Source organism: Aquimonas voraii, from assembly GCF_900101825.1.
In the GTDB taxonomy this organism is placed as follows: Bacteria; Pseudomonadota; Gammaproteobacteria; order Xanthomonadales; family Xanthomonadaceae; genus Aquimonas; species Aquimonas voraii.
This window is the reverse complement of sequence record NZ_FNAG01000004.1, coordinates 1-57671: the sequence shown is the minus strand read 5'-3', so window position 1 is coordinate 57671 and position 57671 is coordinate 1. Positions and strand designations below refer to the sequence as shown.

The window sequence follows — 57671 nt, the reverse complement described above, 5'->3', positions numbered from 1 at the left end:
CACCCCAATGACCTCCAGGGGTGCCTCGTCGATGACATCAAGACGCTGCCCCAGAGCCTCGGTCGAGCCGCCAAACCGGCGCTGCCATTCGGCGTAGGACAGCAGCGCGACCGGCCGATCCTGCCGGATGTCCTCGTCGCTGGGCAGACGACCGAGCACCGGTTCGACGCCCAGCGCATCGAAGTAGCCCGGGCCCACCATGTGCGTGGTGAGATCTCGCGCGGCCTCGCCGTCGAACACGCCGACGCTGTACCACCAGTAGTAGGCAATTCGCTCGAAGCCCGGCACGCCCGCCGAGAGCGCCTCGGCCTCCTCGGCGGTGAACGGCGCCGAATCGATCCCTTGAGCCCGGTTGTGGGCCTGCAGCACGACCACGGAGGCGCCCTCGCGCAGCGGCAGGCTGCTCAGCAGCATGCCCTGCAGGGCACTGAACATGGCAACGCTCAGCCCGATCCCGGTGCCCAGCATCCACACGGCGACCAGACTGAAACCGGGCGCACGCACGAGACCGCGCAGGACTCCCGCAAGTTCGTACCCCATCTTGGCAAGGCGGCTCATGACTATTCGTACCTCAGCGCCACCATCGGATCGGTCCGCGCGGCGCGGCGCGCGGGCAGGTAGCAGGCGGCCAGCGCCACCGCGGCGAGGAAGCCGCAGACCCCGACGTAGGTCAGCGGGTCGCCGGCACTGACGCCGAACAGCTGGCTGCGCGCGGCGTAGCCGAACAGGCCGGCACCGAGCAGGCCGAGACCGAGACCGACCGCCACCAGCCGCGCGCCCTGCCCCATCACCATGCGCAGCAGCTCCTGCGCGCTGGCGCCGATCGCCATGCGCACGCCGAGCTCACCAGTGCGCTGGCTGACCGCGTAGGCCAGCACGCCGTAGATGCCGAGCGCGGCCAAGAGCATCGACACCGCGGCGAAGGCGCCGAGCAGCAGCATGGGCGCGCGCTGCTGGTCCAGCGAGATCGCGATGCGCTCATCCAGGCTGCGGATGTCATAGACCGGCTGCTCGGGATCGACCGCGCGCAGGGCCTCGCGCACCTGCGGGACCAGCTGCTCGGCCGGCAGCGCCGAGCGCAGCACGAAGCTGCCGAACGGCGGCGTGGCCTGGCGGGTCGGCCAGTACAGGGTTTCCTTGCTGCCGGTCGTGGCCAGCTGCTGATGCGTGACGCTACCGACCACGCCGACGATGGTCGCGGGGGGCACCTCGCTGCCGCCGCGCCGCAGCTGCTGGCCGATCGCGTCGCGGCCGTCGAAGTACTTGTTGGCGAGGATCTCGTCGATCACCACCACCCGCTCGGACTCCGCGCTGTCGGCCTCGCTCAGATAGCGACCGGCCAGCAGCGGAATCCGCAGCGCCTCGAAGTAGTCGCCGGCCACCTGTCGCTGCAGGCCATGCGGGTTGGGCTCGCCCTCGGCGGTGTCGCGCCCGACGATGCTGTACGAGCCCGAGGAGTTGCTGTTGCTGAAGGGCAGGTTCGAGGTGAACGCTGCCTGCTCCACGCCGGGCAATGCGCGCAGCCTGGCCAGCGCCTCGTCGATGAAGCGGGCGCGCACGTCGGCCTCGGCATGGCGTGGCGCATCCAGGTCGACGCGCGCGGTCAGCAGCCCACTCGACTCGAAGCCCGGGCTCTGCTCGGACAGCGCCTGGAAGCTGCGCAGCAGCAGGCCCGCACCGATCAGCAGGGTGGTCGCCAGCGCCATCTGCACGACCACCAGCCCCTGCCGCGACAGCGCCGCACGGCGTCCGCCCGCGCCCGAGCGGCCGCCTTCCTTCAGGGTTTCGCCGATGTCCATGCGCAGCAGGCTGAACAACGGCAGCGCGCTTGCCAGGAGCGCGGCCAGCAGGCTGATACCGATGCCGAACAGCACCACCTCGGTATCGAGCCGGATGTCGTAATCGGCAGAGTTGGGCTGGATGCCGAGCGCCGGCATCAGTTCGACCGCAGCGGTGGCGACCGCCAGACCGGCCAGCCCGCCGAACAGGGCCAGCAGCAGGGCCTCGCCCAGCACCTGCAGGGCCAGACGCCCGCGGCCCGCGCCGAGCGCACTGCGCAGGGTCAGCTCCTTGCGGCGTCCGTGCAGCCGGATGAGCATCAGGTTGGCCAGATTGGCGCAGGCGATCAGCAGCACCATGGCAACCGCCGCCTGCAGGATGGCGAGCACCTCACGCGCCTCGCCCACCTGCTGGTCGCGCAGGCTGCGCGCGCCGCCCTTGAAGTTGCCGGCGCGCAGGAACGCGGCGAAGTCGGCGCCCTGCTGGCCTGCCGAGGCCAGACGATCGGCGTTGCGGGCGATGATGGTGTCGATCTCGGCGGCAAGCCCCTCGACGCTGGCGCCGGGCTTCAGGCGCGCGATGCTCGCCGAGTACTCGGTGCCGCGCTCGAGGTCGCTGCGCTGCTGCTCGCTGAAGGCAAAGGGCACCCACAGCTGCACGTTGCGGTTGGGGAAGCCGAAGCCCTGCGGCATCACCCCGAGCACGCGGAAATTTTCGCCGTTCAGACGGATCTCGCGGCCGATCAGCTCAGGGTCGGCGTTGAAGCGGTTGCGCCAGAGGTTCCAGGACAGCACCGCCACCCTGTCGCTGCCCGGTTCGGCATGCGCCTCAGTGAACACCTGCCCCACCGCCGCCTGCGTGCCCAGCGTGCTGAACAGGCTGGGCGTGGCCTTCAGCGCGCTGAGGCGCTCGGGCGTGCCGGCGCTGCTGCTGAGCCCGAAGCTGACGTTGGTGTAGAGCGCCATGTCCTCGATCGAGGGCGCCTGCTCGCGCCGATCCAGATAGTCGGGGATCGAGGTGCCGGCGTAGTCGAGGTTCATGTTCGGGTAGCGGTTGAACACCTCGACCAGACGCTCGCCGTCGGCGTAGGGCAGGGGCCGCAGCAGCAGACCGTGCATCACCGAGAAGATCGCGGTGTTGGCGCCGATCCCCAGGCCGAGCGTGAGCACCGCGATGCCCAGGAACAGCGGTCGCGCCAGCAGGCCGCGAAGGCTGTAGCGCAGGTCCTGCAGCAGGGATCCGATCATGTCGCTCTCCTTTTCATGGGTGCCCTCAGGCGCCGCGCAGGCTTTGCACGGGGTCCGCGCGCACCGCACGCAGGCTGGGAATGAGACAGGCCGCGACACCGGTCGCGCCGAGAACGCAGGCGACCACCAGCAGCACCACCGGCTCGAAGGCGTCGACGCCGAACAGCTGGGCGCTCAAGCTGCGCCCCAGCAGCAGCGCACCGACCACGCCCAAGGCCAGCCCGATCAGCAGCAAGCCCAGGCCCTGGCGCAGCAGCAGGCCGAGCAGGCGCCGCGCATCCGCGCCCAGCGACATGCGGATGCCGAGCTCCTGGCGTCGCTGCTGCACGCCGTAGCTGATCACCCCGTAGAGGCCGATCGCCGCGAGGCTGAGGGCGACGGCGCTGAAGATCGTCATCAGGCGCAGCCGGAAGACGCGCAGCTGGTTCAGATCCTCGGCCAGCGCCGCGAAGGGGCGAATCGCCGACACCGGCATGGCCGGGTCGAGCGTCTGCAGGGCGCGACGCAGCGGCTCGGCCAGAGCCATGGGTTCACCGCGCACGCGGAGCGCCAGGAAGAACTGCTCCTGCACCGCCTGGTGGTGGTGCATGTAGACCTCGGGCGGCGGCTCGCGATCGGCGCCGAAGTGGCGGGTATCGGCGACCACGCCAACGACGGTCTTGGGCCCGCCGAGGAACTCGATCTGGCGGCCGACCGGATTGCCCTCGCCCATGAAGCGCCGGGCGAAGCTGCGGTTGACCAGCACATTGCCCGGCATCTCGCCGGCACGCGCGTCGCTGTCCTGCAGGCCGCGCCCCTGCTCGATCATGAGGCCGACCGCGGCGAAGAAGTCCGGGTTGACGAAGCGCCAGTTGGCGCCGGGCTCCTGACCCTCGACCGGCGCGCTGCCGATCACCCGCACGCTGGAACTGAAGTTGTCGAGCGCCGACAGCGGCAGCGAATCACTGAGGCCGACCGCCTCCACGCCCGGCAGCCCCTTGACCGCAGCCAGCACGGCGTCGAGCTTGGGTGCGATGAACTGGGTGTGGCGACGGTAGGTGTCCTCCCAGCCCTCGCCGTCGGGGCCGGGCGGCACGCTCAGCACCAGACTGGCGGTGAGCACGCCCTCGGCCTGCACGCCGGTATCGACATCGCCCAGACGACGCAGGCTTTCGATCATCAGGCCGGCGCCGGCGAGCAAGGTGAGCGCCAGCGCCACTTCCGCAACCACCAGAAGACGCCGCGCGCGGCCGCCGTGGCGCGCGGCCGCGGGTCCGCGCCCGGCCTCGCCCAGGCTGCCCGCAGGCGCGACGCTGGCGGCGCGGCGCGCCGGCAGCAGGGCGAACAGCAGCAGCGTGCCGAGGCTCAGCGCAAGGCTCGCAGACAGCACGCGCAGATCCACGCTGACCTCGACCTGGGCCGGCAGCAGGTCCGGCGCGCCGGCCAGCAGCAGAGGCACACCCGCAGCGGCGATCAGCGCGCCGCCGAGCGCACCGAGCACACCGATCAGCAGCGCTTCGACCAGCGCGGCACGCAGCAGGCGGCCGCGCGCCGCGCCCAGCGCCGCGCGCACCGCGTACTCGGCACTGCGCTGCGTGGCGCGCGCCAGCAGCAGGTTGGCGAGATTGGCGCAGGCGATCAGCAGCACCAGCAGCGAGGCCACGAACAGGCTCCAGAGCGGGTCCTGCAGGTGTGCGCCAAGGCCGTCGCGCAGCGGCTGCAGTCGCGTGTCGAGTTTGGCGTGCTCACTCGGATACGCCTCGGCCAGACGCGCGTTGACCGCATCGAGCGCGGCCTGAGCCTGCACGGGCGTGACGCCTTCGGCGTAGCGCCCCAGCAGGCGCAGGTAGCTGGTGCCACGCTCGGCCCCGCTCAGCGGCAGATGCGTGGGCAGGTAGAGCTCGGCGCCCTCGGGCAGGCGCAAAGCCTCAGGCGCCACGCCGATCACGGTCCAGGCCTCGCCGTTCAACTCGACGCGCTCACCGATCACATCGCTGCGCCCCGCGAAGCGCTGCTGCCACAGGGCATGCGAGAGCACGACGACCTTTTCGCCGCTGTCTTCCTCGGCCTGACCGAACCAGCGGCCGAGCAGCGGCGACAGGCCCAGCACCGTCCAGAACTCGGGGCTGACCCGATAGCTGGTGCGACGCTCGGCGGCATCGCCGACGCGCAGGGTGCTGATGCCTCCGCTGGTCGCCGCCAGCGCCTCGAACTGCCCGCGCGTGGCCTCGCGCCAGTCGAAATACAGCGGCCGCGAGACCGGGCCGCCATAGTTTTCCTGCACGCGCAGTACCTCGACGATGCGTTCGGCTTGCGGATACGGCAGGGGCTTCAGCAGCACGCCGTAGACCACGCTGGAGACCGCAGTGACCGCACCCACGCCGAGCGCCAGGGTGAGTACGGCGGTGAACAGAAAGCCGGGCTGGCGCAGCAGGCTGCGCAAGCTCTGGCGGATCTCGCTCAGCAGGGTCATGGCTGGGCCTCCCGGCGGGTTGAATAAGTGCGTCCTTGCATGTCGCCTCCTTGAACTCTTCTTGCTGCGCTCGCCGATCAGTCGCTGCGCAGCGCATTCGCTGGCGCGAGCCGGAGCGTTGCGCGCAGGGGGATCAGCGCCGCCATCAGCGACAGCAACAACACCGCCAGCAAGGCGCCGCCGATGCTCTGCGCCACCACCCCATCACCGCCGTAGAGCAGGTGCGCGATGCCGCGCGCCAGCGCCCAGGCGCCGAGCGCGCCCGCCGCAAGCCCCAGCGCCGTGAGTTTCAGGTTGCCGCCGAGCAGCAGCTGAGCGTTCTGGCCGGCGCGCGCGCCCAGCGCCAGTCGAACCGCCAGCTCGCGCTCGCGCTGCTGGCGCAGGTGTTCGAGCAGGGCGTACAGGCCGAGCGCGGCGAGGCTCAGCGCCAGCCCGGCGAAGCCGCCCAGCAGGGCCGAAACCAGGCGCTCGTTCGCCAGCGCCGCGGCCTGCAGGTCGGACAGCGGACGCAGGCGCTGCAGCACCGCATCGCCGGGCACCTGCCTCAGGGCCGCGCGCAGGGCGGGCTCAAGGGCAGCGGCCTCCGCGCCCTTGACCAGCAGACGCGCGCCGAACCAGCGGTTCACCGCTGCCTGCAGGCCTGGATCCATCTGTGCCTGCGCCAGCAGCACGGTCGGCAGCGCGGCCTCGCGCAGGCTCTGCTCGCGCAGGTCGGCGCTGATCCCGACCACTTCGTACTCGACGCCGCCCATGTCGAGCCGCGCACCGATCTCGCCGCCGCGTGGCAGGAAGGCCTCGGCATAGCTGCGGTTGACGATCGCCACCTTGGGGGTGTCGGCGGCATCGCCGCGGCTGAAATCGCGCCCGGCCATCAGCTGCGCGCCCAGCGCATCCAGATACCCCGGGGAGACGATACGCAGCTCCACGCTGGCGCCGGCCTCGCCGGCCGGCGTGCCGCGGGCGATGACGAAATTGTTCAGACCCCGACTCAAGGGCGGACTGCTGGTGCTGGCAACCGCCTGCACGCCCGGCACGCTGGACAGGGCCTCGGCCAGCCCGTCGAGATAGCGCGCAGTGCGCTCGGCTGCGGTCGAGGGGTTTCCGAACTCGGCCTCGGGCAGCACCAGCTCCACCACGTGCACGCCGTCGACGCTGAAGCCGGCATCTTCGCCCAGCAGCCGATCCAGGCTGCCGATCGCCATCAGGCAGCCGGCCAGCAGCACGGCCGACAGCGCCACCTGCGCGCTGACCAGCAGCGGCTGCAGGCCCAGACGCCGACTGCCGCGGCCCTGCCCGCGCAGGGCCTGCGCGCTGATGCGCTCCCCCAACATCGCGATCAGCAGGCTCAGGCCGAGCATCAGCAGGGCGCTGAGACCCATCCAGACAAAGCTGGCGAAGTCGAGCCCAAGGCCAGCCACGCGGGGCAGGTCCACCGGCAGCCAGGCCAACAGCTGCGGCAACAGCCAGTACGCCCCCGCGACGCCAAACGCGAAGCCCAGAGCGAGCTGCAGCGCGGATTCGGCGACGGGCGGCAACCACAGCATCCAGCGCTGCGCACCGAGTGCGCCGCGAACCGCCGACTCGGCACGACGCGCCAGCAGGCCGGCGATCTGCAGATTGGCCAGATTGAAGGCGGCCATCAGCGCCAGCAGCGCCACCGCCGCGGCCAGCGGCAGCAGCAGGTCGCCGGCTTCACCCACCACCGCGGCCTTGAGATCGGTCAGCCGCATGCGCGGCGCGACGCCTGGGCTGGAGGCCCCGCCAAAGCCGGCGATCGCGTCGGCCGCGCGGGCGTCGAGCAGGGCCTGGGTCGAATCGAGATCGGCGCCGGCCTTGAGTCGCGCAATCACGCTGACGTTGTGGCCCTGCGCGCCGGCGCCACCCGCCTGCCAGGGCAGGACCAGATCCACCGGCGGGTCGAAACTGAAGCTCGCCGGCAGCACGCCCAGGACCTCATGCGGCACGCCTTCGATATCGATGCGGCTCGGCGCGAAGGCATCGACCGCACCGAAGTGCCGCTGCCAGAGCGCCTGCGACACCAGCGCCTGCGGTAGGCCCGCCGCGTTCTCCTGCGCGCTGGGCGCGCGACCGCGCTGCGGCGCCACGCCGAGCGTTGCCAGAAAGCCCGCATCGGCACGCACCGCCGGCGCTGTGTGCGCCGCTTCGCCGCGGCCGATGGCCACCTGCATGCCGGCCTCGCTGTACAGGCTCTGGGCCGCGAACAGGACGTCCTGTCCGCGCAGGAACAGGGCCGCGGCTTCGTTGAGGTTCATCGGGTTGCGCTGATCGGGGTGGCTCTGCCACCCGACCTGGACCAGCTGCTCGGGCTGCGCGTAGGGCAAGGGACGCAGCAGCACGCCCTGGACGAGGCTCAGCACCAGGCCCAGGCCCAGCGTCGTCAAGGCGATCACGGCCACCGAGGGCAGCGCCGCCAGCGGACGCCGCAGCATGCGCCGCGCGGCCAGCCCGAAGGCGCCGGGCAGCTGTCGCAGCATCTCCGCCAGCACCGATGCCATGGCCTCAGGCCCTCGCAGTGCGCGAGCGCTGGATCTGCGCATCGAGGCGGTCCTCTTCTTCGCGACGCAGGCGATGCAGGGTGTCCTCGTCGACGATGCGGCCGTCGAACATGCAGATCTTGCGCTGGGCAAAGTCGGCATAGCGGGCGTCGTGGGTGACCATGCAGATGGTCGAGCCCGACTGGTGCAGCTCGTCCAGCAGGGCCATCACCGCCTCGCCGTTCTTGCTGTCGAGGTTGCCGGTGGGCTCGTCGGCGAGCAGCAGCGAGGGCTGGCCGACCAGCGCACGCGCGACCGCCACGCGCTGCTGCTGACCCCCCGACAGCTGGGCCGGATAGTGCTTCAGGCGATGCGCCATGCCGACGCGTTCGAGCGCATGTTGCACGCGGTCGCGGCGCTCGGCCTTGGACACGCCGTCGCGGTAGGTCAGCGGCAGCTCGACGTTCTCGAACACCGACAGGTCACCGATCAGGTTGAAGGCCTGGAAGATGAAGCCGATTTCCTTGTTGCGGATGCGCGCGCGCTCGGATGCGCTGATGTCCTGCACCGGCACACCGTTCAGGTCGTACACCCCCGAGGTCGGCGTATCCAGCAGGCCCAGAATCGACAGCAGGGTCGACTTGCCGCAGCCCGAAGGCCCGGAAATCGAGACGTATTCGCCGCGCTGGATGTTGAAGTGCACGCCCGACAGCGCGTGGGTCTCGACTTCGTCCGTGTAGAAGACCTTGGCGATGTCTTCGAGCTTGAGCAGGGCCGTTTGGGTGGTCATTGCTGGGCTTCCGTATTTGGTGTGTCGATGTGTGGTGGTGGTCGCTTGGCCTGCTGGCCCTGCTCAAGCCGGGATTAGGGATTGGGGATTCGGGATTCGTTGAAGAGCCCGGACCGCCATGCGCTTCTTGAACCCCAACTCTGCAGCCCTCGCTCCTCGCCTCAGTCTCAACGCTGCGCGCTCTTGCGAATCCCAAATCCCGAATCCCGGCTCCCAGCGATCAATCGATCCGCAAACGCTCATACCCATCCCACTGCGAGGTGTCCGACAGGATGATGCGGTCGCCGGGGTTCAGGCCCTGGGCGATTTCGATCTGGTTGACCGAGGCGCGCCCCAGGCGCACCGGGATGCGGTGGGCCTGGTCGTCCTCGTCGATGCGGAACAGACGCACTTCGCTCTCGGGCTGGCCGTAGGCGGGGCGACCCACGTGCAGCACGTTGGTGAGGCGCTCGATTTCGATGGTGCCGTCGACGCTCAGGTCCGGACGCGCGCTGTCGGGCAGGGCCTCGGTGAAGTCGACTTCGACCAGCACGGTGCCGTTCTGCACGGCCGGGTCGATACGCACCACGGTGCCTGCGACCACGCCGTTGCGCGTGTCCACGCGAACGCTCTGGCCGTGCACGATGTCCTTGACCTGGGTTTCGCTGATTCGCAGCTCGGCCATCAATGCGCCGGGCTTGGCGACGCGGGCCAGATTGGTACCGGCGACCACCTGCTGGCCCTCCTGCACCGGCACCTGCTGCAGCACGCCGGCGATACCGGCGCGCACCTGCAGGCCCTCGGCCTGGCGGCGACGAAGATCAGCGACGTTCTTCAGCTGGTTGATGCGCGCGCGCTCGGCGGCGAGCTGGGCGCGGATGGTCTGCTCGAACTTGGCGATGCGCTCGACTTCGATCTCGGTGCGCAGCTTGAGCTGCTCGGCCGCGAGCTCGCTGCGCCGGGCCTGGATGCGCGAGATGATGCCGCGGCCAGCCAGCTCGGTTTCCGCTTCGGCGGTGAGTCGCGCGCCCTCGTAGTCGGCGCGGATGCCGGCCAGCGCGGCGCGCTGATCGAGCAGCTGGCTTTCCAGCCCGACCTGGCGCGCGGTGAAATCGGCCTCGGCGGCCGTCAGGGCTGACTCGGCGGCCAGCTGCTGATCGATCACTTCGGGGTTGGACAGTTCAAGGATGACCGTATCGGCCTCGACCTGTGCGCCCGGCCGCACCACGATGCGCTCGACCCGCGCATTGCTTTCAGCCGCGATCCAGCGGATCTCGCGCGGCACCAGCACGCCGGGGCCGCGCACTTCGCGCAACATGTCGCCCTGCTTCACCGTGTCGATCCACAGGCTGGCCTCGGCCACGCTGGGCGCTGCGGGGTCAAGTCGGCTGACAAATCCGACCAGGGCGACAAGGGCGATGATTCCACCGGCCACATAGGCGATGCGGCGACGGCGGGCCTTCTGCTTGAGATCGATGCGCTGGATGTCCATGCCCAGGACCTAGCACGCCGTATGCCAAGTCGATTTGCATCGCCAAATCAATCAGATGCGCCGCATAGAAGGGCGCTGTGTCCGTTTTCGAACAGCCTCCCCAAGAATGACCTGCCCGCTTCTGGACGCTCGGACGAATCCCATCACCCGCCAGACGTGCACGTCCAACAGGGGACAGCCGCGGAGGGCTGCCCCCTGGGCCCTGGCCAGGACTCCGGAACAGGCCAGGCGGTCGGCACGAGCACAGGAACACACCTCCCCAGCCCCGGGAAGAGGCCGCCGCGGCGCGATAGACCAAACCCCTGGGCTGCGGCGACGCCTCGTGGCAGCCGCCGCCTACTCGCGCTGGAAGCGCCAGTTCACCGTCAGCCGTGCCGGCTGCCCGCTGATCTGGTCGACGATCTCGTAGCTGCGGCTGCCGCGCGCGCTGCGGCAGCCGTCGCCGCAGGCGTGGGTGATGTCGAGATCGAGCCGCTGGTCGGTCAGGAATCGATGCGCCTCGCGTTCGCCGCTGAAACTGCCGGGCTTGTCGGACGTGACCGACTCCTGCACGGCCACGGGATAGGGCAGAGGCAGGGCGAAGCGCAGCGAACCCCCTTCGAGGTCGACCTCCACGACCGAGCCGCCCGGCGGGTTGGCCTTGCCCTCAAGGGTGATCTCTCCGGACTGACGCAGCGTGACCTGGCGGTGACAGCTTGCCGCCGGACGACCCGCGCAGATCGGATCGCGGTCGGCTTCCTTCAGGAATTCATCGATCTCGAAACGGCCACTCACCGTGAGCGGCTCGAACACCTGGTAGCGGTCTGCGGGCGCTCGACTGGCGACGGCGACATCGGCGCGGGCACCGCGCACCGCCGCGGAGTTCATGTCGATCCCTTCGGCCATCTTCATGGTCTCGCGCATCAGGCAGGCCTCGTCCTCGCCGCAGCGCTCCGCGATCTTCATCGCATCGTCCATCATCGGCGCCATGTTCTGTGCCGCCCGCATCGCGGCGGCATTGCGCTGGCCCTCGGCCGCCTGCTGCCCTGCGGCCATGCCATGCAGGGCGGCAAAGCCCGACGCCGCGCGCGCCTGCATGCGTACGGTCAGCGCATAGCGGTCGGCGACCCGCCATTCCCGCGCGAGCACGCCATCGCGACTGTTCCAGGTTCCGGCACCGTTGATTTCATACTCGGCGGTAAGGCTGGCAGCGGACCCGGGCACGGATGGCCCCGCGGTGCAGGCCAGCGGCGTGATGCACAGGGCCAGCGCACGCCGGAAGAATGAACGCTTGCAGTTCATCGAAGGCTTCCTCATTGGAGAGCGGGCGAAGAAGTTCTCCACAGGCGCCTGCCCTTTCCCGCGCGCCGGTGGCGGCGCGACCCTTCGATTCGCAGGCCGCGTCATCCAGCTCGACGAGAAACCGTGCAGAGATGAGTCACGTGCTCTCGCGATGTCTACTCGCGAGATTCGTTCGCCTGTCTTGAGAAAGACAGTGGGTCAGTCGCGGTCATAGAAAAACCAGGCGCAGCGCATTCACCCGCGCGCTTGGAAGACGTCTAACGCCGAACGCAGCCTGTGCGCCTGGAGGCTTGCTCTGCGGATCACTCCGCCTGCAGCCTCCGATACAGCGCCGCACCGCGCTGCTGCAGGCCCAGGACCAGGGCGCAGATCAGAACGCCGAGCAGCAGCAATGCCAGCACGGGCAGGCCGATGTCGAGGGCGCTGCCGGTGCCGATCGCGGCCAGCGCGGGGATGCTGCGCGTCGCTGCCAGCGCCACCAGGCCACCCAGCACCGCGCCGAACCCCAGCGCCAGCAGCAGGCCGCGGAAGGCATGTATCGCCAGGTTCAGTGGGCGCGCTCCGAGACAGGCGCGCACCGCCAGGGCATGGCTGCGGGCGCGGGCTTCCACCACCACCATCGACACCAGAGCCAATAGCGCGATCAGCAGGGTGACACCCGCTGTTGTTGTGGCGAACAGCAGACGTGCGCGGTAGCGCGCCTGCGCGCGCTCGGCCAGCGCCGGCAGATGCTGCGGCTCTTCCAGCTTGAAGCGCAGCGCGGAGACAGTGAAAGGTTCGGAGAATGCGCGTTCGACATCGGCAGTCCCAACCCCGCCGCGCATCAGCACATGGAAGCTCGGCACCATCGAGCCCATGCGCTGGTAGACCGTGCCCAGCGGGCTGGCCAGCTCCATGTTGTAGGGCATGGCCTCGACGATGCCGACGATCTCGTAATCCATCGAGGAGGCATCGCGCAGCAGTTCACCCAGCACGCTGGGCTTGCCGAGACGTCGCGCCAGATCGGCCGCAGCTCGCTGGTCCAGCAGCACCTCCAGCGCATAGCCGGAGTCCGGCAGCATTCGCCCGGCCACCAATTTCAGGCCCATCGCCTCCAGCGCATCGCCCTCAATCTGGTTCAGCCGCAGACGCAAGGTAGTGTCGGGCGAGTTGGGCAGGGTGTAGCTGTTCAGCGGCCCCTCGCCCTCTGCGAACGGCCGCAGGGTGCCGAAGCCCACGCGCTCGATTTGCGGCATACGCTCGCGCAGCTGTTCGGCCAGCAGCGCGCGCTCGGCGCTGTCGGCAAAGCCGAAGTCACCCTTGGAATCGGTGGCCTTGGCCTGCGCTGTCCAGGTGCTGTCGCTGTCCATGCCCGCCAGCTCGCCTTGGCGCGCCATCGAGGTCGACAGCGCCCAGTAGCCGAGCAGCAGGGCCGCGCAACTGGCCACGGCCATCGCCACGGTCAGGCCGCGGAACACGCCGCGCAGCACGGGGCTGGTTTCGCGCAGGGCCGGCGCGCCGAAGCGCAGGCCCGCGGCGCGCTCCACCAGATTCGCCACCGCCAGAACAACCAGAAGGGCGAGGCCGCCGCTCAGTAACCATGCCCGCCAAGCAAAGCCGGCGTCGGACTTGGCGGCGTCCTTCAGCAGCAGATGCACGGCCGAGTCCGAAGCCAGCAGGCTGACGAACAGCGGCTCGAAGGCCGCCGCCAGCACCAAGGCTGGAATCAGTCCCACCAGCACATAGCCCAGTCGCAGCATCAAATGCTTGTGCCGCGGCAGACCCAGGCTGAGCAGGGTCCACTCCTCGCGCGCCCGCGACACCCGCATCAGCGCCGCCCACACCGCCAGATTCAGCACCGCCGCGCAAAGCGCAACGAGCGCGATCGCCTGATAGGCATCAAGGCTGGCATCGGCAAGGTTGCGCCATTGGGTCTGGTTGGTGATACCGGGGATGATGCGCAGGCTGTCGAAGGGCGGGTCGATCGACAGCCCCTCGGGCTCGCTGATCGCGGTCTGCAGGCGGGTGCGGAACTCGGCCTCACGGCCTGCCGTGGGCAGGGCGACGGACCAGAAGAAGGGCGTGTAGTCCAGATGTCGACGCGCGTCTTCGTCGTAGAGGATGCCGGGCGCGTGCCACCAGTCGATCCAGACGTCGGTGTAGTGATCGAACAGGCCTGTAAAGCGTTGCGCCACGCCTACCACGCGCAGGCGACGACCCTTGATCTCGATGTAGTCCGGGGTCTGCTGCAGTCGACGCTCGGCGAGGAAGCGCTGCGACACCACCGCAGTGCTGTGGTCCAAAACGCGCTGGTCTGCAGGCCAACCATGGACCTCGACACCCAGAGATTCGAAGAAGCGCGGGGACACCAGATCCACGTGCAGGGTCTCGACCTCGCCACCGACTCGGCCATGAACTGCGCGAGTACCGGATGCGCCGATCAGTGTTCCGCTGCCCTGCAGCCGTTCCTCAAGCGTTCGGATCGTCAACTGCGAGAGGAACATCTCGAAGTCAAGTGCTGCGGAGTAAGTGAAGACGCTGACCGGTTGGCCGTACAAGCGGGTACCACTCAATTCCCCGCTGCCGACGACGACAGACATACGTTGCACCGAGAGGACGGCGGCTAAAGCGAGGGCGAGACCCAACACGGACAGCGCGAAGCTCGTTGCGCGACTGCGAACTGACCTGATCAAGTACAACAGCGGGCTCCTTGAGACGATAGCGATGTCACATCAGTGCATCACGCCACACACGCACAAGGTTGCTGCTGATCCGAGCGCAAAGCTCACTCTTCGCCCTCAGCCGCAGGCTTTGGCATACGGAACCGCTCCGTGTCTCGGAACAGCACCGGCGTTGGGGGCACTCCCTCAACAGGCCGATATCTCCAGAACATAGCCATTGCCATAAACGGGCGCGGATCGACGTCGGGTGGCTCGATCGAGAGAAGCTTGTAGCCGCTAGGCGTCCCTTCCCCGTCAATGACGAACTCGTGCTCGATCACGATTTCCCCGTGCTTGCGAATCAGCTGCGCTGTCTCGATCGCAAGAGGCGGAGCGGTAGGCGCCATTCGCTCGGTTGCTACCCGCCACAGTCGATCAAACTCGGTTCGGTCCACGGTCGGAAGTTCCGCCGCGCTCAAGGGAGGCGCAACGAGCAACGCGAGAATAAGCGTGAGTGACAGGCGCACGGGATCTCCGCAAGGGGAAAGAGGTCATTGAGAAGCGCTCCCCGGCGCGCCTACATGGCGACGGGGAGCGCCCCTTGGTGCTTACGGAATCTGGCAGCGGATGCTGTTGTGATAGATGATGTAGGAGCCGTTGGGACCAAACACAATTCGGTCGCGACCAAAGCAGCCGCCCTCCGTCCAACCAGCAGGAAGCGCGCTTGCCTGAGTTGTGGCGACGAGGGACGCCACGCCGACCACGAGAGCCACGACAAGGCTCGCAATATTAGCTTTCATATTGTCAATCTTCTGAACGTCGCCAATCGCGACGACTGCGAACACTACTGGCCACCCCCCCCTGCCCGTCAAGCAGTTGACGCAAGGGTCTGTCAACTTTCTGCCGGGCAAGCCGATTGGTGAAGTTGTCAACCTGTCAGATCTGACAGGCTCACCAATAACCCGCCCTACCCCTTCCGCATAAACACCGCAAACTCCAGCGTCGCAATCGCGCCCTGCCGATCCGTGCGCGGCGCCAGGCTGACCTTCCACTCGTAGAGCTCGCAGAGGCGCCGCACGATGGCGAGGCCAATACCGCCGCCCTTGCTGCCTTCCGAACTGCTGCCGCGATAACCGCGTTCGAACAGCCGGGCGGCTTCTTCCTCGGGTATGCCGGGGCCGGTGTCGCGCACTTCCACGCGATCACCCAGCACGCTGATGCGGATCTCGCCTTCGCGGGTGTACTTGAAGGCGTTGACGATGAGGTTGCCCAAGGCCACCGCGAGGATCGCCTCGGGCGCGTCGACCAGCACGCCCTGCTGGCCTTCGACGATGACCTCGATGGGTTTCGAGCCGATGTTGACGCGGTTGGCTTCGGCCAGCTGTTCGGCCAAGCGGCGCAGGTCCGTGGCGCCGCTGCCGCGCTCGCCGCGCGAGAGCATCAAGAGCGCGGTGATGAGGTCGGTGCACTGCTGCACCGCGCGCTCGATGCGCTGCAGGCGCTGGCGGGTCTTGTCGTTCAGGTCGGGCTGAGACTGGATCAGCTCGACCGCGCCGCGGATGACCGCCAGCGGCGTGCGCAGCTCGTGGCTGACGTCGGCGTTGAACTCGCGGTCGCGGGTCACCCGCTCGGTCAGCTGATCGGCGTAGTCATCGAGCGCGCTGGCCAGCTGGCCAACCTCGTCATCCGGAAAGTGCGGAGCGAGCTTCTCGGGCGCGCTGCGGCTGCTGTAGCCCTCGACGCGGCGCGCCAGCTCAGCCACCGGCTGCATCACGCGGCGCGAGGACCACAGGCCGATCAGGCCGGCAAGCGCCGAGAACAGGGCCACCGCAGCGATCAGGGTGGTGATCAGCTGACGCTGGCCGAGCGCCTCCTTGGAGTAGTCGTAGCGCAGGAAGCCGACCAGGTCGGAGGCGCGATGCACCGCCAACTTGTACTCGGTGGGTTCGCCGTCGGGCCCCGCTTCGACCACCTGGTGCACGCCCTCGGGCAGCTCGCGCCAGCGAAAGGGCACGCTCTCCTGGCGGTTGCTGCGAACGATGAACAGCTCGATCTGGCGCGAGAACTGGAATTGCGCATCCGGCGCCGGGTTCAGGCGCTTGAAATCGACGAAGTTCTGCGCCTCCTGGGCCAGCCAGTTGTCGACCAGCTGGTTCTCAAGGCGCGTGCGCAGGCCGATCGTGGCCACGGCGAACAGAGCCGTGAGCCCGCTGCCAAGAATGAGGAAGGAGATGATGATCCGGCTTCTAAGCCGGCGTCTGAACTGCTTCGGTGTCGGCAAGGCGATATCCGATCCCGTGGCGGGTGTGGATCAGCGGGCGGTCGAAGGGCTTGTCGAGCGCCGCTCGCAGGCCATGGATGTGCACGCGCAGGGAATCGCTGTCGGGCAGTTCTTCGCCCCAGACGCGGGTCTCCAGCTCCTGCCGGGTCACCACCGAGGGGCTGGCCTCCATCAGGCACTGCAGGATCTTGAGCGCGGTGGGGTTCAGGTTGATCGACTTGCCGGCGCGGGTGATTTCGAGCGTATCGAGGTTGTAGCGCAGGTCGGCCACTTCCAGCACGCGCGGCTGTTGGCCCTTGCCGCGGCGCGCCAGCACGGTCAGCCGGGCCTCGACCTCCTGCAGGGCGAAGGGCTTGACCAGGTAGTCATCGGCGCCGACGTCGAAGCCGGCGAGCTTCTGCTCCAGCGCGTCGCGGGCGGTGAGCATGAGCACAGGCGTCTGCCGGCGCGCGTCCTGGCGCAGCTTGCGGCAGACCTCAAGCCCGTCCATGCCGGGCAGATTGAGATCGAGCACGATGGCGTCGAACTCGTTGACCACGGCCAGATGCAGGCCGGTCACGCCATCGGCGGCGAAGTCGACGATGTGGCCGCGGTCTTCCAGGTAGTCGCCGAGGTTGGCGGCGATGTCGGTGTTGTCTTCGATGACCAGGATGCGCATGGGGTCCGCTGTGTGGTGGGGCGCAGGTGCGCGGGCTGGCGCGGTGGCGTGAACGGCGCCGCTCGGCAAGGTTAACGGTTAACGCGACCCGGGTGGACAGCCCTGCGCACGCTTCGTTCACCTGCGGCCCTGCCGATACACTCGGCGCATGATCACGAGCTGGCCGACCACGCTGAGCCCTGCTGCGCTGCGCGCGCTGCGGGAGTCCCTGCCTGCTTCGGCCCTGCTGCTGGAGACGGCCGATCGCATCGCCTACAGCGCCGACAACAGCAAGCGCCAGGCCTTGCCGCTGGCGGTGGCCCTGCCGGAAACCGCGGACCAGGTCGCCGCCCTCGTGACTGCATGCGCCGAGCACGGCCTGCCGATCACCGCGCGCGGCCGTGGCACCAACACCACCGGCGCCAGCGTACCGATCGCCGGCGGCGTGGCCCTGAGCTTCGAGCGCATGCGCCGCATCGTCGAGATCAACACCGCCGACCGCTATGCCGTAGTCGAGCCCGGCGTCCTCAACGGCGACCTGCAGGCGGCCCTGTCGCCGCTGGGCTTCTTCTGGCCGCCAGACCCGACCTCGGCGCCCTACTCCACCATTGGCGGCAACTTGGCGTGCAATGCTGGCGGGCCGCGCGCGGTGAAGTACGGTGCCTGCCGCGACAATGTGCTGGCCCTGCGCGCGGTCGATGGCTCGGGCTGCGCCTTCCGCTGCGGCGCGCCGACCAGCAAGGGCGCGGTGGGCTTCGACCTGAGCCGCCTGTTGATCGGCTCGGAGGGAACACTGGCCCTGATCACCGAGGCCACACTGAAGCTCACGCCGCTGCCGCCGCTGCGTCGCGGCCTTCGCTTGATCTACGCCGACATCGTCGCCGCGGCGCAGGCGGTGGCGCGGATCATGGCCCAGCCGGTGACGCCCTGCGCGCTGGAGTTCATGGACGGCGAGGCGCTGGCCCTGGTGCGCTCTCGCGGCCTCGGCCTGCCGCCCGGCGAGGCCCTGCTGCTGGTCGAGGTCGATGGCGATGCGGAAGGCATAGAGCGCGCGGCGACCGCTGTGGCGCGTGCCGCGGAAGGCCACGGCCTGAATGATCTGCAGGTCGCGCGCGATGCCGCCGACAGCGAGGCCCTGTGGGCGGCACGCAAGGCGCTGTCGCCGGCCCTGCGTTCGCTGGCGCCCAAGAAGATCAACGAGGACGTGGTGGTGCCGGTCTCGCGCCTGCCCGAGCTGATCGAGGGTGTGCGCGCGCTGGCGCAGAAGCACGGCATCCGCATCGTCAACTTCGGCCACGCCGGCAACGGCAACATCCACGTCAATCTGATGTACGACCCCGCCGAGCCCGGCCGCGATGCCGCCGCCGAGGCCTGCCTCGAAGCCCTGTTCGGGCTGGTGATCGCGCTCGACGGCACGCTCTCAGGCGAGCACGGCATCGGTCTGGCCAAGCGGCCCTTCATGCGCGCCGCGGTGGATGCACGCACGCTGGAGCTGATGACCGCGGTCAAGCGCGCCTTCGACCCCAAGGGTCTGCTCAATCCGGGCAAACTGCTGCCCGACTTCGACTGAGGATGGGCGCGAACGGATGAGCGAACTCGATGCCCTGCTGGCGCGCATCCGCGCCTGCCGCCTGTGCGAAGCGCAGCTGCCGCTGGGTCCGAATCCGGTGCTGCGCGCGCAGGCCAGCGCGCGCCTGCTGATCGTCGGCCAGGCGCCGGGGACCAAGGTGCATGAATCCTCCATCCCCTGGAATGACGCCTCCGGCATCCGCCTGCGCCACTGGCTGGGCCTCGATCGCGAGCAGTTCTATGACGGCCGCCGTATTGCCATCGTGCCGATGGGCTTCTGTTATCCGGGCAAGGGCACGGCCGGCGATCTGCCGCCGCGGCCGGAGTGCGCGCCGACCTGGCATCCGCAGTTGCTGCCGCTGCTGCCCAACCTCCGCCTCACCCTGCTGATCGGCCACTACGCGCAAGCCGGATTTCTCGGCGCCGCGCGCGGCCGCACCCTCACCGACACCGTGCGCGAGCATGCGCGCTACCAGCCGCGCTACTTCCCGCTGCCGCATCCCAGCCCGAGGAATCAGCTGTGGGTGGCCAGCAATCCCTGGTTCGATGCCGAGGTCGTGCCCGCACTGCGGCGCGCTGTGGTCGAGTCACTTGCGGACTGACGCGCATTCACAATGTGCACGGACTCACACGAAAGCCACCAAGCGCGAGTTTCATCACGCTTTACCCGGAGGATCGGGGACGAATGGGTTGATTGCGCGTTTGCAGATTGACACATCACGGCAGCTCGACATAGGTTCCGGTTCGCGATCGCGGGGCATGACGCCCGGCACAGTCTCCGGGGGGAGGCTGGCGCCAACTCACATGGACACGTCGACCCCGTGCTGAGCGCCGGTACCAGAGAGCATCCGCTCCTGCCGGTCCTATCCGCTGCACTCAACGGGGAGTCACACCAGATGAAGAAGCTTTGTTTCGCCGTGGCCGTGGCCATGGCGCTGCCGGGTCTTGCCGCCGCCTCCGAGCTGCGTCGCGCCAGCAAGCCTGTCGATGGCCAGTACATCGTCGTTCTCAAGGAAGACCTGGTCCGCTTTGCGGGCGAAACCTCCTCGCGCCGTCCCGACGTGAGCTCCTTGGCCGTCGACATGGCCTCGCGCTTCGGCCTACAGGTCGACATGGCCTACTCGCACGTGCTGCCGGGCTTCGTGGTCCGCGCCAGCGAGAAGCAGATCGCCGAGCTGCTGGGCGACGCCCGCGTGGCCTATGTCGAGCAGGACGGTTACGTCAGCACCTCGGCGGTGCAGACCGGCGCCACCTGGGGCATCGATCGCGTCGACCAGCGCAACTTGCCGCTGTCGGGCAGCTACGAGTACCTGACCACCGCCAGCAACGTCCACACCTACATCGTCGACACCGGCGTGCTGGGCAGCCACGTGCAGTTCAGCGGCCGCATGGGCAACGGCTACACCGCGATCAGCGACGGCCGCGGCACCGAAGACTGCAACGGCCACGGCACCCATGTCGCCGGCACCGTCGCCGGCACCACCCACGGCATCGCCAAGGGCGCCATCATCCATCCGGTGCGCGTGCTGGGCTGCAACGGCTCGGGCACCAACTCAGGCGTGATCGCCGGCATGGACTGGGTGGCGGCGAACCACATCAAGCCCGCCGTGGCCAACATGAGCTTGGGCGGCGGCGCCTCGACCGCCACCGATGACGCCGTGACCCGCATGCACAATGCCGGCGTCACCGTGGTCGTGGCGGCCGGCAACGACAACTCGAACGCCTGCAATTACTCGCCGGCGCGCGCGCCGGTGGCGATCACCGTCGGCTCCACCACCAATACCGACGCACGCTCGAGCTTCTCGAACTTCGGCACCTGCCTCGACATCTTCGCGCCGGGCTCGAACATCCTGTCGGCCTGGTACACCGGCACCAGTGCGACCAACACCATCAGCGGCACCTCGATGGCCTCGCCCCACGTGGCCGGCGCCGCCGCCCTGTACCTGGCCAACAACCCGAGCGCCACGCCGTCCCAGGTGGCCACCGCGCTGATCAACAACAGCACGCCGAACAAGGTCACCAGCGCCGGCACCGGCTCGCCGAACCGCCTGCTGTACTCGATCTTCGGCGGCGGTACTCCGCCGGCCGACAATCCGCCGACCGCCAGCTTCACCTTCAGCTGCTCGGGCCTGACCTGCTCGTTCAACGGCAGCGGCTCGACCGATGACAACGGCATCAGCAGCTACAGCTGGACCTTCGGCGACGGCGCCACCGCCACCGGCTCCACCGCCAGCCGCACCTATGCCGCAGCCGGCACCTACACCGCCACGCTGACCGTGCGCGACACCGCCAACCAGGCCAACAGCACCAGCCGCACGGTCACCGTCAGCACCGGCCCGACCGCGCCCTGCACCAGCTGCGAAGCCTACAGCGGCACGCTCTCGGGTTCGGGCGCCCAGGCCTTCATCCCGGGCGGCAGCTACTACTACAGCTCGGCGAGTGGCACCCACCGCGGCTGGCTGCGCGGCCCGGCCTCCGGCGCCGACTTCGATCTGGCGCTGCAGAAGTGGAACGGCAGCAGCTGGTCGAACGTCCGCACCGGCACCAGCTCGAGCTCCAACGAAGACGTGACCTACAGCGGCACGGCGGGCTACTACCGCTGGCGCGTGTACTCCTACAGCGGTTCGGGCAGCTACAACTTCTGGATGCAGCGCCCGTAAGAGCTCGACGGAGTGATTGATGAGCGAAAGGCCGGCGGGGCAACCCGCCGGCCTTTTCGTTGGAGGTGCCGGAGTGAGGGCTCTGCACCCTGCGCCGCGAAGCATGGAGTCCGTTCGAAGCGCGACGCGTCAGCTGCGCCGCACGCCCCTGAGCGCTCGGGCCCAGAGAGAGCGCCCGCGTGCGAGTCTTGCTGGAACCCGAGGCTCGCGGCTGGTGGATGCGCTGAGCTTATCCACCCCACGAGTTCGAGCGACGCCTTGCAGCAAAAGTAGCGGCAGCCAGGTATGCGCGAAGGGCACCTATGCGCAGCGCGTGCACCGCAGCGTATCCAACCCTCGGTTTCGAGAGACGCCTTGCAGCAAACGTAGCGGCAGCCAGATGTGCGCGAAGAGCACATAAGCGCAGCGCATGTACCGGAACCTCGCGACAGGCGGGACACGTGTTGGAAGCTGGAGACCGGCCCGGGCTCCGCAGAGCACCGCGCCGACGCGCTGGCATGCGGAAAAGATACGCAGCGCCATAGGGTGGGCGCTGGCCCACCATGCCCTCGACACTCGCCTCGGTACGCGATTCAAGACGCAGTGACCCTGCACTCGATGCACCTCGACGGAGGCAAGACGCCCTCAAGTTGCCCTGGCCCGGCGCGCATCGCATTCGCCCGATTGATCGGGATGGGGCCGGGGCGAGCGTGGAGCTTCGGTGGGCCAGGGCCCACCCTAGGGTGATCGTGGCGAACGGACCGTCGTGGCGAACCGATCGCTCTTTAGAAACGATCGTCGAGACGCCCGGCCCCGCCGCCATTCGTGCGGGGCCGGGCGACTGCGCGAGGCTCAGTCCTTCAACACCCGCTCGAACAGTTTGAAGATGCGCCGGTACTGGTCGAACCAGGCCTCGGGATGCACGTAGCCGTGGCGCTCCAGCGGGTAGCTGGCGAGCTCCCAGTGGTCCTTGCGCAGCTCGATCAGACGCTGGGCCAGACGCACCGAATCCTGGTAGAGCACGTTGTCGTCGATCATGCCGTGGGCGATCAGCAGGTGGCCCTGCAGGCCTTCGGCGTATTCGATCGGTGAGCTCTTGCGGAAGGCTTCCGGGTCGATGTCCGGGGTGTTGAGGATGTTCGAGGTGTAGGGGTGGTTGTACTGCGTCCAGTCGGTGACCGGCCGCAGGGCTGCACCCGCATGGAAGACCCCGGGTTCGCGGAACATCGCCATGAAGGCCATGAAGCCGCCGTAGCTGCCGCCGTAGACACCGACGTTGGCGCGATCGCCCTGGCGGTTCTCGACCAGCCACTCGATGCCATCGAGGTAATCCTCCAGCTCCGGGTGACCCATCTGCCGGTAGATCGCATTGCGCCAGTCTCGGCCGTAGCCGGCCGAGGCGCGGAAGTCGAGGTCGAGCACGATGTAGCCGTTCTCCACCAGCAGCTGGTGGAACATCTGCTCGCGGAAGTACTGCGACCAGCGCAGGTGCACGTTCTGCAGGTAGCCGGCACCGTGCACGAACAGCACGATCGGATAGCGCTTGCCCGGTTCCAGCCGGGCCGGGCCGTAGTACTTGCCCCACACATGGCCTGCACCGTGGCGGCTGGGCACCTGCACGAATTCGGGTGCAAGCCAGGTCTGCGCCTTGTAGGCCTCGCTGCGGGTGTCGGTGAGCGCGCGCATTGCACCGCCGCTCGCCGCCATTACGCCGAGCTGCGGCGGCAGGTATGGCTCGGAGTACAGCAGCAGCAGCCGCTGCTCGTCGGGCGAGAGCACGAAGCCGTTGACGCCGCCGAGCGAGGTCAGCGTCTCGATGCGGTCGCGGCCCAGATCAAGCCGCACCACGTCGTACTTGCCCGGCCATTCCCGGTTGGCCAGCGCGTAGACCTGGCGGCCATCGCGGCTGATGACGGGATCTGAGAACTCCCAGCTGCCGCGCGTGTGCTGCTTGGGTCGCGCATCGCCGCGGCGGGTGTAGAAGTGGCTGTAGCCGTCCTCTTCCGACAGGTACCAGAGCGTGCGGTTGTCGGGCAGCCAGCCGAACTCGTTGAAGTTCCAGTTGATCCAGCCCGGGTCGGTGAGGCGGTGCCGGGTTTCGAGCGCGCGGCCCTCGCGCTGCACCTCGGCGATCCAGCGGTCCTTGTTGTCGACCGCGCGCAGCATCACCGCGGCGCGCGCGCCGTCACGGCTGAACTCCATCGCGTTGACGCGCACCGGGCGCAAACCTTTCAGCGCCTCCTTGCCAGCCGCCGCGCGCAGCTCGGCCAGGGGATCGGTGTCGATGCCCGGCAGCGCCTTCAGATCCAGCGGGTAGGTCTTGCCGTCGGCCAGATCGACCAGCACCAGCGCCTGCCCGGCCGGCGGATTGCGGCCGACGCGCACGCGCACGTCCTCGCTCTCCTCGTAGCCGCTCTCGGTGACGTACTTCGGCATCTTGCCGACGCGACCGGGCTCGCTGCCCTTGGGCTGGGTGACCACCAGCATCCAGCGGCCATCCGGGCTGAGCGCGCTGTCGGCGATCGTCACCGAGTCGCCCAGATAGACCGGCGGCGCGATGCGCGTGGACAGGCCGCGGCGCAGTTCGGACTCACGCGCCGCCTGCGCATCGCGCCAGGCCTTCTCGCGCGCCAGCGTGCCGATCAGACGCAGCTGCATGTCGCGCAGGTCGTCGGCCTTCGGCGCCTCGGCCGGGTCCTTCTCGGCCTTGAGCACCGCGATCGGCCCGGCAAGGCCGGTGCCGAGGTCGTGCACGATCCAGTCGGCGCCGGCGCGGTACATCACCCGGCCGTCGGCCATGAAAGCGGGCGCGGCTTCGGCAACCTCGCTGCGGGTCAGCTGGCGCAGAGCGCCACTGCCGATCTCGCGCAGAAACACATCGCCATCGCGCAGGAACAGCGCGCGCTCACCCGCTGCATCGAACACCGGATTGGGCGCATCCACGCCGCCCAGATCGGCATCGGCCAGTTTAGACGCCGAGCTGCCATCGAAGCCCACGCGATACAGATCGCGCAGCGGGCTGTCGGCGCGCTTCAGCTGGAACAGCGCGGCCTGACCGTCCAGCGACCAGTGCGGGTTTTCGACCGGCGGCCCGATCCAGGCCGGGTCGTCCATGATCTTTTCGAGGTCCAGCGGCTGCGCGCTGCCGGCAAGCGGCAGCAGCAGCGCGGCGCAGTACAGGGCGAAGGTGGCTTTCAGGCGCAGGGGCAGTCGGCGCATCGAAGCGCTCCGTGCAGGCAGTGGAGGAAGCGGCAGCCTAGTCGCGGCCCCGCGCGCGCAACACCGCCGAAGGGCATGGATGCCGGTGGCGATGCGGTCCACGACCATTGCCAGACCACCCCGTACGCTGGCGGCGGGGTAGCGCGCAGCCGCTACAATCCGGCCGTCAACCGCATCCAGGAGCGCGCGTGAGCACGGAAATCGAGATCAAGGTGCCCGACATCGGCGGCCACAGCGACGTGCCGGTGATCGAACTGCTGGCCAAGCCCGGCGACAGCATCGCCAAGGATCAAGGCCTGGTCACGCTTGAATCCGACAAGGCCACGATGGAAGTGCCGAGTTCGCACGCCGGCGTGCTGGTGTCGCTCACGGTCAAGGTCGGCGATGCGGTCAGCGAGGGCAGCGTGATCGCCAGGCTGCGCGTCGAAGAAGCCGGCGCTGCGAAGTCTTCGCCCGCAGCGTCTGCGCCCGCAGCGACCCAAGTTCCGGCGGCGGCACCCACGCCAGCCGCGGCAGCAGCGCCCGCGCCTGCGGCCGCAGCACCCGCACCGAAAGCCGCCAGCGCCAGCGGCCGCGGCGCCGACTACACCTGCCAGCTCGCGGTGCTGGGTTCCGGCCCCGGCGGCTACACCGCCGCCTTCCGCGGCGCTGACCTGGGGCTCGATGTGATCCTGATCGAGCGCTACCCGGAGATCGGCGGCGTCTGCTTGAACGTCGGCTGCATTCCGTCGAAGGCCCTGCTGCACGCCGCGCGCGTCATCGACGAAGCGGCGCATGGCGAAGATTTCGGCGTGACGTTCGGCGCGCCCAAGATCGACCTCGACAAGCTGCGCGCCTACAAGTCGAAAGTGGTGAAGCAGCTGAACGGTGGCCTGGCAGGCATGGCCAAGCAGCGCAAGGTGCGCACGGTCACCGGCACCGGCCGCTTCATCAGCCCGAATGAGATTGAAGTGCAGACTGCCGACGGCGCGAAGATCGTGCGCTTCGAGCACGCCGTCATCGCCGCCGGCTCGCAGCCGGTGAAGCTGCCGGGCATCCCCTGGGACGACCCGCGGGTGATGGACTCCACCGATGCGCTGGAGCTGAAGGAAATTCCGAAGTCCCTGCTGGTGATCGGCGGCGGCATCATCGGGCTTGAGATGGGCAGCGTGTATGCGGCGCTGGGCGCGGAAGTCACCGTGGTCGAACTGGCCGACCAGCTGATGCCGGGCGCGGATCCGGACCTGGTGCGCCCGCTGCAGCAGCGCCTGGCCAAGCGCTTCAAGGGCATCCATCTGAAGACCAAGGTCAGCGGCGTGGTTGCCGAGAAGCAGGGCCTGAAGGTGACGTTCGAGGGCGACAAGGCGCCCGAGGCCCAGCTGTTCGACCGCGTGCTGGTCTCGGTGGGCCGCACGCCCAACGGCGGCAAGATCAATGCCGACGCCGCCGGCGTCGCGGTATCCGAGCGCGGCTTCATCGCCGTCGACCGGCAGATGCGCACCAATGTGCCGCACATCTTCGCGATCGGTGATCTGGTCGGCCAGCCGATGCTGGCGCACAAGGCCACGCACGAGGGCAAGGTCGCGGCCGAAGTCGCCGCCGGCCACAAGACCGAATTCGTCGCCCGCGTGATTCCCAGCGTGGCCTACACCGACCCGGAAATCGCCTGGGTCGGCGTCAGCGAGACCGAAGCCAAGGCCAAGGGCATCAAGGTCGGCGTCGGCAAGTTCCCCTACGCGGCCTCGGGCCGCGCCATCGGCCAGGGCCGCATCGAAGGCTTCACCAAGCTGCTGTTCGACGAAGACACCCACAAGGTGATCGGCGCCGGCATCGTTGGCCCCAACGCCGGCGACCTGATCGCCGAAGTCGGCCTCGCGATTGAAATGGGCGCCGAAGCCAGCGACATCGGCCTCACCATCCACCCACATCCGACGCTGAGTGAATCGGTGGGCATGGCGGCGGAGGTGTATGAGGGGACGATTACCGATCTGTATTTGCCGAAGAAGTAGCTCGGCTCGCCACGAAACGCGCACACAAAGCCACCTGCGGGTGGCTTTGTTGCGTTCTGGCGTGGACTAGCAATCCGGAGCACAGGCACACCGGCTCGTGGCAGACACGTCGTCGATTCGAGCCCGCGTCTACTCGTACGGGTAGAAGGAGCCGGCGGGGGCGAACCCTGACTCGCGCTGCAGATCCAGCGCTGTAGCGACCGAAGGCATGCGGAGAATCAGCGACGTCGCAACCCCGTCGACCACACGAAGACGGCCTTCGTAGTCGCCTGCGGGACAACGCGAGTCTCCACCCTCAGGCAGCGAGAAGGAGACCTCTCCGCGCGTCACCTTCGCAGCCAACACTTCAGGAACGCCCGACAGGTCGCCTTTGCCGCACCTAAGAATCACGTGCATGCCTCGACCGCTGCTGGTGAGCACGAGTTGCACCCCCGGATCCCACATCGCGCCCGTGGAATGCTTCAGATACACCCCCGTCAGCTCGGCCGACGTTGGCGTTGTCGCGAGTGCCGCAGTGGCAAAGGAAAGCGTCATCAGCAGGGACCATCTCATCGCCGTGCTCCCGCGAGGCCAAGGGAAACACCTATTCAAGTCGCCATAGCCATCCACGCGCATCTCGCTTGAGCCATATCTGGTGGATCGAACTCGGTGCATAAAGCATGACCTGATGCTTGGCGCGAAGCGAGCTCTGAGCATCCTGCACCGCCGCGCCCCAGGGCATGCCGAGGCTGGTGGCGCAGTGGCTCGCATGCGCCGCTGAGATCCGAGATCGGGCCTTATGCCGCGCGACAGCCGGCTGTGGCTTTGGCGGGCAGGAGCCCGCGCTCTCCTCGGGGCCCCTGGGGAGCGGCGTGAGGTGGCCGATAAGCCCGCAGGGTCGCCGGCAGGGATGCCGGCGAGGATTTCGACAGGCCAGGGATGGCCTGTCCGAAATCCCCGGCTGCCTCATGCGAACCCTTGGTGCATGGATGCACCAAGGGCGCGGACTAGGGGTGGCCTTTCTCTTGGTTACTTCTCTTTGGCCAAGCAAAGAGAAGTGACTCGGGCGGGCCGCAGGGCCGACCGAAAGCTCTTGATCTTGTTTTCTTCCGGCGACGAACGACCTCGGAACGCGGAAGCCCAGCAGTGCAGGCGTGGGCTGAAGATCCAAGCTGCGCAAGTTGGACGGCGCAGCGGGTCGAAAGGCCGAGCGATGGATGTCTCGTGCGGCGTGGCGCGACAAACCGCAAGGGTCTTCGGCATGCTGTCGCTCACGACAGCCACAACCCCGAGACGCCATGAGCAACCGTGCCGACGCCCCCCGCTACGCCGTGCTGATCGACGCCGACAACGCCCAGGCTTCGCTGGTGGCCGGCATGCTGGCCGAGGTCGCCAAGTACGGCGTGGCAGGGATCAAGCGCGCCTACGGCGACTGGACCACGCCCAATCTCGGGCGCTGGAAAGAGACCCTGCTGGAACATTCCATCCAGCCGATCCAGCAGTTCCGCTACACCAGCGGCAAGAATGCGACCGACAGCGCAATGATCATCGACGCCATGGACCTGCTGCACGGCCAGCAGCTGCAGGGCGCGGCGATCGTCAGCAGCGACAGCGACTTCACCCGGCTGGCCCAGCGCCTGCGCGAGGGTGGGCTGAACGTGATCGGCATCGGCGAGCGCAAGACCCCGCGGCCCTTCGTGGCCGCCTGCGACCGCTTCGTCTACACCGATCTGCTCGGCGGCGAGGAAGCGAAGTCCACCGTCGCGACCGCACCCGCGGATGGCGATGCTGCCCTGCTCGCGCTGCTGGGTTCGGCCGTCGATGCCGCCGCCGAGGACGACGGCTGGGCGCAGCTCGGTGAGGTCGGCAACCAGATCGGGCGCCTGCAGCCCGAGTTCGACCCGCGCAGCCACGGCCACCAGAAGCTCGGCCAGCTGTTCGAATCGCTGGCTGCCTTCGAGATCAAGCGCACACCGGTGGAGCCTGCCGGCCACGTGCGCGTGGAAGTGCGTCGCGCCGCAAACAAACCCAAGCCCGCGCGCGGGCGACGTCGCGGCGGCTGATTCAGGTCGCGCAAACGCGCCGCCTGCCTACGGCCCCGGCCCTCGCGCACAGCGCTCGGGCGTTCGGCGGCGCGCGCGGCATGCCGCGCAAACGCGCCGCCTGCCTACGGCCCCGGCCCTCGCGCACTGCGCTCGGGCGTTCGACGGCGCGCGCGGCATGCCGCGCAAACGCGCCGCCTGCCTACGGCCCCGGCCCTCGCGCACTGCGCTCGGGCGTTCGGCGGCGCGCGCGGCATGCCGCGCAAACGCGCCGCCTCACCCCCAATCCCCGCTCTCATGCTTTCCCGCTACACTCGACCCGCCCGCTTGATCGGGCGGCAGGCGTTACCTGGGCCGGGGGGCTCGTAACTCTGATTGATCGGATGGGCTGCGCTTCATCCGCAGCGCTGTGCCATCCACCTCCTCGCTTCGCGACGCGTCGGTCCACGAAGGCCCGCACGACGGGTCCACCTGAATGCTTTGGGAGGGATTTGAATGCTTCAGCAGTACGGTTTGACTCTGGCACTCGCCTGCGCGGCGCTCGCCATCCTCTACGGCGTGTTCTCGACGCGCTGGATCCTGGCGCAGCCCACCGGCAACGAGCGGATGCAGAAGATCGCGGCGGCGATCCAGGAAGGCGCCAGCGCCTACCTGCGCCGGCAGTACACCAGCATCGCGGTGGTCGGCGTGGTCCTGCTGCTGATCATCGGCTTCCTGCCCGGCCTCGGCTGGCCCACGGCCATTGGCTTTGCGATCGGTGCGGTGTTGTCGGGCCTGGCCGGCTTCATCGGCATGTTCGTCTCGGTGCGCGCCAACGTGCGCACCACCCAGGCAGCCACTGAAGGGCTCAATGCCGCGCTGGCGGTGAGCTTCCGCGGCGGTGCGATCACCGGCATGCTGGTGGTGGGCTTGGGTCTGCTCGGCGTCGCCGGCTACTTCTGGTTCGTCGGCGGCGTGGTCGATGACGAGGCCGCGATCAAGGCGGCGATGCAGCCGATGATCGGCCTGGCCTTCGGCAGCTCGCTGATCTCGATCTTCGCGCGTCTCGGCGGCGGCATCTTCACCAAGGGCGCCGACGTCGGCGCCGACCTGGTCGGCAAGGTCGAGGCCGGCATCCCCGAGGACGACCCGCGCAACCCGGCGGTGATCGCCGACAACGTCGGCGACAACGTCGGCGACTGCGCAGGCATGGCGGCCGACCTGTTCGAGACCTACGCGGTGACCATCATCGCGGCCATGCTGATCGCCGGCATCAGCTTCGCCACCTACGGCTTCGGCGGCGTGATGTATCCGCTGGTGATCGGCGCGGTGTCGATCGTGGCCTCGATCATCGGCACCTTCTTCGTCAAGGTTGGCAGCGACGGCAAGATCATGAAGGCGCTGTACAAGGGCCTGATCGTGTCCGGCGTGCTGGCGGCGATCGCCTTCTGGTTCGTCACCCAGGACATGATCCAGACCCATGCCACGGAAGTGTTCGCCTGCGCCCTGATCGGCCTCGGCCTCACCGCCGCCATGGTGGTGATCACCGAGTACTACACCGCCACCGAGTACGGCCCGGTGCGCCAGGTCGCCAAGGCCTCCGAGACCGGCCACGGCACCAATGTGATCGCCGGACTTGCGGTGTCGATGAAGTCCACTGCGGCCCCCGTGCTGGCGGTCGCCGCCGCGATCTACGCCTGCTACGAGCTGGCCGGCCTGTTCGGCATCGCCGTGGCCGCGACCTCGATGCTGTCGATGGCCGGCGTGATCGTGGCGCTGGACGCCTACGGCCCGATCACCGACAACGCCGGCGGCATCGCGGAGATGAGCGAGCTGGGCCCCGAGATCCGCAAGACCACCGACGCGCTCGATGCCGTCGGCAACACCACCAAGGCGGTGACCAAGGGCTATGCGATCGGCTCGGCCGGTCTGGCCGCGCTGGTGCTGTTCGCCGACTACGCGCACAAGCTGGACGAGAAGTTCGGCGTCGACGCCATCGACTTCTCGATCGACCGCCCGGACGTGCTGATCGGCCTCTTGATCGGCGGCATGATCCCTTTCCTGTTCGGCGCCTACGCCATGCAGGCGGTGGGTCGCGCGGCGGGTGCGGTGGTCGAGGAAGTGCGCCGCCAGTTCCGCGACATCAAGGGGATCATGGAAGGCACCGGCAAGCCGGAGTACGACAAGGCCGTCGACCTGCTGACCCGCGCGGCGATCAAGGAAATGATCCTGCCCTCGATGCTGCCGCTGTTCATCCCCGTACTGGTCGGCCTGCTGCTGGGCCCGGCCGCGCTCGGCGGCCTGCTGATGGGCACCATCGTCACCGGGCTGTTCGTGGCGATCTCGATGTGCACCGGCGGCGGCGCCTGGGACAACGCCAAGAAGTACATCGAGGAAGGCCACCACGGCGGCAAGGGCAGCGAAGCCCACAAGGCCGCGGTGACCGGCGACACCGTGGGTGACCCTTACAAGGACACCGCCGGCCCGGCCATCAACCCGCTGATCAAGATCATCAACATCGTCGCCCTGCTGCTGGTTCCGCTGCTGTAAGCGCTGCCATCAGCGTTTGACCCCCACGCGGCCCGCCTTGTGCGGGCCGCGTGCGTTGGGGCTCGACCGATGTCTTGGTGCGCCGCAGCAGCCGATCCCGTATCCTTCGCGCCGCGCGGGTGGCCCTTCAATCAGGGTGGCTCTGGCTGACGGGGCCTCGTGGAATGCCCCGGGTGCCGGGCCTGACCCGCTTCCGACTTTCTTCCCTACCCCCGCAGGAGCCAGCCATGGGCCTCGAACTTGTTCCCTCCGGCCGCGATGTGCCGAACGAGATCAACGTCGTCATCGAAATTCCCAAGGATGCCGAGCCGGTCAAGTACGAGGTCGACAAGGACACCGGCGCGATCTTCGTCGACCGCATCCTGTCGACGCCGATGCGCTATCCCTGCAACTACGGCTATGTGCCGCACACGCTCTGCGGCGATGGCGACCCGGCCGACGTGCTGGTGATCCTGCCCCTGCCGCTGATCCCCGGCGCGGTGATCCGCTGCCGTCCGGTCGGCGTGCTGAAGATGACCGACGAGGCAGGCTCGGACGAGAAGCTGCTCGCCGTGCCGGTGGGCAAGGTGTTCGGCGGCTACAGCCACATCAACGACATCGAGCAGGTCTCGGGACACTGGCTGGAGCGCATCGGCCACTTCTTCGAGCACTACAAGGATCTCGAGAAGGGCAAGTGGGTCAAGCTGGACGGCTGGGGCAATGCCGCCGAGGCCAAGGCGATCCTGATGGACGCGGTGAAGCGCTACAACAGCAGCGACGACAAGCCGAAGTTCTGATGCGGCGATGGACGCCCGCGCAGCGATCCGGCGGATGAACGCAACGCCCGGCCCCTGGCCGGGCGTTGTCGTTTACGGTTGCGCCAAAGGGGAGATCCGCCTGCGGCCCTTCGCCTGCAGGGCGGCCCTTTGCAGCGGGGCGCACGCCCGCTCTGACCAATCCCGAATCCCGAATCTCCAATCCCGGCTCTGGTCACGGCGCGCATGCCCGCGACAGCAGTGACTGGGCTTCAGCCGCGCGTCACCCGGTTGCGGCCGGCCTTCTTCGAGGCGTACATGGCCTCGTCGGCGCGCTTCAGCAGTTCCTCGGCACCGGCGTCCGGATGCCAGGCGCTGGCGACCACGCCGATGCTGGCGGTGCAGGACAACGGCGCCTCGGGGCCGCTGCCCACCAACGGCAGCAGTTCGATACGCTCGCGCACGCGCTCGGCCAAGCGCTCGGTGGTGGCGACATCGGCGCCGACCAGGATCAGCACGAACTCATCACCGCCCAGCCGCGCCACGATGTCACTCCCACGCACCAGGCCGCGCAGCAGCTGGGCCACGGCGGCAAGCACGCGGTCGCCGGCGCTGTGGCCGAAACCGTCGTTGATCTGTTTGAAGTTGTCGAGGTCGACGAAGACCAGACCGAAGTCAGTGCCCAGCGTGCGCCGGCGTTCGACCTCGCCCTGCAAACGGGCGATCGCGGTCCGACGGTTGGGAAGGCCTGTCAGTGGATCGGTCTCGGCCAAGGCCCGCATTTCATCGCGCTGTCGGCGCAGGCTGGCCAGCCGCATCATCAGCATCGAGCTCGAAGCCACGGCGATCCAGGCGGCGCCAGCGACATAGGCCTCGACCTTCCAGCCGCCCAGCAGCGAGGGCAGGAACACGCCAGACGCGCTGACGAGCGCCAAGGGCAGGGCGCCGACCAGGTTGGCCATCGGCAGCAGGCGGCGCCTCAGCATGCCAGGTAGCGAGACCAGCACCACCCCACCAAACAGCAAGGCCACGCCGAATTCAGCCCAGGCGGCGAAGGTGGGAATCGCATGCCATGGCAGCAGCCAGGCGGGCACAGCCAGCGTCGCCAGGAGGACGCAGCCCATGCTGATCAGGCGTGCGCCCCGCGAGTTCGTGCGCAGGCGGGTCGATGTCATCATCAGAAACACGGTGATGGACGCCACCAGCAGGGGCGAGCTGAGCAGGAGGCGCAGCCGCGCCTCACCAACCGGAAGCCAGGCTTCGGGGAATCCCGACAGCCCCGTGACGAGGGCGCTCCACACCACCACCAGCGCCGTGTTCACCGAAAGGCTTGCCAGGGCGACTTCCCGCAAGGCGACCCAGGCCAGGGCGGTCGAGAACACCACGCTGAAGGTGATCGCGAGCACCGCCACGCGGAAGGCGAAGCGCAGGGCATCGGCGCGCTGTACGGCGGCCGGCGGGCCGATATCGATCACCACCGGCCACAGGTCGAGCACCGCGCCAGAGACGGACACCTGCACGGGATTGCGGCTGCCCTGGGCCGGCACGAACACGCCGCCCACGCCAGTGCGGAAGCGCGAATCCGCGCGCGCACCATCGCCGTATTGCCCGCAGTAGACGCGATCGCCCTGGGTGATGCGCACGCGATCCACCGCGATGCCGCTGACCAGCACCGCCACCGGTTTGGCGGTCCAGCCCACCGCCGGCGCCTCGATCCGGTGGCGCGTCCAGCCTTCGCCATCGGTATCGGCGTCGGAGCAGTCCACCGGCAGGCTGCGCACGCCCGCCGATTCCGGGTGGGCGCGGATCACCGCCTCGCCCGCCGCGACTCCGCTCGTCTGCAGGCACAGCGCCAGCAGCAGGAGCAACAGCGCGGCGAAGCGCGGCGGGGTCGACATCTCAGCCGCGCTCCAGCAGCTGGCGCAGATCGATCACCGCAGCGTTGGCGCGCGAAACGTAGTTGGCCATCACCAGCGAATGGTTGGCGAAGAAGCCGAAGGGCGAACCGTTCAGCACGATCGGACTGCCGAGCGGGTGCTGGCTTTCCTCCAGCTCGCGGATGATCTGGCGGAGGCTGACCAGGGCGTTCTTGTCGCGCAGCACCGGCTCGAAGTCGTGCTCGACCGCGCGCAGGAAATGCAGCAGGGCCCAGGTCGTGCCGCGCGCCTCGTAGAACACGTCGTCGATCTCGGTCCATGGCGTCTGCACCATCCGCGGCGACACGCCCGGGGTGCTCTGGGTGGCGCTGCGGTCGCCGGCGCGGTCGGTGTCGATTCGGATCTGGCCGACGCTGGCCGACAGCCGCTGCGACAGCGAGCCCAGCCGCTTCTCGACCACGGCCAGCCAGTCGGCGAGGTTGTCGGCGCGCGCATAGAACTGTGCCGAGTAGGGATCGCTGTCCGAGAGCCGGTCGAGATAGCCCTCGACGTGGCCGATCGCCTTGCGGTACTGGCTCTCGGACGCAGGCAGCAGCCAGCGGTCGGAGGGGGTGGAGAACAGCGGGTCGGCTTCCAGCAGGTCGGCGTCCTCGGTGCTCTGGGTCTGCGAGCGGCTGAACTCGTTGCGGAAGGCTTTGGCGAAATCGCGGGTCTGCACCAACGCGCCGAATTCCCAGTTGGGCAGGTTGTCCATGATCGAGCCCGGCGGCAGCTTGTCGTTGCTCAGGTAACCGCCACGCTTGTCGAGCAGGGTCTCGGCGACGCGGATCAAGGTCTCGGTGCTGACCGTGCCCACCACCACCGGCTGGCCGCGCTCTGCGGAACGCGCCTTGGCGTGGACAACCACGTCGAAGACATCGGGCTCTTTGTCCCACCACCACATGAGGCCAAGGACCGCCAGCAGCGGCAGGCCGATCAAGGGCGCAGCGATGAGGGCGAGACGTCGGGGCTTCGAGATCGGGCTGGACATGGGCGGTCTCCTTGCAATGCCTGAGCCAGTGTAGAGGCGCGGGCCTCGGCCGCGTGAACGCACGCTGCGATGTGCGCGCGGAGTCGAAAGGCTTCGACGAAAGTCTCGGCCTAATGTCGTTTCAGCCGTTGACACTTCGCGAAAGCCTGTGTTTTGCTGCAGCGCATGAACCGCCAGCCCACCCGCCCCCGCGCTCTCGCGATCCCCCGCACCGCCCAGGTGCAGGCGACGAATGCGCGCATCGCAGCGGCAGCGCTGGCGCTCCTCGTACTCGTACTTCTTATTGGCCTGCCACCCGGCGCGGGATAGGAAAGTACGGTCCGAAGACAGCCTGAGAGCAGGCCAGGATCCGAAAACACCGAAAACCCCGCCCCGGCAACGAGGCGGGGTTTTTTCTTGCCCGCCTTCCACCCCTCCACCGCCACCAGGATTCCCCCCGTGCAAAGCGACGCCATCAAGACCGGTCCCGCCCGTGCCCCCGCCCGCGCCATGCTGCGCGCCACAGGCCTGGACGACGCTGCGATCGCAAAGCCGCTGGTGGCGGTGGTTCACACCTGGTCCGACGTCAGCCCCTGCAACATCAACCTGCGCGAGCTGGCCGAGCACGTCGGCACCGGCATCCGGCGCGGCGGCGGCACGCCGATCGAGTTCAACACGATTGCCGTCACCGACGGCATCGCCATGGGTTCGGACGGCATGCGCGCCTCGCTGCCCTCGCGCGAAGTGATTGCGGACTCGATCGAGCTGGCCGTGCGCGGCCACTGTCTGGACGCCGTGGTCCTGCTGGTCGGCTGCGACAAGACCATCCCGGCCGCGGCAATGGCGCTGGGCCGGCTCAACCTGCCCGGCCTGATCCTGTACGGCGGCACGATCCTGCCCGGCCGCTGCAAGGACAAGGCGATCACCATCCAGGACGTGTTCGAGGCGGTCGGCGCGCACTCGGCCGGGCGCATCGACGAGGCCGAGCTGCTCGAAGTCGAGAAGAAAGCCTGCCCCGGCGCCGGCGCCTGCGGCGGCCAGTTCACCGCCAACACGATGGCGATGGTGATGACCTTCCTAGGCCTGTCGCCGATGGGCCTGAACGACATCCCCGCGCCTGCGCCGGAAAAGCGCGACGCGGCCCAGGCCTGCGGCGAGCAGGTGATGCGCCTGTTCGCGAACCATGGGCCGCTGCCGCGCGAGATCATCACCGCCGACAGCCTGCGCAACGCCGCGCGCGCGGTCTCGGCCACCGCCGGCTCGACCAATGCCGCGCTGCACCTGCTGGCGATCGCGCACGAAGCCGGCGTGGCCTTCGATCTGGAAGAGTTCCAGGCGGCCTCCGAAGTGCCGGTGATCGCCGACCTCAAGCCCGGCGGACGCTACACCGCCGCCGAGCTCTACACCCTGGGCGGCACCGCGCTGGTGGCCCGCGAGATGAAGGCCGCGGGCCTGCTGGCCGATGCGCCGACGGTGACCGGCCGCAGTTTCTTCGCCGAGATCGATGCCGCGCCGGCAGGCGATCCGAACCAGGATGCCGTTCGCCCGCTGAGCAATCCGCTGAAGCCCAGCGGCGGCTATTCGATCCTCTACGGCAACCTCGCGCCCGAGGGCTGCATCGTCAAGCTGGCCGGCCATGGCCGCCGCCGCCACGAGGGCCCGGCCAAGGTCTTCGATTCCGAAGACGCCGCCTTTGCCGCCGTGCAGGCGCGCGAGATCCAAGCCGGCGACATCGTGGTGATCCGCTTCGAGGGCCCGGCCGGCGGACCCGGCATGCGCGAGATGCTGGCGGTCACCGCGGCCCTGGTCGGCCAGGGCCTGGGCAACGAGGTCGCGCTGATCACCGATGGCCGTTTCAGCGGCGCCACCCACGGCTTCATGGTCGGCCACGCCAGCCCCGAGGCCGCGCGCGGTGGCCCGATCGCCCAGCTGGCCGACGGCGACACCGTGATCATCGACGTCGATCGGCGCGTGCTGGAAACCACCGCCGACCTGTCGCGCCGCATCCCTGCCCGTATCGCTGCGCGCGTCGACACCGGCGTGCTCGCCAAGTACGCCCGACTGGTCAGCTCCGCTTCGCGCGGCGCAATCACCACCGGCTGAAGCCGACGCCCCGAACCTCGCCCCCGCGAACGACCCACCCCCACCACCGCACCGCCCTTCCAAGGAACCGACGATGAGCCAGCCGAACAATCCCGCCGCCACCCTGCCCCGCGTCGCCATCATCGGCTACGGCAGCCAGGGCCGCGCCCACGCCCTCAACCTGCGCGACTCCGGCGCCGACGTCATCATCGGCCTGCGCCCGGGCGGCCCGACCGAGGCCAAGGCGAAAGCGGATGGCTTCACCGTCAAGTCGCCGGCAGACGCGATCCGCGAAGCGGGCCTGATCGCCGTGCTGACGCCGGACATGGTGCAGCCGCAGCTGTATCGCGAGCACATCGAGCCGAACATCCGACAAGGCGCCTGCCTGCTGTTCGCGCACGGCCTGAACGTGCACTACGGCGAAATCACCCCGCGCGAGGATCTTGACGTGATCCTGGTCGCGCCCAAGGGCCCGGGCGCGCTGGTGCGCCGCGAATTCGAGATCGGCCGCGGCGTGCCCTGCGTCTACGCCGTCCATGCCGACCGTTCGGGCAAGGCCGAGCCGCTGGCCCTGGCCTACTGCGCCGGCGTCGGCGGCGCGCGCGCCAAGGCGATCAAGACCACCTTCAAGGAAGAGACCGAAACCGATCTGTTCGGCGAACAGGCGGTGCTCTGCGGTGGCGCGACGAAGCTGGTGCTCGCCGGCTGGGAGACTCTGGTCGAAGCCGGCTACCAGCCGGAGATCGCCTACTACGAGTGCCTGCACGAGCTGAAGCTGATCGTCGATCTGCTCTACGACGGCGGCCTGACCCGCATGCACGAGTTCATCAGCGAGACCGCGCAGTACGGCGACCTGACCCGCGGCCCGCGCGTGATCGATGCTGGCACCAAGGCGCGCATGAAGGACATCCTGACCGAGATCCAGGACGGCACCTTCGCGCGCCAGTGGATCGCCGAGTACAAGGCCGGCAACCCCGAGTACCAGCGCCTGAAGCAGGCCGATCTGGATCACCCGATCGAGAAGATCGGCAAGACCCTGCGCGCCGAAATGGCCTGGCTGAATGCCGCGCCGAAAGCCGCCGACGCCGCCACCAAACCGCAGGACGCCGCCGCATGAACGCCCGCGCCGCCCACAGCCTGGACGCGTCTGGCGCGTCGGCCGAACCCGCCGCCGCGCCGATTGCGGCGGCGGCCTTCAAGCCCGCCAAGAACGGTGCCGAACTGATGGCCCGCTGCCTTGAGGCCGAAGGCACCGAGGTGCTGTTCGGCTACCCGGGCGGCGCGATCATGCCCTTCTACGACGCGCTCACCGGCTCCTCGATGCGCCACATCCTGGTCCGCCACGAGCAGGGTGCGGCGCTGGCCGCCAACGGCTTCGCGCGCGCCTCCGGCAAGGTCGGGGTGTGCGTGGCCACCTCGGGCCCGGGGGCGTCCAACCTGGTCACCGGCATCGCCGATGCCTTTCTGGATTCGGTGCCGATGGTGGTGCTGACCGGCCAGGTGCCCACCACCTTGATGGGCACCGATGCCTTCCAGGAGCTGGACGTCTATGGCATGACCCTGCCGATCGTGAAGCACAGCTTCCTGCTGCGCTCGATCGAGGACATGCCGCGAGTCGTGCACGAGGCCTTCCGCATCGCCAAGAGCGGCCGTCCCGGCCCGGTGCTGATCGACTTTCCGAAGGACGTGCAGAACGCCCCGGCACAGCACCTGCGGCCGCTGTCGCCGTCCGTGGCCGACACCCTGCCGCAGCCCTCGGCCGCGCGCCTGATCGAGGCGATTGCCGCCATCGCGTCCGCCGAGCGGCCGGTGGTCTACGCCGGCCAGGGCGTGGTGCTGGGCGATGCGGTCGCCGAGTTCCGCGCCTTTGTCGAATCGGCCCGTCTGCCGACGGTGCAGACTCTGCGCGGCCAAGGCAACCTGCCGCCCGACCATCCCTACCTGATCGGCATGCTGGGCATGCACGGCACCCGCGCGGCGAACACGGCCGTGCAGGAATGCGATCTGCTGATCTGCGTCGGCGCCCGTTTCGACGACCGCGCCACCGGCAAGCTCAGCGAGTTCGCGCCCAACGCGCGGGTCATCCATCTGGATGCCGACCCGGCCGAGATCAGCAAGCTGCGCCATGCCGACGTGCCGCTGTATGGCGACCTGCGCGACGCGCTGCGCGGGCTGGCCTCGGCACGCAGCAACTGCGAGGACTGGCAGCAGCGCTGCCAGCGCATGCGCGCGGGCTGCGCGCCGCGCTACGACGCGCCGGGCAAGGGCGTGTACGCCCCCGCCCTGCTGAAGCGCCTGTCCGAGCTGATGCCGCCCGATACCGTGGTCGCCTGCGATGTCGGCCAGCACCAGATGTGGGTGGCCCAGCACTGGCGCTTCCACCATCCGCGCAACCATCTGACCTCGGGCGCGCTGGGCACCATGGGCTTCGGCCTGCCGGCAGCCATGGGCGCGCAGTTCGGCTGCCCGGATCGGCCCGTCGTGCTGGTCTCCGGCGACGGCAGCATCATGATGAACATCCAGGAGCTGGCCACCGTCGCGCGCTGCAAGCTGCCGATCAAGATGGTGCTGCTGGACAACAGTTCGCTGGGCATGGTCCGCCAGTGGCAAGAACTCTTTTTCGCGAAGAACTTCAGCGAGATCGACCTCTCCGACAACCCCGACTTCGCCGCGCTCACCCGCGTGTTCGGCATCCCGGCCGTGCGCCTTGAGCGCCGCGAGGACACCGAGGCCGCGCTGCGCGAGCTGATGGCGACCCCGGGCCCGGCCCTGCTGCACGTGATCATCGACGCCCGCGCCAACGTCTGGCCGCTGGTGCCGCCCAACCACAGCAACGCCACCATGCTGGACGAGACCGAAGCCCATGCGATTCCGGCTTGACCTGACCCTGCGCCCTGCCGAAGGCGCGCTGCTGCGCGTGCTGGGCACGGCCGAGCGCCGCGGCTACACGCCGCTGGCCATCGAAGGCCAGCGCCAGGGCGATGACGAAGCCTGGCGCCTGCAGCTGACCCTTTCCGGCGAACGTCCGCCCGAAGGCCTGTGCCGGCAGATGGAAAAGCTCTACGACTGTCTGAAAGTGGAGGTGGCCGAATGTCCCTGAGCCTCTGGTACAACGGCGACATCGTCCGCGTCGACGAGATCGGCATCCACCCGCTGGCCCACGGCCTGCACTACGGTACCGGCGTGTTCGAGGGCATCCGCGCCTACGCCACGCCGGATGGCGCCGCGGTGTTCCGCCTGCGCGATCACCTCGATCGCATGGCCCGCGGCTGCGAGGCGCTGGGCATCAGGTTCTCGATCAGCGAATTCGAGGCGGCGACGCTCGCCGTGCTGCGCGAGAACCGGCACCGCGACGCCTATATCCGCCCGCTGGCGACCTATGCGCGCGGCGGCCTCGGGCTGGATGTCGAAGTGCTGGGCGAGGACGTGCTGGTGGCTTCGATGCCGTGGAAGCCGCATCTCGGCAGCGAACGGGTCAAGCTCACCCACAGCCCCTACCGGCGCAACACCGCGGCCGCGATTCCGCCACTGAAGCTCTGCGGCGCCTACGTCAATTCGATCCTGGCCAAGCGCGAGGCGACCTCGCGCGGCTTTGGCGAGGCTCTGTTCACCGACGCGCAGGGCCGGGTGGTCGAGTGCACCGGCGAGAACGTGTTCATGGTCAAGGACGGTCGCGTCACCGCCGTCGAACACCCCGACGCCCTGCCCGGGATCACCCGCGCCACGGTGATCGAGCTGGCGGGTGCGGACTCGCGTCCGGTCTCGCTGGATGAGCTCAAGGACGCCGACGAGATCTTCCTCACCGGCACCTCGGCCGAGATCGCCCAGGTCGGCTGGCTGGATGCGCGCGAGCTGGGCGCCAATCCGATCAGCATGGAATTGCGTCGCCTGTACCAGCGCGTGGTGACCGGGCAGGAGGCGTCGCGCAGCGGGTGGTTGACCGCGTATTGAGCGGCGCTCCGCGCGGACGCGAGGAGCGCCGCGTTTGCGGCGCTACGCATGACTTCGCGATGAAAGCGGTGCGGGACCGGGGCGAGCTTGGAGTTCCAGGGGCTGGGACAAGTGTCGAGCGCATGGTGGGCCAGGGCCCACCCTCTGGCGGTTCGTGGTGGCTCCGGAGCCGAGGCAAGTGGGGTCCGCGGTGGTGTCGTCGGGAATGGGACGGTCGGCGGCTCATAGGGTGTGCCCTGGCCCACCATGAGCCGCGCACCGGCCTCGGTCCTGCGACTCGCATCGCGAGCGCCTTCCATAGGGTGGGCCCCGGCCCAGCGTGAGCCGCGCACTGGCCTCGGTGCTCGCACGAAGGGCGGCCGGCGATGCCCCACTCGGGCGTCGGCTGACCACCTCACTGCGCCTGAGGTCTTGAATTCGCTGAACCCAACCCCATTAGGCGGCGACCTTTGCGATTGCCCCGGAGCACCCCATGCCCCTCTACGGATTCGAATGCGGCGCCTGCGGCCACAGTTTCGAGCGCCTGCAGAAGCTCTCGGACGCCGATCCGAGCGCCTGCCCCGTCTGCGGCGCCGAACAGGTCCGTCGCCAAGTCAGCGCCCCGAGCTTCCGTCTCGCGGGCGGCGGCTGGTACGAAACCGACTTCAAGAAGGACGGCGACAAGAAGCGCAACCTCGCCGGTGACGGCAGCAGTACGTCCGCCAGCAGCGAATCGAAGCCGGCGGCCAGCACCGACAGCAAGCCCGCCGCCACCGGCACCGGCGGCTGAGCCCGGCGCGCCGGCCGGCCCCCGCACGCGATCGGCGAGGCGGCGAGGCGCCGCTGCGACCGCCGCCGGCGCAGACCTTGCATCCCCGGTCTCCATGCGCGGCACAGCCGGATGTGCCGCCCCGGAGACCGCTGATGCCTGATCTGATCCTGCATGTCTATGGGCAGGACTTCCCGCGCGACATGCCGACCGTGGTCGGCACCTCGCAAGCGCTGCGCGCCCTGGGCGCGGCGATCAACCAGGCCCTGCGTCAGGGCGAGGCCCTGAGCGCCGAGGTGCAGGACACCTCGGGGGAAACCTACGTGGTGCGCGTCTGCTGTCGGCGGCCGCATCGCAGCGAGCCGCCGCCGGCGCGAGCCAGAGAGAAGCTGGGCAAAGCCGAGGTTGACCCGCTGCCCAGCAGCTTCTGGGAGCGTCTGGGCGAGCGCTGAGGACAGCACCCGCGGCAGCGCGCAATCAGTCCGGTCCACGCAGCGGGGTCTCGACGAACCCGCCCCGGCGTCAGCCCGCAGCAGCGAGGCGCGGATGCCCTCCCTGCTGCGGCGCCAGCCGCCCCTGGGTTGCGCCGCGTGGCACGCCTGCAGCGAGTTCAGGCAGCGGCCATCGCTTCGCGCTGCGACCTGCGGCAGGCTAGGCAGCCCGACTGCCACCCTTCGCCGCCCGCATGACGCCTCTGCCCGACTCGCTGCGCACCGACGGCTATGCCCTTCTGCGAGGCGCCATTCCCGCCGACTGGCTGGACGAACTGCGCGCGCTGTTCGATGCCCATGTCCAGCCTTCGCACGCATGGCCGGTCCCGCGCGGCCCCGATTGGCAGCACTCGCTGCTCGACTTGGAGCCGCGCATCCAGGCCGTATGCCGGCTGCCCGCCCTGCTGCAGGCGGTGGGCACGCTGATCGGCGAGAGCTTCTTCCTGGCCCAGGTCGAAGGTCGCGAGCCGCTTCCGGGCGGCGGCTTCCAGGGCCTGCACCGCGACCTCTGCGAACAGCGCCCGGGCGACACGGTCAGCGCTCTCGCCTTCTTCGACGACTTCGGTCCGCACAACGGGGCGACCCGTCTGATCCCAGGCACCCATCGCCCGGCCTGCAGGGACACGCCGATCGATCCGGCCCTGGACGCCATCAGCCGGCAGGTGGAAGGTCGCGCCGGCGACATCCTGGTCTTCGATGCCGACCTGATCCACGGGGCGAGCCGCAACCACAGCGGCGACCGCCGGCGCTCGATCCTGATCGGCTACTTCGCCGAACCCCGGCGCGCCTCGCATCAGAAGACGGCGCATCTTCGATCGGTGCGCATGGACACCTCGGAGCGCTTCGACGTCAACGCCTGAGGCCCTGCGCCGAAGTTTGCGCTTGCGGCGCTGGGGCCGTCTGGGCGGCTCGCGCGAGAGTCGACCTGAGCCGGCAGGCGCGCGCCTTCAGAGCGCCGACGGCGGCCGGGCGTTGCAGTGGGCTCCATCGGCGCTCGCGCCGTGCGCGGCGGTGCTGCACACGCGGCAGTGCAGCGCAGGCGCCGAGGTCGCCGCCCACGAAGATGTGGCCGTCAGTGGCGGCGCGACGGGCCGCGAGCGCGCTGACGTGCCGGATCCGCGCGTGCACCCTCAATGCCGCGCGACAGTGCCGAAGGGCCAAGCCCGCGGGCGGACGCGCCTTCGCGAACCGCGTCCACGCGGACCGGAGCTTGCATGCCGCGACACGCCGCGTCCGCGTCCCGGCGTTCACAAGACAGGCGGATTCAGCAGGGGCCGTCAACCACACGAGGCGGTCGACGTTGAACAGGCATCCCCGCGCTGGAGCTCCGCCATGAAGCACGTGTCGTCCCTGCTGCCCCTGGCCCTGTTCGCGCTCACCGCAGGCGCCGACGCGCGCGCCGACATCTTCAACCCGCCGCATCCAGACCTGGCGCGAACCAGCGTGCAACCGGCGCCAGTGGCGCCCAACAGCTGGCGCGGCATCCTGCGGATCAACTGCGATTTCTCGCATGCGGCCTACGACGATCCCCTGGTGCATCCCGGGCGGCCCGGCGCGGCCCACTACCACAACTTCTACGGCTTCTTTGAAACCGACGCGCGGACGGTAGTCGCCGATCTCTACGTCGAACTGCCGCCGAACCAGCGTATTTCCAGCTGCCAGGGCAACCAGCTCAATCGCAGCGCGTACTGGGTCCCAGCGCTGCTGGCGCCGCTTTACGACGCCAACGGCGTCCGTCAGCTCGACGCCGAAGGCGCGCCGGCCTGGCAAGTGGTGGACGCGGTGGTCGGCGACAACGAAGTGGCGCATGAGGTCTTCTACTACTCGGCGGCGGTCGACAATCGCGCGGCGAGCCAGGCGCCGCCGCCGGGCCTGTCCATCATCGCAGGCACGGCCAGCACGCAGCCCGGCACCGGCCAGGCCGCGACCGTGGCGCGCTGGCACTGCCAGTCCTGGAACGCCAGCGACGGCAGCAACCCGGACTTCCGAGCCTTCATTCCCGAGTGCGTTGCGCCGGACCGGCTGCGTTTCGACCTGTTCTTCCCCAGCTGCTGGAACGGTGTCGATCTCGATTCGCCCGACCACAAGTCGCATATGGCGTATCCCGAAACCGTGGGCGGAGTGACGCGCTGCCCGGCCAGCCATCCGGTCGCGCTGCCGCGGGTGAGCTACCACTACGCGTTTCCGGTGAAGCCGGAGAACTTCGACCCGCAAACGCGCAGCAGCCGCGGCTGGCGCCTCGCATCGGACATGTATGCCGTGGCCGGGGCGACGCCTGGCGGCTTTTCGCTGCACGGCGACTGGATCAACGGCTGGCACGTCGAGGCCATGCAGGCGGTCATCGACTTCTGCATCAAGGGCGGCCTTGACTGCCATGACGGCAATCTCGCGAACGGATTTCGCCTGAGCGGCACCGCCCCCGGCGTGCAACTGCCGCTGCCGATCATCAACGAGGGCATGGGGCCGGGCCCGATGATCGATGCGCTTTTTGGCAGCGGCTTCGAAAGCAGCAGCGGGCACATGCACTGAGGCGATGCGGAAGAATTCAGCGTTGCCGCGCCATCCAGGGCGCGCCTGCGGATCGAGCGCGCACAGGTTCGATGATCCAGCGTGACGCGCCGCGCCGATGACGTTGGCGCGCTGCGGCCAACCACGCACGGATACGCGCACGACTTGTGCGCCACGGATCAAGGCCCGGAGGGAACTGATTCGTGCTGCATGAGGTTCAGGTCAAGAAGCTTCGGCCTTGCCTTGCCGGTGCAGCCGGCGCCGGCAAGGTCTCGGTTGCCCCAATGGCAGGATGTGCATCGCTCCTGCCATTGGGGCGACGTCACGGGCAGAGATTCGGAGGGCGTCCCGACCTTCGGTGTCCTGCGCGCTACTGGCGCTGCTTCAGCGCTGCGCCCGCAGTGGGTGGCGATGCGATTGAGGGCCTCGGCGAGAGGCCGGGAGCCCGCAGGAGACAAAGCCGCTCATGGGCACACCCGCGCGCTATTTCATGTCGATTTGACATTGAGGGTGATCGGGATCACGCTTTTTTTTGAAAATCGCCGGAGGACCTTGAGATGCGTGCACGCCCTCGTGCCACCTGCTCTGGACTGCCTGCACCGCGCACCCGCCCTTGGAGCCATCTGATTTGCTCTGCCCTGCTGTGCGCGGCCCTGCCCTTGGCGCCGGCGGCAGCGGCGGAGCCCGCCGCCGGCAGAGAGCTCAGCCCCAGCGAAGACCAGGCCGCCGAGGCCATCAGGCTCGGCCTGATGGAGACCTGGTCCAAGCGCCTGCAGTCCTCGGGCCTGTCAAACCTCGAGGCCTGGCAACAGGAAATGCAGCTTCTGATGGACGGCGCCTCGCTTGAAGCCCTCACTCGGGCCAGCTCGGCATCCAGCTATGTCGGCCTGATCGCCGCACTGCAGGAACTGAGGCTCGACAGCGAATCCGCCACCGAAGCGGCGCTCAAGCTGAGCGTGAGATCAGGTCTCGACCCGATGGCCAAGGCGCTGGGCGATCCCGACCGCGATCTGGTCTTCGTGCCGGTCACGCCCTGCCGAATCATCGACACACGCGTGGCGGGTGGCCCGATCGCGGCCAACACCACGCGCAACTTCGATATCACGGCCACTTCGAGCTACGCAGCGCAGGGTGGCTCGGCGTCGGACTGCAACGGCGTCGGATCGGCAGGGAACTTCGCTGCAGCGGCCATCACCTTGATCGCGGTGACCCCCTCAGCCAGCGGCTATCTGACTGCCTACCCGTTCAACACCTCGCAACCCCTGTCCTCGACGCTCAACTACACGGCCGGCTCGGTGGTGGCGAACAGCACCGTGGTGCGGCTGGACCAGACCGCTTCGGCGTTTGAACTGAGCGTCTACTCGTTTGCCCAGTCCCACCTCGTGGCGGACATCTATGGCTACTACCAGGCACCACCGAACACGCTGCAGATGAGCTGCGTGACGACTGCGGAACAAGTGGACTCGGTTGCAGCAGGCGCCACTCGCAACACCGTAGCGCCCGCCTGCGCCAGCGGGTACACCCGAGTCTCCACCAACTGCGAATCCAGCACCTGGCAGATGCCCTTCGTCTACATCTCGGACGGGGTCTGTTCGGCGCAGAACAACAGCTCAGGCACCGCGCAACTGCGCGCATCGGCAAACTGCTGCCGGGTCACCTTCTGATACGGAACATTCGCCTCTCCGCTTTCGCGGGGCATGTCCGCAAGACACGCAGCCAGAGACGGCATCGCCGAAACCCGGACCCAAGGGGGAACTCATGACACCCTCGCAGCTTGAGCCACCACGCCGCTCGGCAAACCAGCGAAGAGGCCTTGGAATATGGCTCGGCCCTGCGCTCCTGCTGCTTGGCCAAGGCTTCGCTTCCGCAGAGATGCCAGGGATGAGCGGGCGTACGGATCTACTGCCCGCCGACGCGATCACGCATGCATCGCGGAAGGACCTTGGCGACATCGATCGCGACCTGCTGCTGGTGCCGGTGAATCCCTGTCGAATCGCCGATACGCAGCGCCGCGGCGGGGTGATCGCCGCGGGCACCGTTCGCCACTTCGATGTCACGCTCACCGGCAGCTATGCCCATCAGGGAGGCGCGTCGGGCACGTGCAATGGCGTTGGGACCGCGGGGGCCTTCGGCGCAGCCCTGATCACGGTCACCGCAGTGTCTCCGCTGGGCACTGGCCATCTGGCGGTCTTTCCACTGGGCAACACGCCTCCCGTGGCCGATGCGCTTCCGTTCAGCGCTGGCGTTTCGACCAGCACCACCCTGCACGTCAAGCTTGACCAGAGCAGCGCTCTGGCGGAACTCTCGATCGCGGCCAGCGCGAGTACTCATGTCACCCTCGATATCGTTGGGTACTTCCGGCCCACTCGCCCCTCGCCGATGGCACTGAGCTGTCAGACCACGGCGGAAGCGACGGCCAACGTCAACGCCGGCGCGACCGCAAACCTCAACGCCCCCGCATGCACAGCCCCGCGGGTCAGCGTGTCCACCAACTGCGAGTCATCGACATGGCAGATGCCCTTTGTCTACATCGCGTCGGGCACCTGCTCCGCACAGAACAACAGCGCCGGCACAGCGACACTCAGAGCCAGCCGGGTCTGCTGCACGCCGGCCGGCTTCCTCATCGGCCAGAACGTGCCGCATCACGCTCCACAGCCAGGGCCCGACGCTGCCCTTCACGAAGGCCAATAGACCGATGTTGGCGACGGTCAGATCGGCCTCCTGGCCGATGCGCTTCAAGGGCGCATAGGTGTGCCCGATCACGCGGAAATCCGGTCGCTGCGCCCGAACGCGCTGGGCCATCTGCAGCAGCGCCCGGTAGCGCCCGAGAATTCCGCCACCGTTCCCATCGTCGAAGATTCCCGCAGCCACCAGCACATCAAAAGCCCGGTCGGCGCTGATCTTGGCTGCGGGCGGCTTGTCGCTTGCCCATTTGGCGAAGACCCGCTTCAGGCGTTCCGAAAGCGAGTCATTGCCACCAGCGCTGACGATCAGCACATCGAAATCGTTGGCGAGCAGTCGCCCCTCCAGGCTGTCCAAGGCGGACTTGGAGAGCAGATCCGCGGCCAGGCCACCGGGTTTGCCGAGCACGATGCCCATGCCATCGATGGGCTTGGCGCTCTGTCGGGCAAGGTTGCGATAGAGCGGCGTGGAGAACCAGGAGTCGCCCAAGTACATCAGCATCGGGCGGTGTTCCAACAGTTCGTGGATCGCCCGGCGCTGACGGCTGTTGGGACTGCCCATGGCCTCGCGCCAGTCGATCCAGTGAGAGATCAGCTCCATGTCGATGCACCTCCGAGTCACGGCCACACCGAGGCTTGAGCATCGCCCTCCAAGGGTCCACGCGCGGCGCGGACACCCGATCAATGCTCGTTCTACGCCCCCATCGCGCGGCTCTGCCGCCGCGCCTCGGCCGAAGAGTGTCGCCAGCGCAGCAGAAGTCTCACCTCGCTTGCCGAGAGAGCTTTCAGAAGGCGGGTATCCGGGCGGCCGCGACAGGAGCACGCGACCGGCGCAGGCTTGGCCTGATGCGAACCTCGCCGGGACGGGCTTTCGCAGGTGCGGCTTGCGACCGTTCGCTGCGCCGCCCTAGCGCGATGCAAGCGCCTCTCGCGCTCTGGCCAACTGCGACTCCGCCAGCGGATAGCGCTCGATCGACAGTCCGCGCTCGAGAGCATCGATCGCCTCCTCGTATCGCTGCATGCGCAGCAGCGCGGCGCCGAGGTTTCCATGTGCGTGCGCGGCGTCGGGGTCGATCTCGATGATGCGACGCAGTTGCACGAGCTCGGACTCGGGCGTGCCATGCACGCGCTCCATCCGGGCGCGCTGCCGCAGCACCGCAATCATCGCAGCGTCCGAGTCCGCCCACCGTTCGGCCTCATCCAGTTGGATCTTTGCGCGCTGCGGGTCCTTCATCTGCAGCGCGATCACGCCGCGCAGCAGCCAGGGTCGGTGGTGCTCCGGCTGCAGCCTGTAAGCCGTATTGAGCGTTTCCCACGCCTGCCGCCGCTGCCCGCGCAGGATCTGCAGCCGCGCCAGAGTGAGGTAGGCACGGGCGATGGGCGGGTCCGCCTGCAAGGCCGGCTGCAGCAGCCGATCGGCCTGTGCGATCGCTTCGGGCGCATAGCTCCTGCCGCGGAAGGCATCGCCACTGCGGTAGCCGAGTGCCAAGCGGAGTTCAGAGGAGGCGAGCGCCACCCAAGGGTCATTGGCGTCGATCCTTTGCGCAACCGACAGCTCCTGAACGGCGCGCTCCAGCACCCCGCCGCGCAGACTTCCGCCATCCAGCTGTGCCAGCGCAGCACGCGCATGGTCTTGCGCCGAAGGCGCGGGGGGCGGCTCAGCGCAGGCCGAAAGCAGCACCAGTGCGAACAGTCCTATGCTGCGGACGAGGGCTTTGACTGCACTCCGCAGGCGCAAGGAAGATTTTGTTGTCATCTCGGGCCTCAAGACTGCGGGTTGGTGGCGACGCCATCGCGCAGGCGCCGGTAGCTCAAATACAGCGGGAGCCCCAGAAAAGGCACGAACCAGGCCACCAGCAGCAAGGTTCGCCATCCTTCAAGGCGCGAGCACGCCGGCAGCACGACCCGCGTGCTGATCACCATCAGCAGGGCCGAGGTCAACATCGTTACGAACGCCGCGCCCAGCAGCAGCGCCTCGGGCAGACCCAGTGGCGCGTCTGGGGCCGCCGCCGGCGGATCAAGATAGGGCTGCGACAGACCCACGACCAATATCAACAGCCAGGCCAGCGACAGCGGATGGACCAGCAGGGCAAGCCGAGGATGCCGAGAGAACAACCAGCGCACGGTGTCCATGTTCGCCATGCCGCCAGTCGCGCTAGGGCAGAGGCTCGACGCGCACCGTGCCGGTCGGCGAGCGGTGCAGGCGGATGGATGCGCCCGGCGTCGGGCTTGCGATCGGCGTCTGGCCAATCATGGTGACCATGACCGAGGGATCGGTCTGCGCCACCGGCGCTTCCGACTCGAACGGCGCGGTCAGCACGACCAGGTATCGCGCCTCATCATCCACCGCAAAGAAGCCAAACAGGTGTGCGTTCTGGTCGCCGAACAGATTGCCGTCGTCGAAGCGCAGCCTCAGCGCTCCGCGGGCCAACTCGCGGTGCTCGGCATCAAGGACCAGCAGCACGGGATCGAGGTACTGACCGATCCACATGCCGTTGAAATAGGTCTTGACCCGATAGCGCCGCAGGCCCGAGCCCGGCAGCTCGAAGGCCTTGAAGTAGCTGCGTCCGGAGTCGAAATCGAAGACCGATGCGCGCTCGTCCAGCTTGAACTTGCTGCCCTTGGCCGGCAACGGCTCGAACTTGAACTCGCGGATCGACGCGCAGCAAGGGCGCGCCTGTTCCAGGGAAGCGAACTGCTTGTCCACGGTCGTGGCGCAGCCAGCGAGAAGGGCGCAGCACAGCACAGCAAGGAAACGCATGGCGATCATGAGAGTTCTTCAAAGAAATCAGCACGCGGATGATCAACCAGCGCCGGACACGAAGTCCACCCGGGCCTGCGCTGGAGCAGCCCGCGTGCTCTGGAAGAGAGGCGCTGACGCGAGCTCACCTTCGGGTTGCGGTGCGCTGGCCCAGAGGTGGAATGCAGCAGAAGGGCTTCGATCATCGCGCGCGCCGCGCGGGCAGAGCTCGTCCGCCAAGGGCGATCACCTGCGTGCTGCGGGAATGCTTCCGCACCCCACGGCAGGCATCGTCGCCGAGGGGTTGGGCAGCGAAAGCGGGGCTGCGCAGGTTCGAGGCGGCACGATGCCGACTGCGACGACGGCAGCACGACACACGGCATGCGCTGCCGGCACTCGTCATCCCTTCGGTGGAGAGCGTGCTTTCTCGGCAAGCGCGGACGTGTTCACTCAAGCTCTTCGCCGAAGACCCGCCGCCGAGGCGTCATGCGCCCCTTGGGCTGCGGACGACGGGTTCAGCCCCCGGCCGGCGCCCGCAGCCAGATCCAGCCCTCTCGCTTCGCACGCTCAAGTTCGTCGGGCGCTGGTGGAACGCAGGCGCCCGCCAGGAAATCCATCGCGGCGAGCAGACACAGGCATGCGTCGAATTCATCGGCACGGCGCTCGCAGCGTTCGCTGATGCCAATGAGCCGGGGCTCAAGCGCTTCGGCCATGACGCGGCGCGCGTCGATCTGCCCGGGCTTCTTGTAGCCGGTGGATCTGTGGCCGTGGGTTTTGAGTGTCGCCGCGGGATAAACCTCGATCACGCCGCTGGCCGAGACAGCAGGGTCCCAGAGCAGAGGCAGCGCCTGTCCGCTGGCAGTGCGCAGCTCGTGAAGCAAGCCCAATGCGCCGTGCGCGGCTCTCGCGATCAGGGCCGCGCCAATCTCCAGCGGCGCGTGGCCCAGCGCGCGCAATCGTCGATCGCTGGCGCGCGAGAACATCGCAGCCGGCTCTCGAATCAGCCCCTGCCCCGCCCGGTGATCGTCGAGTGCCTCCCGCAGGCCGAGTGGCCAACCCAGTGGTGCGTCTATCGCGATCAGGCAGGTTCCGGCCCGCAGCGCCTCGACCAGCTCGGCCAAGGCGGCACCGCGGCGATCCATCAGGCCGGAGCGCAGGATGCGCGCGCTGGCGCTCTCCCACCGGGCGATGGCGTAGCCAGTGTTCGTGCGCTGTGCGGCCGCGTCGATGCCGATCAAGGTCAGCATGCAGGCGCGGTTGTGCGGGCGGACCTTGCAGGCAGCGCAGGCCCGCGGCGCCCGCGAACGCTGGGCGCCGCCAACGGATCAGGCGAGATGCTCATCTTGCGCTGACGCTCGGAGTCGTTCGACCCGGACCTCGCCAGCGGCAGTCACCGGCACTTCTCATAGCCCTCCTTGATCCAGCGCTCCACTGCCTTCGCGCGGCGCTCGTAGCCGCTTCGGGCGTAGAGCACCTCGACCCCGGTCCGGCCCGAGTCGATCCGCCGCAGATCCATCAGCAGCCAGGTCTGTGGACCCAGTGCGCCGTGCAGGGTCACGTCGATCTGCGCACGGCCCTTGGCTTCGTCCAACTGCAGGCTCGCCTGCGTTTGCGAGGTCTGTACGCCGCTGGGCATGTAGGTGCCGCCGCTGTAGCAGCGGCGTGCCTGCGCGTGGATCGCATTGGCCACCTCCGCCAGCGCACCTTGCACTTCAAAGGTGTGGACGCCTGCGGGCTTCTCGCGCAGCGCGGCGGTGCCACCCATGCAGCCCGCCAAGGCCAGAGTCAGGGCGATCGGAAACAGGAGTCGGTAGGACATGTGCACCTCATTGATGGGAAAAGTGAGCGGCAAGCCGCCAGGTCGGTTTGGAGATCGCTGCGGGAGTATCCGTCGAAGCGCTGCGACCGCTCGGCGATGGGCGCAGGCCCGCTTGCCGGGCGGCTACTGGCGCCGCCCATGCCAGCGCAGCCCCAGCGAGGGCGGATTGTCCTCGTTGCTCCAGACGCCGGTGAAGGCCTTGAAGTCGGCGCTGAAGCTCATGTCGACCAGGCCTGAGCCCCAGCGGTCCTTCCAGCCGCAGCGGAACTCCTGAGCCTTGAGCCGCTTGCAGTCGAACAGCACGCCCTCTTCCACATCGTCGCCGTACTCGAACCGGTAGACGCCGTCGCGGCCATCGCGGGTCGCCCCGTAGAACTCGGTGACCGACGGGTACATGCCGTCGGACCAGATCTCACCCGCGTACTCGCCGCGTGGCAACGCATCCGCTTCCGGCGCACCGGCCTGGGCGACGGCGCAGGCGGCAATCGCGGACGCCAGCCCGGCGATGCGGCCCGCCTTGCTGAATCGAAACTTGACCCTGTTCATCCAATCCTCCGCCAATCCCGCAAATCCCTGGCCTCAGGGGCCCAGGCAATCACCGTGGACTGCGTCCTCCCAATCCCGTCGGCAGGGCGCAGAGCGTAGCGGGCCATGGGCCTCCGGAACCCCCCGCCTGCTGGAGGTTGAAGCGAACGCACCTGCCCTTCAAGCGACCGGGTGCGCCGCAGGGCGTACAGTCCACGACTTGGGCACACATACGGAGACTCCCGATGACCCCGGCGACGCAGCGGATACGCTTCAGGCTCACACTGGCTCTGCTGATGGTGCTGCCTTTGCCCCCCGAGTGCGCGCGGGCGCAGTCGACCAGCAACATCGCCCCGCGTATGAGTCTGACCGGCCAGGTCGAGTCCGCGCGGGCGGCGACGCTGTGCGCAGTGCTGCCCTTGGGCGCCAACCTCGGCTTTGCGGGCCTGAGCGTCGCCGATGCCGACATCGGTGCCGGGCTGATGCATGCGCGGGTCGAGCTTGAGCCCTCGCTCACCTCGAATGCCTCGGTGCTGATCCCGGGTCTGGCCGCCCTGCCCGGCGTAGAGATCCTGCGCGAAGCGCCCGATCGCATCCGCTTCAATGCGCCCCTGAGCTCGGTCAACCAGGCCTTTGCCGCGCTGGAGTATCGCGACGCAAGCGACGGCGACATGCTGGACCTCATCGCTGACGATCTGCAGCTGCCGCCCTTGAGCGCCGAGATCCGCCTGCACCTGGCGGCCGATCCCAAGGCCACCAAGGCGGTCTTCTCGCCCTGCCGCCCGCCGCCCGACCTGCGCGCGGAATCCGACACCGGCAGCAGCGACGCGGACGACATCACCCTGGCCGGCCCGCTGCAGTTCGACGTGAGCGGCATGCAGGCCGGTGACAGCGTCGACCTGCTCAACGACGGCGTGCTGGTCAGCTCGACCATCGCCGCAGGCGACTCCACCGTGGTCACCGACCCCTCACCGGTCGCCGGCCTTACTTCGCTGTACGCCGTCAGCATCAACGGCGATGCTGGCAGTGCGTCATGGAGCGTGGCAGTCGTGGCTGCTGAGATCTTCGCCAACGGCTTCGAGACGCCCGCTCGGCGCTGAGCCGAGCCATCAGGGCTCGTCCTGGCTGGTTGGGGGGCAGGTCACCCGCAGCTGGCGTCCTGCCCAATTTCAATCGTGATCCACACCCGAGTCCCGCCCCCGCCGCGGGCACCGCCCATGGGCCATCGCGCTGACGCTGGCGCCCGGCGGCTTGTGGATCGCCTGGCCACTGCGCATCGATTCGAGGACCCCGGCGACGGCCACACGGAGCGCAGGCTTGATCAGCATCGACACGCCGAGCTCACGGCGGCGGCGGACTCTCGAAGCCATCGCGCAGGATGCGCTCGGGCAGCAGCACCTCTTCCCAGTAGGTCTGCATGGCAGCGATCGGCTGGTTCTCGAACTGGCGCGGGTCGAGCTCCATGTAGCGACGTTCGATCAGCTGCCGCAGGCGCTCGCTGCCGTTGCTGCGGAAATGGCCGAACACGGCGTCCATGTGGTCGAGCATGGCGGGCGTGATGGTCGCCGTGCCGCTGCCGCTGACCATCGACTCGATCGCCGGCATCCACGCGTCCTTGGCCTCGCGCAGGCTCGACAGGAAGATCGGCGAAGCGAAGCTGCGGACGTACAGCTCGACCTCGAACTCGTCGTAGATCTCGACGTACTCGCGGCCTTTCGGGCTGGTCAGCAGCACGTCGTCGCGGAAGTCTCGCAGCAGCTGCACCTGGGCGAGGGTGCCGATGCCATTGGACTCGCCCGCGCTCTTGCCGCCGGCGATGCCGATGCAGCCGAGCATCAGGCACTCCACCGAGCACAGGCCGTTCAGCGAGCCGTTGGGCCTTTCGAACACGGTCAGCACGGTCTGCAGCGGCTCACGCAGGACGATGCCGGGGATCTGCGGGTCCTGGAGGGTGAAGGTGTACTTGCCAGGCGTGGCGGTGAACGGCGTTCGCGACACCAGCAGGTCGTGGATGCGGGTGCCCGCAAAGCTCGCCATCTCCACGGCGCCGAGGGCGCCGAGCAGCGACAGGGTGGCGTTCTGCGGCAGCGGCGGCGAGGTCAGGCGGATGATCGTGTTGAGGTTCTCAAGCGTGTAGTAGCCGTCGGTGCGGGCGAAGCCCAAGGTGCCCGGCGTCGCCGTGCCCGGCCGCACGAAGGCGCGCAGCGGCTCGCTGGGGCTGGCCAGGAACACCGTATTGGGCGAACTACGGTCGATGCCGATGCCACTGCCGCCGGTCTGCACCACGGCGCGCGGCGCGATGCTGCCGCTGGCGATGGTGATGCGGTGCAGCCCCGTGGCGAAGGGCCGCTGCGCCTGCTGACGACCGACCAGCACATCGATCGTGCCCGGGTCGATGACGGCGGTGTCCAGCGCCACCACCGGGTTGCCCGCTGCCTCCAGCTGCTGCACCAGGTCGAAGCGGTCGGCGGGCTGGTCGGCGCCGAGCGCCGTGCCCTTCCAGACCTCGACCCGACCCTCGCTGTCGGCGGTGACGAGATCCAGCGCGTCGTCGCCGTCGACGGTCACCGAGGTGGCCCGCCGCACGGTCCGACCCATACCGCTCACCGCGCGCTCGGTGTAGGCGCTGCCGTTCCACACCCACAGCCGCTGCGGCGCCGCGCCCAGGGTGAGCACGGCTGAACCGCCTTCGAGCAGGAAGGGCACCGCGATCGAAGTCGCCACCCCGCCCGCATGGGGCAGCGCCTGCGCCGGCTGCAGGCCGCTGCCCGGCACCACCGCATAGAGCTGCACCCGCGCATCGCCGGTGATGGCCGCGACGCCGAAGCGCAGCCCACCGGCGGTTTCCACGTCCTGCACCTTCAGCGAGGTGATGCTGGGCAGCGGCAGCAGCGGCCCGCGGCTGTAGGACGGGTAGAAGGATGCGCCGCCCTCCCTGCTCAGCAGGATCACGCCACCCGGCGAGGCCTCGGCCGCCGCCACGGCCACCACGATGTCGTTGTCGCCATCGACATCGAAGTCGAACACCACCGCGTCGACCACGTTCTGCAGCAGGGCCAGCGGCTCGCTCAGCCGGTAGCTCAGCGAACCCGGATCGTCGCGCAGCCACAGCTCAAGGCGCTCGCCATCCGGGCCGCGACGGACCAGCAACAGATCGCGGCGACCATCGCCGTTCATGTCGCGCACCTCGATACGGCGCGCGTTGTCGCCGAAGAAGGCCGGGCCAACGCTGGCCTCCTCCAGCACCGCCTGGGCCAGCGCCGGGCCGGCGAACACGAACAGCAGCAAGCACACAAGACGCAGGCGCATGGGCAACTCCTTCGATTCTCGCCGGGGGCGCACGGGGCTGGACGCAGCCCCTTCGGCCTTGAAGCGAAAAATGAAGCGGCGGGCCATCACCTCAAGACGCAGGGCCTGGGGGACAGGCATCCACGGTCGGATCCGCTGGCGCCGCGGCCTTGGTCACCGGTTAGCCTGACCGCCCTCTTTCAGGGCGAAGCGGTGACCACCGCTGTCGCCTCGAAGCCGTTCTGGAACACGTTCGGGCTCGAAAGCAGCCAAGGCGACATCCAGGCGAAGTCCTTGTCGAGGCGCGAGTAGTAGTCGCGATTGCTGGCGTTGCCCAGGTTGCCGGTGTTCGCGCAGCTCGCCGCGCCGCCGTACAGGCCACCGCGCAGTTCGTAGGCACCGCCGGCCGCGATGGTGAACAGGCCGGAGCCACTGCTGCCGCCCTCCGTGGTGCCGCTCAGCCAGCCCACCTCGTGGTTGTCCGCGTCCTCCGAGAGCTTCTGGCCGGTCGAGACCATGCGGGCGTCGCCGGAGGGATGGTGGATGGCCGTCACGGCGCTGTTGCTGGACAGGGGCTCGGCATTCCAGCCGGCGAAGAAGGCGATGGCGGGCGCCGCCTGGTTCAGGCGCAGTAGCATGCCGTCGGTGCGATGGTCCGAGCCCAGGTAGGTGGCACCGCCGGTGAGTTGGGTCTGCATCGCCGACACGTTGCCGTTGCAGGTGGTGGCTTCGTAGTTCCAGAACGTGTTGAGCGTGTTGGCCACCGTCTGCATCTGCGTCGCGTTGGGCGGCACGCTGGTGTTGGAAGAGAAGCAGTGGTTGGCGCTGTGGAACAGCGCCACCTGGCTGGACGGGTCGTTGTCGGCCACCAGCGTCCCCGTGCAGATGAAGGTGCTGCTGCCGACCACGAAGCGCATGTGCGCGACGGCGTGGCGCGCGTTGGCGAAGTGCGGGCCGAGCTCGTTCAGACGGCAGACCACGTCGACGTTGCAGGCCCCGGACTCGCCGATCTTCTGCGGCAGGCGATACGGCGTCCGGCTGTCCACGATCTCGTGGCTCAGGCGCGGCAGCGAGAGCGCGGCCGGCGCATCGGCCCCGGCGGGCACGGTCACCTCGATGCGCTGCACCTCGCCATCGGTGCTGGGCGTCCAGTAGAGGCCGTCATCGCCGAGCAGGCGCTGCGCCTCGGCCACCGTGGTGCGAGCCAGCGGCCGCTCCGGGCTGCGCGAGCCGCCAAAGCGCAGCTCGATGGCGGGATCCAAACCCGCCACATCGAGCCCCACGCGCAGCGCGGCAGCGCCGACCGAGCGCACCTCCACCTGCGCCACGCGATCGCCGCCGCTCGCCTCCGCCCACAGGGCAGCCAGCGCCTCGCCTTCCGGCGCAAGCACGCGCGCCAGACCGATCTGCACGCGCTTGAACGCACCGTCGGCATTGCGCCGATGCAGGGCCTGCACCTCTTCCGGGCGCGGCGCCTCACGGGTGACGCGCGCCGCCTTGCCAACGGCCGCTGACGGCACGCGCCAGGATTCCGCTACCGCCGGCGGCGTCTTGGCGAACTCGCCCGGGGCATGACGCACCGCGCTTGAATCGACCGGGCCGGCCGCGAGGCTCGCGGCGGGAAGGCAGGCCATCAGCCCGAAGGCGGCAAAGCGTTTGGCATGGCGCATGGGTCGACAGGCTCCTCGGCCGCGGTGGGGGCGAGGCGGGACTATACGCCCGGCCTATGGCGCGGAGGGCTCAGCACAGGCGGGAATCCGGCTTCAGTCCGCGGTTGCAGGCACGCGCTTTGGGAACTCAAGGGCGCGGGAAACAGACACGAAATCGCAGCACGCCTGCGGGTGACCTGCCCCCACCCAGCCGTACCACTCGAAGCTAGGTAGAGTCCGTCACCCTGAGAGGACGGACATGCGCAAGAGTCGATTCACCACCGAGCAGATCATCGGGTTCATCAAGCAGGCCGAAGCGGGGATGGCCGTGACCGAGTTGGGTCGCCAGCACGGCTTCAGCCCCGCCAGCTTCTACGCCTGGCGAGCCAAGTACGGCGGGATGGAGGCGGAGGACGCCAAGCGCCTCAAGGAACTTGAGTTGGAGAACAGCCGGCTGAAGCGCCTGCTCGCCGAAGCACACCTGGACATCGAGGCGCTGAAGGTCGGCTTCGGGGTAAAACGCTAGCCCCGC

At 68.7% G+C, this 57671-nt stretch carries 44 protein-coding genes and 1 pseudogene (1 of these 45 running past the window's edge); 19 read left to right on the top strand and 26 right to left on the bottom strand.

The genetic code is table 11. The features are described from left to right. The 12 genes from BLP83_RS09030 to BLP83_RS08980 form a co-directional block, all read right to left on the bottom strand. Window positions 1–558, bottom strand: the start of a protein-coding gene (locus BLP83_RS09030) for an ABC transporter permease (RefSeq protein WP_091241623.1). Its footprint begins 1842 nt before the window's first position; only the first 558 of its 2400 coding nucleotides appear in the window; it begins with the start codon at window positions 556–558; its stop codon lies beyond the left edge, outside the window. A 2-nt stretch (window positions 559–560) separates the two neighbouring features. After that, on the bottom strand, window positions 561–3026 hold the full coding sequence (locus BLP83_RS09025) for an ABC transporter permease (protein WP_143006625.1): 2466 nt from the start codon (window positions 3024–3026) through the stop codon (window positions 561–563). 25 nt (window positions 3027–3051) lie between these two features. After that, window positions 3052–5478, bottom strand: a complete 2427-nt coding sequence (locus tag BLP83_RS09020) for an ABC transporter permease (protein ID WP_091241619.1) — start codon at window positions 5476–5478, stop codon at window positions 3052–3054. A 77-nt stretch (window positions 5479–5555) separates the two neighbouring features. Next, the gene (locus tag BLP83_RS09015; protein ID WP_218121230.1) at window positions 5556–7994 is read right to left on the bottom strand and encodes an ABC transporter permease; all 2439 of its coding nucleotides are present in this window, start codon (window positions 7992–7994) and stop codon (window positions 5556–5558) included. A 4-nt stretch (window positions 7995–7998) separates the two neighbouring features. After that, window positions 7999–8763, bottom strand: a complete 765-nt coding sequence (locus BLP83_RS09010; RefSeq protein ID WP_091241613.1) for an ABC transporter ATP-binding protein — start codon at window positions 8761–8763, stop codon at window positions 7999–8001. 220 nt (window positions 8764–8983) lie between these two features. Then, the gene (locus tag BLP83_RS09005; protein ID WP_091241610.1) at window positions 8984–10234 is read right to left on the bottom strand and encodes an efflux RND transporter periplasmic adaptor subunit; all 1251 of its coding nucleotides are present in this window, start codon (window positions 10232–10234) and stop codon (window positions 8984–8986) included. A 336-nt stretch (window positions 10235–10570) separates the two neighbouring features. Beyond that, window positions 10571–11515 (bottom strand): hypothetical protein, encoded by a 945-nt coding sequence (locus tag BLP83_RS09000; RefSeq protein ID WP_091241605.1) that lies wholly within the window; start codon window positions 11513–11515, stop codon window positions 10571–10573. A gap of 302 nt (window positions 11516–11817) precedes the next feature. Beyond that, window positions 11818–14094 carry an ABC transporter permease gene (locus BLP83_RS08995; protein WP_143006624.1) on the bottom strand — a complete coding sequence of 759 codons (2277 nt, stop codon included), beginning with the start codon at window positions 14092–14094 and terminating at the stop codon, window positions 11818–11820. 185 nt (window positions 14095–14279) lie between these two features. Next, window positions 14280–14681 (bottom strand): hypothetical protein, encoded by a 402-nt coding sequence (locus BLP83_RS08990; protein WP_091241601.1) that lies wholly within the window; start codon window positions 14679–14681, stop codon window positions 14280–14282. Between the two features lie 81 nt (window positions 14682–14762). Further along, window positions 14763–14999 carry a hypothetical protein gene (locus tag BLP83_RS18275; RefSeq protein WP_143006623.1) on the bottom strand — a complete coding sequence of 79 codons (237 nt, stop codon included), beginning with the start codon at window positions 14997–14999 and terminating at the stop codon, window positions 14763–14765. A 122-nt stretch (window positions 15000–15121) separates the two neighbouring features. Further along, the gene (locus BLP83_RS08985; protein ID WP_091241600.1) at window positions 15122–16441 is read right to left on the bottom strand and encodes a sensor histidine kinase; all 1320 of its coding nucleotides are present in this window, start codon (window positions 16439–16441) and stop codon (window positions 15122–15124) included. After that, entirely contained in the window at window positions 16401–17093 is a 693-nt protein-coding gene (locus tag BLP83_RS08980) for a response regulator transcription factor (RefSeq protein ID WP_091241597.1), read from the bottom strand. The genes BLP83_RS08985 and BLP83_RS08980 overlap by 41 nt, the downstream gene beginning before the upstream one ends. 148 nt (window positions 17094–17241) lie before the next feature. Here BLP83_RS08980 and BLP83_RS08975 point away from each other — a divergent pair, with 148 nt between their 5' ends. From BLP83_RS08975 to BLP83_RS08965, 3 genes are all read left to right on the top strand, one after another. Then, window positions 17242–18642: an FAD-binding oxidoreductase gene (locus BLP83_RS08975; protein WP_091241594.1), complete on the top strand. Its 1401-nt coding sequence runs from the start codon at window positions 17242–17244 to the stop codon at window positions 18640–18642. A gap of 16 nt (window positions 18643–18658) precedes the next feature. Continuing rightward, a complete protein-coding gene (locus tag BLP83_RS08970) occupies window positions 18659–19243 on the top strand; it encodes a uracil-DNA glycosylase family protein (RefSeq protein ID WP_091241592.1) in 585 nt (194 codons plus the stop codon). A 294-nt stretch (window positions 19244–19537) separates the two neighbouring features. Beyond that, complete coding sequence (locus tag BLP83_RS08965; protein WP_091241590.1) at window positions 19538–21301, top strand: S8 family serine peptidase; 1764 nt, start codon at window positions 19538–19540, stop codon at window positions 21299–21301. Between the two features lie 831 nt (window positions 21302–22132). On the opposite strand, the gene BLP83_RS08960 is transcribed toward BLP83_RS08965, so the two are convergent. Next, the gene (locus tag BLP83_RS08960; protein WP_091241587.1) at window positions 22133–24499 is read right to left on the bottom strand and encodes a S9 family peptidase; all 2367 of its coding nucleotides are present in this window, start codon (window positions 24497–24499) and stop codon (window positions 22133–22135) included. 188 nt (window positions 24500–24687) lie between these two features. On the opposite strand from BLP83_RS08960, the gene lpdA reads away from it, so the two are divergent. Beyond that, complete coding sequence (lpdA, locus tag BLP83_RS08955; protein WP_091241585.1) at window positions 24688–26487, top strand: dihydrolipoyl dehydrogenase; 1800 nt, start codon at window positions 24688–24690, stop codon at window positions 26485–26487. Between the two features lie 129 nt (window positions 26488–26616). On the opposite strand, the gene BLP83_RS08950 is transcribed toward lpdA, so the two are convergent. Beyond that, a complete protein-coding gene (locus BLP83_RS08950; RefSeq protein ID WP_143006622.1) occupies window positions 26617–27039 on the bottom strand; it encodes a hypothetical protein in 423 nt (140 codons plus the stop codon). Window positions 27040–27764: 725 nt separating this feature from the next. On the opposite strand from BLP83_RS08950, the gene BLP83_RS08945 reads away from it, so the two are divergent. From BLP83_RS08945 to ppa, 3 genes are all read left to right on the top strand, one after another. Beyond that, a complete protein-coding gene (locus BLP83_RS08945) occupies window positions 27765–28529 on the top strand; it encodes an NYN domain-containing protein (protein ID WP_091241580.1) in 765 nt (254 codons plus the stop codon). A gap of 474 nt (window positions 28530–29003) precedes the next feature. Beyond that, window positions 29004–31037 carry a sodium-translocating pyrophosphatase gene (locus tag BLP83_RS08940; RefSeq protein ID WP_091241577.1) on the top strand — a complete coding sequence of 678 codons (2034 nt, stop codon included), beginning with the start codon at window positions 29004–29006 and terminating at the stop codon, window positions 31035–31037. Between the two features lie 227 nt (window positions 31038–31264). Further along, on the top strand, window positions 31265–31813 hold the full coding sequence (gene ppa / locus BLP83_RS08935) for an inorganic diphosphatase (protein WP_091241573.1): 549 nt from the start codon (window positions 31265–31267) through the stop codon (window positions 31811–31813). Between the two features lie 230 nt (window positions 31814–32043). Here the strand turns inward: ppa and BLP83_RS08930 are convergent, their stop codons facing one another. After that, entirely contained in the window at window positions 32044–33669 is a 1626-nt protein-coding gene (locus BLP83_RS08930) for a GGDEF domain-containing protein (RefSeq protein ID WP_091241570.1), read from the bottom strand. Window position 33670: 1 nt separating this feature from the next. Then, complete coding sequence (locus BLP83_RS08925) at window positions 33671–34678, bottom strand: DUF2333 family protein (protein ID WP_091241568.1); 1008 nt, start codon at window positions 34676–34678, stop codon at window positions 33671–33673. Between the two features lie 438 nt (window positions 34679–35116). On the opposite strand from BLP83_RS08925, the gene ilvD reads away from it, so the two are divergent. The 10 genes from ilvD (at window position 35117) to BLP83_RS08875 (ending at window position 46101) form a co-directional block, all read left to right on the top strand. Continuing rightward, window positions 35117–36760: a dihydroxy-acid dehydratase gene (gene ilvD, locus BLP83_RS08920; RefSeq protein WP_091241565.1), complete on the top strand. Its 1644-nt coding sequence runs from the start codon at window positions 35117–35119 to the stop codon at window positions 36758–36760. Between the two features lie 73 nt (window positions 36761–36833). Next, the gene (gene ilvC, locus BLP83_RS08915; protein ID WP_091241563.1) at window positions 36834–37856 is read left to right on the top strand and encodes a ketol-acid reductoisomerase; all 1023 of its coding nucleotides are present in this window, start codon (window positions 36834–36836) and stop codon (window positions 37854–37856) included. Window positions 37857–37918: 62 nt separating this feature from the next. Further along, window positions 37919–39619, top strand: a complete 1701-nt coding sequence (gene ilvG, locus BLP83_RS08910) for an acetolactate synthase 2 catalytic subunit (protein WP_425389001.1) — start codon at window positions 37919–37921, stop codon at window positions 39617–39619. After that, window positions 39603–39839 (top strand): ACT domain-containing protein, encoded by a 237-nt coding sequence (locus tag BLP83_RS08905; RefSeq protein ID WP_091241557.1) that lies wholly within the window; start codon window positions 39603–39605, stop codon window positions 39837–39839. Before ilvG ends, BLP83_RS08905 begins: the two co-directional genes overlap by 17 nt. Then, window positions 39830–40690, top strand: coding sequence for an aminotransferase class IV (locus tag BLP83_RS08900; RefSeq protein WP_091241555.1), 861 nt, complete (start codon window positions 39830–39832; stop codon window positions 40688–40690). The genes BLP83_RS08905 and BLP83_RS08900 overlap by 10 nt, the downstream gene beginning before the upstream one ends. Before the next feature lie 472 nt (window positions 40691–41162). Next, window positions 41163–41459 (top strand): FmdB family zinc ribbon protein, encoded by a 297-nt coding sequence (locus BLP83_RS08895; protein ID WP_091241552.1) that lies wholly within the window; start codon window positions 41163–41165, stop codon window positions 41457–41459. Between the two features lie 134 nt (window positions 41460–41593). After that, entirely contained in the window at window positions 41594–41890 is a 297-nt protein-coding gene (locus BLP83_RS08890; protein WP_091241549.1) for a hypothetical protein, read from the top strand. Window positions 41891–42123: 233 nt separating this feature from the next. Beyond that, window positions 42124–42789, top strand: a complete 666-nt coding sequence (locus BLP83_RS08885) for a phytanoyl-CoA dioxygenase family protein (RefSeq protein WP_091241548.1) — start codon at window positions 42124–42126, stop codon at window positions 42787–42789. Window positions 42790–43261: 472 nt separating this feature from the next. Then, the gene (locus BLP83_RS08880; RefSeq protein WP_091241545.1) at window positions 43262–44458 is read left to right on the top strand and encodes a DUF1996 domain-containing protein; all 1197 of its coding nucleotides are present in this window, start codon (window positions 43262–43264) and stop codon (window positions 44456–44458) included. Window positions 44459–44994: 536 nt separating this feature from the next. Continuing rightward, window positions 44995–46101: a hypothetical protein gene (locus tag BLP83_RS08875; RefSeq protein ID WP_143006621.1), complete on the top strand. Its 1107-nt coding sequence runs from the start codon at window positions 44995–44997 to the stop codon at window positions 46099–46101. Between the two features lie 235 nt (window positions 46102–46336). Here BLP83_RS08875 and BLP83_RS18270 read toward each other — a convergent pair whose 3' ends face one another. The 8 genes from BLP83_RS18270 to BLP83_RS08835 form a co-directional block, all read right to left on the bottom strand. Further along, window positions 46337–46768: a hypothetical protein gene (locus tag BLP83_RS18270; RefSeq protein WP_143006620.1), complete on the bottom strand. Its 432-nt coding sequence runs from the start codon at window positions 46766–46768 to the stop codon at window positions 46337–46339. Window positions 46769–46936: 168 nt separating this feature from the next. Then, window positions 46937–47719: a hypothetical protein gene (locus BLP83_RS08865; RefSeq protein ID WP_091241538.1), complete on the bottom strand. Its 783-nt coding sequence runs from the start codon at window positions 47717–47719 to the stop codon at window positions 46937–46939. A 306-nt stretch (window positions 47720–48025) separates the two neighbouring features. Beyond that, window positions 48026–48874, bottom strand: coding sequence for a tetratricopeptide repeat protein (locus BLP83_RS08860; protein ID WP_176764086.1), 849 nt, complete (start codon window positions 48872–48874; stop codon window positions 48026–48028). Window positions 48875–48882: 8 nt separating this feature from the next. Further along, entirely contained in the window at window positions 48883–49260 is a 378-nt protein-coding gene (locus BLP83_RS08855; RefSeq protein WP_091241531.1) for a hypothetical protein, read from the bottom strand. Between the two features lie 13 nt (window positions 49261–49273). After that, on the bottom strand, window positions 49274–49888 hold the full coding sequence (locus BLP83_RS08850; protein ID WP_091241529.1) for a hypothetical protein: 615 nt from the start codon (window positions 49886–49888) through the stop codon (window positions 49274–49276). A gap of 485 nt (window positions 49889–50373) precedes the next feature. Continuing rightward, window positions 50374–51105, bottom strand: coding sequence for a DUF429 domain-containing protein (locus BLP83_RS08845; RefSeq protein WP_091241525.1), 732 nt, complete (start codon window positions 51103–51105; stop codon window positions 50374–50376). 143 nt (window positions 51106–51248) lie between these two features. After that, window positions 51249–51677 (bottom strand): hypothetical protein, encoded by a 429-nt coding sequence (locus BLP83_RS08840; RefSeq protein WP_143006618.1) that lies wholly within the window; start codon window positions 51675–51677, stop codon window positions 51249–51251. Between the two features lie 123 nt (window positions 51678–51800). Beyond that, window positions 51801–52223 carry a hypothetical protein gene (locus BLP83_RS08835; protein WP_091241519.1) on the bottom strand — a complete coding sequence of 141 codons (423 nt, stop codon included), beginning with the start codon at window positions 52221–52223 and terminating at the stop codon, window positions 51801–51803. A 224-nt stretch (window positions 52224–52447) separates the two neighbouring features. On the opposite strand from BLP83_RS08835, the gene BLP83_RS08830 reads away from it, so the two are divergent. Further along, entirely contained in the window at window positions 52448–53302 is an 855-nt protein-coding gene (locus BLP83_RS08830) for a hypothetical protein (RefSeq protein ID WP_143006617.1), read from the top strand. A gap of 241 nt (window positions 53303–53543) precedes the next feature. Here BLP83_RS08830 and BLP83_RS08820 read toward each other — a convergent pair whose 3' ends face one another. Both BLP83_RS08820 and BLP83_RS08815 read right to left on the bottom strand, forming a co-directional pair. Continuing rightward, window positions 53544–55511 carry an FG-GAP repeat domain-containing protein gene (locus BLP83_RS08820; protein ID WP_091241510.1) on the bottom strand — a complete coding sequence of 656 codons (1968 nt, stop codon included), beginning with the start codon at window positions 55509–55511 and terminating at the stop codon, window positions 53544–53546. 179 nt (window positions 55512–55690) lie between these two features. Continuing rightward, the gene (locus BLP83_RS08815; protein ID WP_091241507.1) at window positions 55691–57160 is read right to left on the bottom strand and encodes a trypsin-like serine peptidase; all 1470 of its coding nucleotides are present in this window, start codon (window positions 57158–57160) and stop codon (window positions 55691–55693) included. Between the two features lie 238 nt (window positions 57161–57398). Here BLP83_RS08815 and BLP83_RS08810 point away from each other — a divergent pair. After that, window positions 57399–57659, top strand: a pseudogene (locus BLP83_RS08810) (transposase); the annotation flags it as partial. Window positions 57660–57671 lie beyond the last annotated feature (12 nt).

Coding starts and splice junctions, on each gene's coding strand:
- BLP83_RS08890 (WP_091241549.1), top strand. CDS start 41,594: ATGCCTGATCTGATCCTGCATGTCTATGGGCAGGACTTCCCGCGCGAC.
- BLP83_RS08835 (WP_091241519.1), bottom strand. CDS start 52,223: ATGAACAGGGTCAAGTTTCGATTCAGCAAGGCGGGCCGCATCGCCGGG.
- BLP83_RS08815 (WP_091241507.1), bottom strand. CDS start 57,160: ATGCGCCATGCCAAACGCTTTGCCGCCTTCGGGCTGATGGCCTGCCTT.
- BLP83_RS08840 (WP_143006618.1), bottom strand. CDS start 51,677: ATGTCCTACCGACTCCTGTTTCCGATCGCCCTGACTCTGGCCTTGGCG.
- BLP83_RS08995 (WP_143006624.1), bottom strand. CDS start 14,094: ATGTCTGTCGTCGTCGGCAGCGGGGAATTGAGTGGTACCCGCTTGTAC.
- BLP83_RS09005 (WP_091241610.1), bottom strand. CDS start 10,234: ATGGACATCCAGCGCATCGATCTCAAGCAGAAGGCCCGCCGTCGCCGC.
- BLP83_RS09000 (WP_091241605.1), bottom strand. CDS start 11,515: ATGAACTGCAAGCGTTCATTCTTCCGGCGTGCGCTGGCCCTGTGCATC.
- BLP83_RS08980 (WP_091241597.1), bottom strand. CDS start 17,093: ATGCGCATCCTGGTCATCGAAGACAACACCGACATCGCCGCCAACCTC.
- BLP83_RS08930 (WP_091241570.1), bottom strand. CDS start 33,669: ATGTCGACCCCGCCGCGCTTCGCCGCGCTGTTGCTCCTGCTGCTGGCG.
- BLP83_RS08950 (WP_143006622.1), bottom strand. CDS start 27,039: ATGAGATGGTCCCTGCTGATGACGCTTTCCTTTGCCACTGCGGCACTC.
- BLP83_RS08865 (WP_091241538.1), bottom strand. CDS start 47,719: ATGGAGCTGATCTCTCACTGGATCGACTGGCGCGAGGCCATGGGCAGT.
- BLP83_RS08830 (WP_143006617.1), top strand. CDS start 52,448: ATGACCCCGGCGACGCAGCGGATACGCTTCAGGCTCACACTGGCTCTG.
- BLP83_RS09020 (WP_091241619.1), bottom strand. CDS start 5,478: ATGACCCTGCTGAGCGAGATCCGCCAGAGCTTGCGCAGCCTGCTGCGC.
- BLP83_RS09010 (WP_091241613.1), bottom strand. CDS start 8,763: ATGACCACCCAAACGGCCCTGCTCAAGCTCGAAGACATCGCCAAGGTC.
- BLP83_RS08885 (WP_091241548.1), top strand. CDS start 42,124: ATGACGCCTCTGCCCGACTCGCTGCGCACCGACGGCTATGCCCTTCTG.
- BLP83_RS09015 (WP_218121230.1), bottom strand. CDS start 7,994: ATGGCATCGGTGCTGGCGGAGATGCTGCGACAGCTGCCCGGCGCCTTC.
- ppa (WP_091241573.1), top strand. CDS start 31,265: ATGGGCCTCGAACTTGTTCCCTCCGGCCGCGATGTGCCGAACGAGATC.
- BLP83_RS08940 (WP_091241577.1), top strand. CDS start 29,004: ATGCTTCAGCAGTACGGTTTGACTCTGGCACTCGCCTGCGCGGCGCTC.
- BLP83_RS08945 (WP_091241580.1), top strand. CDS start 27,765: ATGAGCAACCGTGCCGACGCCCCCCGCTACGCCGTGCTGATCGACGCC.
- BLP83_RS09025 (WP_143006625.1), bottom strand. CDS start 3,026: ATGATCGGATCCCTGCTGCAGGACCTGCGCTACAGCCTTCGCGGCCTG.
- BLP83_RS08900 (WP_091241555.1), top strand. CDS start 39,830: ATGTCCCTGAGCCTCTGGTACAACGGCGACATCGTCCGCGTCGACGAG.
- BLP83_RS08850 (WP_091241529.1), bottom strand. CDS start 49,888: ATGATCGCCATGCGTTTCCTTGCTGTGCTGTGCTGCGCCCTTCTCGCT.
- ilvC (WP_091241563.1), top strand. CDS start 36,834: ATGAGCCAGCCGAACAATCCCGCCGCCACCCTGCCCCGCGTCGCCATC.
- BLP83_RS08925 (WP_091241568.1), bottom strand. CDS start 34,678: ATGTCCAGCCCGATCTCGAAGCCCCGACGTCTCGCCCTCATCGCTGCG.
- BLP83_RS08905 (WP_091241557.1), top strand. CDS start 39,603: ATGCGATTCCGGCTTGACCTGACCCTGCGCCCTGCCGAAGGCGCGCTG.
- BLP83_RS08820 (WP_091241510.1), bottom strand. CDS start 55,511: ATGCGCCTGCGTCTTGTGTGCTTGCTGCTGTTCGTGTTCGCCGGCCCG.
- BLP83_RS18270 (WP_143006620.1), bottom strand. CDS start 46,768: ATGAGTACTCGCGCTGGCCGCGATCGAGAGTTCCGCCAGAGCGCTGCT.
- BLP83_RS08970 (WP_091241592.1), top strand. CDS start 18,659: ATGAGCGAACTCGATGCCCTGCTGGCGCGCATCCGCGCCTGCCGCCTG.
- BLP83_RS08880 (WP_091241545.1), top strand. CDS start 43,262: ATGAAGCACGTGTCGTCCCTGCTGCCCCTGGCCCTGTTCGCGCTCACC.
- BLP83_RS08875 (WP_143006621.1), top strand. CDS start 44,995: ATGCGTGCACGCCCTCGTGCCACCTGCTCTGGACTGCCTGCACCGCGC.
- BLP83_RS08975 (WP_091241594.1), top strand. CDS start 17,242: ATGATCACGAGCTGGCCGACCACGCTGAGCCCTGCTGCGCTGCGCGCG.
- BLP83_RS08860 (WP_176764086.1), bottom strand. CDS start 48,874: ATGACAACAAAATCTTCCTTGCGCCTGCGGAGTGCAGTCAAAGCCCTC.
- BLP83_RS08845 (WP_091241525.1), bottom strand. CDS start 51,105: ATGCTGACCTTGATCGGCATCGACGCGGCCGCACAGCGCACGAACACT.
- BLP83_RS08960 (WP_091241587.1), bottom strand. CDS start 24,499: ATGCGCCGACTGCCCCTGCGCCTGAAAGCCACCTTCGCCCTGTACTGC.
- BLP83_RS08855 (WP_091241531.1), bottom strand. CDS start 49,260: ATGGCGAACATGGACACCGTGCGCTGGTTGTTCTCTCGGCATCCTCGG.
- BLP83_RS08965 (WP_091241590.1), top strand. CDS start 19,538: ATGAAGAAGCTTTGTTTCGCCGTGGCCGTGGCCATGGCGCTGCCGGGT.
- BLP83_RS08895 (WP_091241552.1), top strand. CDS start 41,163: ATGCCCCTCTACGGATTCGAATGCGGCGCCTGCGGCCACAGTTTCGAG.